A 57,671-nucleotide genomic window follows, 5' to 3' on the forward strand; every position below is an offset into this window, starting at 1 on the left:
GTATGCGGGTCAGTACAGTATTGATGGTGGGCCGTGGCAGTTTTTCGGAACCGAGATCACTCGGGTCAGTGAGCCGGTACTGGTGCGGGTGTGGGAGTCTGAGGTGCACTCGGTGGGCAAGACCTGCACTGAGGACCCGGGAGCGAAAGGGTGTCCAGGGCATCCTGAGGAGCCTGATGTTGGGAATCCGAATCCGCAGTTGCGTAAGGTGGATGTGTATACGGGTCAGCGGTGGCATTTGGATGATGTGGGGGTGGGGGATAGTGAGGGTCGGTTGCACCCGACCTGGCCCAACATGTAAACAGATTGTCAGTATATAAAGAGTAATACCTCACATATAAAAACTGTTTTATTGTACAGGAGAAAGTCTCATATACCCCCTGTCGTGAAAATTAGTATTACACTACCAAAATGTTGATAAAAGGTTGAACTTTTCGCTAAACATAAAGATTTGGTTACAATTTCCGAATATCTTTGAAGTTCGCTTACAGATAAGGCTAATGTTAGAAGTGAGGTAGTTCTGAAGGGTTACCTTGGGCAACAAGACTTCCGGGTTGCTCTTATATCGCACCGCACAACACGATTATTAGCGATTTCGCTAAAAACGCTATGTCCTGAAGATTTAGCTCTGACGCTAGAAACAGGACATAGCGTTTTTGTATATCCGAGGAGGCAGAATATAAACTGGCCTCCTGAGCTGTTGAAATAAGAAGCATTACAAACATAGGGCTGTGGGTACAGTACCTTGCGGTGCTGCACCCACAGCCCTACAGTTTAACGGATCAAAGCTTTACCGAGTGGCCCGCTCTAGAAGCTGCAGTACGTTCTGGAAGGTATGTCCGGTTGCTTCGGTCATACCCTGCTCACAGGTTCGGTTTGAGGAAGCATATGCGGCGAACTCGTGCTCGTTTAGCTCAGCGGTCTCGGCACGGGTAGCGCTCTGCGTAAGCTCGGGGTGCAGCATACCGCGGTCACCCGCGTAACCACAGCACCCCCAATTCTTGGGAACGTATACCTGCTCACTCATGGCGTTTGCAATCTTCTCGAACGCTGGCTGCACACCCAAGTGAGTCATCGAGCAGGTAGGGTGCAGCGCCAGCGACGGCAGGGGAGCCGATACCGTGAGCTTAGGCAGCAGCGTATCGGCGGCGAACTGCACCGAGTCAATAAGCTTCAACTGAGCGTAATCGGCCTCGCCTGCCCCCAAACCCTGCGTGATTTTATGCTCCACAGCGGCTGCAACTTTCGCGCGCATCACCTCAAGGCCCTCAGTACATGAGGAAGCATCACACACAATCGGGATGCGCCCGCCGTCGGTCGCCTGCCACAGCGCTTTGAGCACGCGGTCACTCATAATTGAGTAGCCGTCTGTATACCCCTTGGACTTCCACGGCGTGCCACAGCACATTTGGTCGATACCTTCGGGAACCCGGTATTTCACACCCGCCCGCTCGCAGAGGCGAATAAACGCCTGGGTCGCATTCACCGGGTCGTGCTTACCTTCACCATCAACACCGCCGAACATGGCGTTCACGCAGGCAGGGAAGAACACGATATCGGGGTTTGCTTCCGCATGAGGAACGCGCGGCGCGCCACCGGCAGACAGCCCCTTCTTATAGGCGGGCACCAGGTCTTCGCCGAAGAGTTTACGGCCAATATCGGTGGCTCCGCGTACCACCGGGAACGGCAGCATTTTTGCGGCCGTGAGCGCTTTACCCGCCACTTTATCGATTGTGCCCCAGTGTTTTGAGGCGAATTTCCACCCGGCGGCACCGAGAGCATCCTGGTTCTCGGCACGCAGGCGGCGCACCAAATCACCCGTGTTGATCAGTACCGGGCAGCGCGTAACGCACATGCCGTCTACCGCGCAGGTATCCACACCGTAGTATTCGTATTCTTGGCGTAGGCGTTCGGCAAGTTTAGTATCACCGTTAGCCTCTGCCGCAGCAATTTCGCGGCGCAGCACAATGCGCTGGCGCGGGGTCAGCGTCAAATCCTTAGACGGGCACACCGGTTCGCAGTACCCGCATTCCACACACCGATCGACTTCTTCTTCAACGGTTTCGGCAACCTTCAGGTCGGTGGCGTAATCGGTGTCTTCCTCGGCAAGAACCACACCCGGGTTCAAGAAACCCTTCGGGTCGATCAGGCGTTTAATCTCGCGCATGACCTCGAAGAGCTCGTCACCGAATTGACGGCGCACAAACGGTGCCATAATACGCCCGGTTCCGTGCTCTGCCTTGAGCGAGCCGTCAGCCTCCAGAATGAGCTGCACCATTTCTTCGGTGAAGTCGCGGTACCGCACAAGCTGTTTGGCGTCGCGGAACTGCTCGTTGAGCATGAAGTGAATATTGCCGTCTTTTGCGTGCCCGAAAATGACCGAGTCCTGGTAGCCGTGGGCGTCAAAGAGCGCGGTCAGATCGCGGCAGGTGGTACCGAGCACGTCCACCGGGACCACCACGTCCTCAAGCAGCGCGTTCGTGCCGCTGGGGCGGTTGCCTGCGACCGTGGTGTACAGCCCACGCCGTGCAGCCCAGAGCGCGTTACGTTCGGAAAGTTTGCTGGTCATGGTGACTGGCGAAACCACTGGGAGGGTATCAAACATGGGTGCGGCAGATGCAGCAAGATCGGTGAGCTCCTGCTCAGAGTTTCCCTGAAATTCCACAAGCAGAGCCGCATGATCACGCACATCAATAGCAGCAAGAGCCTCCGCCGCCTGCCCGGTACGCTGTGCTACGCGAATACTGGTGGCGTCCATGAGCTCAACTGTCGCCAGGTGGTTAGCCACAAGTTCGGGCACCGAACGGGTAGCATCCAAGAGGTTATCGAATACGAGCAGACCGGTCGAAACGAATTTATGAATGGGCAAGGTGCGGTAGGTTGCGGACGCCACGAACCCGAGTGTTCCTTCGGAACCAATCAGAAGATGCTGCAGAATATCAACCGGTGTGCTGTAATCCAGCAAAGAGTTCACGCCGTAGCCCATGGTGTTCTTCATGGAGTACTGTTGGCGGATGCGCGCAACCGACTCGGGGTTTTCGACCACACGCTTGCGCAGGCGCAGCAGACCCTCGTGAATCTCGGGTTCAAGGGCGCGCAGGCGGGCATCCGCATCGGGCGCAGAAGTATCAATAACGGTTCCGCTGGGGAGTACGAACACCATAGATTCCAGCGTGTTGTAGGTGTTGAACTCGGTACCGGAAGACATACCCGAGGAGTTATTGGCGACCACCCCGCCGATAGTGCATGCCGACCATGAGGCCGGGTCAGGCCCGAGCTTATAACCGTAGGGCGCCAGCATATTATTGACCGCCATCACTGTGGCGCCGGGCTGAACGCGCACCCTCTTGCCGCCGTCAAGCACCTCAATTTTCTTGAAGTTACGGCGGGTATCGACCATCACCCCGTCGCCGCTTGCCTGACCGGATAGAGACGTGCCGCCCGACCGGAAGGTGAGCGGCAGGTTGAAGGCACTGGCGGCGCGGAAAATATCGGCGACCGCTTCCGCTGAATCGGGGCGTACGATTCCAGCGGGTACCAGCAGGTAATGCGAGGCATCGTGCGCGATAGCGAGCCTGTCAATTTCTTTGACACTGGAATCGAGGGCGTGCGCGCGGGTTTCGGCGAGCATGTGCTCAAGGGCGTTGGTGTAGGGGGAGTTCAGAGCTTCGGATGTATTGGATACAACTGTCATGGGTCATAATCTCCTTACCGGTGTAGGCATAGTTCTCTTCCTATCCTTCCAGTATGTGCTTTTGCACACGTTATGTCTGCTTAGCTTTGGCTAGGCTTACACGCCGAAATACACGTTTTACTGAGGCATTATGACGGGAAACTATCGTTGATATTGTGTCCACCCTGAGCCGCTACCTGAAAATCTGCTGTGAACGCCGTAGAATGGTGATGTCCGTGCACCTGTACAGTGCGGATTAGTCCGCGCGGCTGCGCCTACCCTGGCCCCGTACGCTGGGGGAGTAGGCCCCGTGCCTAACCTAAAGGAGACACATGTCTGCCGCTGAACTGTCAGCACCCATCATGATCAGCGTATCCGGTGAGGAGCGCGAAGTTACTGCCGCCACCGCCGCTGAACTCTTTGCGGATAACGCGAAGATTGTGGTTGCCCGCGTGAATGGAACGCTGGTTGACCTTTCTCACAAGCTCTCTGAGGGCGATACTGTTGAGCCCGTTTTCATTGACGAACCCGATGGCTTGAATGTGCTGCGCCACTCCGCTGCGCACGTGATGGCGCAGGCGGTGCAGGAATACCGCAAGGACGCCAAGCTGGGTATTGGCCCGTACATTACTGACGGCTTCTACTTTGACTTTGATGTGGCTGAGCCCTTCACCCCGGAAGATCTGAAGAAGATCGAGAAGTTGATGATTAAGATCATCAAGTCCGGCCAGCTGTTCCGCCGCCGCGTGGTCAACCACGACGAGGCTGTCGCCGAGATGGCGAACGAGCCGTACAAGCTGGAGCTGCTCTCCCTGAGCCAGGGCCCCGGTTCTGGTGCGGATGCTGCCGAGGGCGCATCCGTGGAGGTCGGCGAGGGTGAAATCACCATTTACGACAACGTGCACCCGAAGACCGGCGAGACCGTCTGGAAGGATCTCTGCCGCGGCCCGCACCTGCCGAACACCAAGCTGATTGCTAACGGCTACGCCCTGATGCGTGCCGGTGGCGCGTATTGGCGCGGTTCTGAGAAGAACCCCATGCTTCAGCGTATTTACGGTACCGCCTGGCCCACGAAGGATGAGCTGGTGGAGTATAAGCACCGTATTGCTGAGGCTGAGCGCCGCGACCACCGCCGCCTGGGCCGTGAACTGGACCTGTTCTCCTTCCCGAAGAACATTGGCCCCGGCCTGCCGGTCATCCACCCCAAGGGTGGCGTGATTAAGCGCGAGATGGAAGACTACGTGCGCACCCGCCACATTCAGGAGGGTTTCCAGTACGTCAGCACCCCGCACATTTCGAAGGAAGACCTGTTCTACACTTCCGGTCACCTTCCGTACTATGCGGACGGCATGTTCCCGGCTATGGAGCTGGATAACGGTCATTACCGTCTGAAGGCTATGAACTGTCCGATGCACAACGAGATTTACCGTTCTCGTGGCCGTTCGTACCGTGAGCTGCCGCTGCGTTTCTTCGAGTTCGGCACCGTGTACCGTGACGAGAAGTCCGGCGTGCTGCAGGGTCTGACTCGTGTGCGCATGATTACTCAGGATGACTCCCACTCGTATGTGACGAAGGAGCAGGCACCGGACGAGGTGCGTCACCTGCTGAAGTTCATGCTGAGCCTGCTTGAGGACTTCGGCATGACTGACTTCTACCTGGAGCTGTCCACCCGCGACACCGAGGGCGATAAGAAGGATAAGTTCATCGGTACCGATGAGCAGTGGGAAGAGGCTACCGCCGTTCTGGAGCAGGTTGCGAAGGAGACCGGCCTGGAGCTCGTCCCGGATCCTGGTGGAGCTGCGTTCTACGGTCCGAAGATTTCGGTTCAGGCGAAGGACGCGATTGGCCGTACCTGGCAGATGTCGACCGTTCAGTACGACTTCAACCAGCCCAGCCGGTTTGGTCTGGAGTACCAGGCAGCTGACGGCACCGTGCAGGAGCCGGTCATGATTCACTCGGCGAAGTTCGGCTCGATCGAGCGCTTCCTGGGCGTGCTGACTGAGCACTACGCGGGCGCGTTCCCGGCATGGCTGTCACCGGTTCAGGTTATTGGTGTGCCGGTGGCTGAGGCGTTCAACGACTACATGACTGAGATTGCGGACAACCTGCGTGCACACGGCGTACGTGTTGAGGTGGATTACGGTTCGGACCGCTTCACCAAGAAGATTCGTACCGCGTCTACTGAGAAGGTTCCGTTCATTCTGATTGCTGGCGGTGAGGATGCGGAGCACGGCGCTGTTTCGTTCCGTTTCCGCGGTAACAAGCAGGAGAACGGTGTGCCCGTGGATGAGGCTGTGGCACGTATTGTGGAGCATATCCGCAACCGCGTGAACGAAGACCCCAAGCCCAGCACCGAAGCTGCTGAGTAATACTAGGCTTGCTGGTCTAACTCATATATAGAAACCACCCCCTTTGCGGTGACAAGCTGCGGAGGGGGTGATTTCTATGCGCTTTGAGGAGGCGCGGGTGGGGGAGCGTGGTTGGGTACAGAAAGTTGTGTTGTGGTGGAGTTTTTCCTAGTCCGGGCGGGTGTCTTCGTGCTAATGTGAATGATGGTACTTACGTTCGTTGCCATTCGGAGGTGCCGGTAATTGTACGATTCGGATAAGGGCGTCTGGGTGCGGTCTAGGCACCTCGTGTGTGTTTAATCGTCAGGTGTTCTAATATCCACAAGTCCGTGAAGGATATATTATTTAACTATTTAAGAATTTATAAAATTTTTCAATGAGGATGATCTTATTAAAGGCGTCAATGTGGCATTAATTTTAGCGATTTAGCATGTAGAACCGGAGGTTGGTTTAAAGTTGTGTTTTATGGTTTCGAAGAGCTCTCACGAAGCAGGTTGGATTAACTGCAATAAATATACCGCTGAGTATGTCGAAAGATTTCAAAGTGCGCTGGATTATCAAAATAAAATTAAAAATTTAAAAAAAATAAAAAGAGAAGATAAGGGACTTGAATTTGCTAGAGGGGAAAAAGATAAATGCATTGGTGATCTCGAAAAAATTATTGGAGATAAGTTAGGTTCAATATGCATAGACTGTGGACTTGACAGTTATCTAGAACTCACTAGGCAAAAAGGCTATGAAAACGCAAAAGACCGCGGAATTAGTATGCGGAGGTTGGCAACTCTGCTAGCGGTTCATGGAGCGGATCCTTTAGAATGCGGCCACTGGTTTTCTGATAATCCTCAGGATGGAGAAGGACTACTATTACATATAATGACGGCTATGAACTATCTAAATGATTTAGAAGTTTTTATACATCAGAGATGGGAAATCTCCAAACTACAGGAGAATAATAATTCCTTTATTAAATCAAATGATGCAATTGGGCGGGCGGACAGGATTTCAAGAACTAACCCGACTGCCATACGATTTACATACATATCATTTTTATTTACTTCTTATCTTATACGATACAGCGGGTATTTTAATGAGGTAATGAGAAAAATTAAAGATATCGATTCCGCGATGTCTGATTTATTTGATAGGGATCGCGAAAATACTTATTTTTACACGCCTAAAGATTTAGCATGGCCAATTGTTGATAAGCTGGCATGTTCCTTGGATGAGCTAAATGAAAAAAATGGAAGAAATATCGACTTAGAAACATTTTTAAATCACGACGATGCCTATTTTAACCTATCTCAAAAACAGTTCCTTAAAAAGAACGATAAAATTATTGTTGTGACTGATCCGCATGAATCTGTTTATGGTACATATAAAGCAGTTTTGGACAATATTTCCACCCCTGAAGGAAAGGAAGGGGAACCATTTGAAAAATTAGTCCAATGGGTAGCCAGCATGATGGGAGACAGTAAAATTTTACCAGGGCCAAGCTACGTATCTGGAGAGTCCATACCTGATTTAGAAGTAGATTTTGTAGTTACAAGTGGCAATATTTTGATTATAGGTGAATGTAAATATAAAGGGCGTTATTATGACCCAGATGCAGGGATAAAACATGTTGAAAATGACATAATTGGGGAGGGATGGAAACAAATAAGTAAACGCAGGAGCACCCTTCTTAATTATTCTGGAATTTTAAGAACCGAACAAGGCATAGAAGTAACTTGTCCTACAAAGGAAGTAAACTATGTAGTCCCTATTATTGTGCATAACCAGGAGTATATTCCGCCGGAGTGCAAGGATAGTGGCATTAAAGATGATAATTATGGGGTTCACTCTTTTTCGATTGAAGGTTTTATGATTGCGATATTTACTTGTCCAAATATTTTTGATTTCTTAACATATCTTCAATTTAGGCGTGAATACATTAAAGTTCATGAGAAAAAATTTTTTAATGCAAGGATATTTGATGAACTTGATATATGCACCTCATTTGTGAATGGTGGTGGAGGAACGTATGACTTAAAAGGAAAATATAGGTTGGTTACTTGTGAAGTTTATACGGGAAATGATGTATGTTCTATAGGCCGTTGGAGAGAATTTCTAGATGAAATCTATCATTGGGAGGAGTTTCCCAAAATAAGCGATAAATATAGAGACGTTTTAATATCATCTGTGGTAGATGATATTAAAAATATTGTAAGAATCCTTGAACAGGAAAATAATAATGAAGCTACCCTTAACATGTATGAAAGGGGATTATATAAGCATTATGAATCAGAAAATAAAGGAAAATCTATGCATGTGGACAGTCTAAAAGAATTGGCAAAATCATATATATCTTTCGAAATTTAAAGTGTATTTATTTTGACTAGTTACAGAGAATGAAAACTGTAATCTGGACAGGGAGCGCTGCCCCGTTGGCTTGTGCTAGTTAGCTGAATTTTGGACACGTTGGCTCTATGTATTCCGTCCTAATAGAGAGATAAGCTACTAGACAGCTGTTTTGAAAGTATATTGGGTAGGGTGGGAGGGAAAGCTAAAGACATAGGCTGAGAATTCTGCCGAGAAGACCTGCTCCTAGTCTAGCGGTGTAGATTTGTGCTAATGTTACTGGTGGCACTTATGTTCGTTACCGTTCGGAAACGCCGGTAATTGTACGATTCGGATAAGGACGTCTGGATACGATTTGGACGCGTTAGGCATGTTCAATCGTCAGATATTTTATCTGCAGGTTCAAGGAGGAGATGCATATTCACGTATGTAAAAATTTAGCGAATTTGATTCAAAAAATTTGTACGCCTAAGAATAATTTAAGGGGTGAAACAGTGAAGACATATATTTTGGCTTCAATTTTTACTGATAAAGAAAGTTTAAAAATATTCGAAAATAATGATGGTAATCTGGGGATAAACTGGGTCACAGGAGCTCCCACTATTAAATACAGGGAGTACAAGACAGATAAAGAATTTCCTTCCAGTGCGGATACTCGGCGGGAAAACTTTTCTAAGATTGTTTGGGAGCTCATATATGAGGGTGGTCGTAGGTATTATGGCGATTCCCTAAAAGGATTTAATCCGATAACTAATGCTGAAAAACAATACCAGTGTAGTGTTAAAGGAATTCAGGTTCTATTTGCAGAAGAGAGTATTTGTGTAGATGGAATAGTTCCGGGTTTGGTGGTTCTTGAATTATTTAAAGAAGAAGGAGGAATTATCCAGGTTGAAGAGAAAGATATATATGCATATCTATCGGAAGAAAAGATAATTCCGGTGGGTTATGTTATAGAAAATAGCAATAATTATGATTTGAGGAGGCAGATGTGGCAACATAATGTAAAGCCATTTGTTTACAGGCTAAGCATAGTTGATGCGTTTGAATCCTTGCCGAAAAAAAATCCCAGAGATTATACTGAGGATGAAGAGAAAGATTTTTGGGGAGAGCTACACTATTACGCCACTGGCAAGAAACCCTCTGAGTATATTCGAGATAAATGGATTAATGAAAAAGGACCTGCTGCACTAAAAATATTAGGCAGGGGAGACTGGTGTTTCTATGTACGCTCACAAGGTATTTGTTATTATGCTCCGGATATTAATGGAGATAGCTATAAGAACAAGCCAATTTGTTTCCAAGGTTATGCAGAATCATTCCATTTGGATGCAATCATGCTATCGATTTTGAAGAATTCCCTTGTAAGTTATTATCTGAATCAGATTCAAAAATATGTCCTAGAGGATAATAGAGACTCTATCAGGGATGTTAATGACAAAATCAATAGAATGTATATTATGTATGATATGGGGCGGACGAATCCTCGAGGGGGACAACATTTTATTGTTATGGAAAAGATAGAGGAAGTCCTCCACTTCGGGCAGAATCTAAAGGAATTAATGGATTCTGCTGGAAAGATTGAAGAGATTAGTTCGAATCAGCGTCAAGAAAATATTGCAAAGTATGCACTGTGGGTAGCACTCATAATGGTTGTTCCAGCAGTTGTGGCATTGCTAAATGACGGAACTGCGAACCTAGAGAAACACTCTGGATTTAGCTTTCTCTACTACGCCTTAATTCTTTTATTTATATATTTTGTGTTCTGTTGCATTCGTAAGGGATGGGTTTCAAATTTAACTAATTGGACATTAAGTAAATTATGTGAACGGGTAATTAAATTGTGTAAGAAAAATAGATGCCGAAATTAAGATTGACTTAAAGGGAAAACTTTAAACTTTTTGCATATTCAGCATGGATAATTCTATTCTACCTCTTTGAAAGGAGAGATATTGTGAACGAGAAGGATCACCTGATCCCCGCTTGTGTTATTGGTCAGTTTACGAAGGGCAAGGAAGGAAATAATTGGAGAGAGCAGAAAGTCTATAAATTCGATATCCGTCGCGGGAAGAAAAATCTTGTACAAGCAAAAAATATTAACTGGATTAGGGGGGAGTATAGGTCAGATTTTAGCGCTGACGTGTACGGCAACGAATCTGGGCTTGATCCAGATGATAATTCACGGGATATTTTAAATCTAGATGAAAGATTTCAGCAAGTGGAGACCAATATTCCCAAATTTATTGAAAAGCTTGAAAATAAAAGTGAGCTGATAGAATCGGATTATAAAAAAATACTTATTCCTTATATTGCCCAAATATTTGTTCGGTCGCGAATTTCTTCTGAATATATTATGGAAAATATTAATGAAAATCTTGATGGGAAAGGGGATAAGCGTAGGTACATTTCAAACAACGATATTCCTGGTGTGGCTGTTATTCATGATCCTAAAAACTCAATTCAGTACACTAGGGGATTATGGTTGGATAGATATGAAAAATATGATTTGTACTTTTATGCAATTGATATTTTATATGACAAGAAAAGGCGTTTTGTGTTATCAAATTTGGGAATCGCACCTCTACCCAGCGATCTGGATCCCTATAGATATGACGAAAAGATGGGTGATATGGCTGCACGTGTCTATTATGATTGTCATGGGTTTAGAACTGCGCCGGCGTATCTGATTCCGCTGTCTCCCAAGATCGTCATTAAAATTACACCTCGATATAAAATTCCTGCTATGTATAAAAGAAAGATGCCCGTACGTTACATTGACATATCAAATGCTTTTACTGAGGATGAAATTTATGGTGAAAAATCGGTGATATCGATTATTAATGAGCAGATTGTTAAATATGCAACAGAATTTTATGTGGGGCGAAATCCGAACAATGTGGATAAATATAGAAAAATAAAGGGTCTTGCACGCGAGAATATTGTAAACAATTTATTTTTCCCGTGTCGTATTCAGCGGGAGGATGATTATGGTTCTAATGAGGAAAAATTGAAATGCTATTATGAGGGCTTAAGGGAGAAAATATATTCCATCATAGATGGTAATCGAAAGCACCCAGAATTAATTGATATTTCTGACTATTTAAAACCTGATAGAATGATGGGTTTATACAATTGGGTTCAGCCACTTCCTGTTCCGGTAAACTCCCCGATTGAATATGTCCCCCGTGTTTATGAAAATATAAATAAAAAATCCTGATTAGTATATATAGATAATAGAGGGACCCGGCTGGCCATCCATCAGATAGCCCGCCGGGTCCCTTCTTTATACCGTTGCTATGCGCTCAACCCTAATTAGCGGGTGGTGCGTTCCAGCAGCTGCAGCACGTTCTGGTAGCTGTAGCCGGTCGCCTCCGTCATACCCTGCTCGCAGGTGCGGTTCGCTGAAATGTATGCGGCGAACTGCTTCTGTCCGCTCAGCTCCGCAGCCTCCGCCTTCGTAGCGCTCGCCGTCAGCTCGGGGTGCAGCATACCGCGGTCACCCGCATAACCACAGCAACCCCAGTTCTTCGGCACGTACACGTCGGCACTCATCGCGTTCGCAATCTTCTCAAACGCAGGCTGAGTACCCAGGTGAGTCATGGAGCAAGTCGGGTGCAGAGCAATCGACGGCAGGGGAGCAGACACACTCAGCTTGTCCAGCATGTTATCGGCGGCGAACTGCACCGCGTCGTACATGCGCAGACGCGAGAAGTCCGGCTCGCCCGGCTTCAGGCCGTTCACAATCTTGTGCTCAAGCGCCTTATTAACCTTCTCACGCATCACCTCAAGACCCTCAGTACAGGACGAAGCGTCACACACGACCGGCAGGCGGCCACCGTCAGTGGCCTCCCACAGGGACTTCAGCACGCGGTCGCTCATGATCGAGTAGCCGTCGGTGAAGCCCTTCGACTTCCACGGGGTAGCACAGCACATCTCGCCAATATTGTCCGGGATGCGGTACTTCACGCCGGCACGCTCACACAGGCGAATGAACGCCTGAGTTGCGTTGACCGGGTCATGCTTGCCGTCGCCGTCCATGCCGCCGAACATGGAGTTCACGCAGGCGGGGAAGAAAGAACACAATCTCAGCGGTTGCGTCCTTGTGCGGCTTACGTGCCGGGCCACCGACCGGCAGGCCCTTCTTGTAGGAGGGGACCGTGTCGTCGCCCATGACCTTGCGGGCAATGTTGGTGGTGCCGTGCACCACGGGGAACGGCAGCTTCTGAGCCACGGTCAGGGCCTTGCCGGCGACCTTATCCATGACGCCCCACTGCTGCGCGGCAACCTTCCAGCCGGTAGCAGCCAGCTTGTCCTGGTTCTCAGAACGCAGGTGGCGAATCAGGTCACCAGTGTTAATGTTCACGGGGCAGCGGGTCTGGCACATGCCGTCCACGGCGCAGGTCTCAATGCCGTAGTACTCGTACTCCTTACGCAGATGCTCCGGTGAGAAATACTCGGTGCCCAACAGTGACATGAGCACTACCACGCCTAGACGTTGCACATACACGCGATCATCAAGCATCCAGTTGAGGCAGGCCCGCTCCAGCTTCGGCAGGTTGGCTGCATTGCGGCCCTTCACGCAGGTCGGGGAGACGGCACCCGTAAGAGTCCAGTTCGTCATATATGGCAAGAAATTAGTAATTTCCGCATGCCAGGTGGCAAAGTCACGTTCCTCGTTGAGAAGCAGCACATGCAGCAGGTCTTCTTCCTGAAAATCATGCGGAACTGCCGCTTTAAACTCCGTGACTTCCTGCGGATGTTCACGCAGCAGCTTCTTAGCGAGCTTGCGCAGCGCGGGCATGCGTACACCCAAAATCCGCGCCGGATCAACCGTAGGAATCAGCTTCGCCGTGAACTCCGCCAGTTTTGGTTCGGCAAGTTCACGGACTGTCTGCGAAATTGAAGAACTCATAGTTCTACTCTCTCAGACAGAGCGTTTATATCGGTACGGGTAAAATCCGGGAGCGTTTTCTTCAGTCGGGAGCAGTTTATGCGCTCCCGACTGAAGAAAACGCTCCCGCTTCGTGAAGACCCTAACATCAGGCTTGCAGCGTCCACAGATACCTGCAGAAAACCGATATGATGGCTGTAGAAAGGTTAGCGCGTGAACCGGCAATTCACGGCAGACCTGCTTCAACGAAGAGCATGTAAGGATTGGGCAGTATGGCAGAGGCAAACGGTACAGAAACACCACACACCCGTACTGTACCCGAGCCTGACAGCACTACCTCCGCCGATACCGCAGTTGACCGCCCACACAATGAGCGCCGCACTAAGATTACCCGCGGCGAAGAAGGACTCACCGAATGGGAGCGCCGCACCGATAAACCGCTTTTTATTGCCTCGCTCCTATACCTTGTCGCTTACGCCGCACCCATTGTGAGCACACGCATTAGCGCACCACTTGACGGCATCCTCAATATTTTTCAGATGATACTGTGGGCGCTTTTCGCGGTCGATTATTGTGTGCGTCTCTATCTGGCGCCCCGGCGCATCTACTTCTTCACGCACAACCTGATGAACCTCGCCATTGTGCTTCTGCCAGCCTGGCGTATTGTGAGTTTCTTGGCGATGCTCCACATGACCGCCAACCGCCAGTACAAACTGCTCTCAGAACTGGCCGTTAAACTCTTCGGGTACACACTGATCTTCGTGATCATGGCGGCCCTCGCTATCTTCTCCATTGAGCAAGGTGCCCCAGGTGCCCTCATCAAAGATATCTGGACGGCGTACTGGTGGACTCTCGCAACACTGGCGACCGTGGGCTATGGCGACGTATACCCCGTGACCGTACCCGGTAGGGTTATTGCCGTGGTTGTCATGATTTACGGGGTTGGTCTGTTCGGCGTGATTACCGGTGCGCTTGCTACCTGGGTGATCGAAAAAATTAGCGGAGTTACTGAAGAAGATCACGCCGCAACGAAAGCCGATATTGAGGCACTTCACGCCGAAATCGCCGAGCTTAAGGCGATGCTCGCCATCCGTATGGGAGACGGCACGGTACATCATCCACCCGAAGAGCTCACCCAGGAATTTCTCGCCTCTCACCGCAATCTTGCCACTGATAACGAAGAAGACGATCACGAGCCCGAACAACCAATGGAACTGCTGGAAGAGACTAAGCAGACGCTCACGGTGATTCGTCAGAAGATCGCGGTGCGCCTGGGACGTGATTCAGATTAGAGCACACGTGAGCCGCTCGCGGAGTTAAATATACGGTTTAATAGGGGTATGAGCGAAAACCAGAATGCCCAGAACACGAACGTCACCGATGACTTCGAGCTGCCCGGCGTGCCCGATGCGTTCCAGCGGCTCTGGACACCGCATCGTACCGCTTATGTGAGCGGTGGGCAGCAGGATCATACTGAGAAAACCTGCCCATTCTGCACGGCTCCTTCGCGCAGCGATGAAGAATCGCTCATTGTTTATCGTGGAGAGCACGCCTTCGCTCTGCTCAATCTGTACCCCTATAACCCGGGGCATTTGCTCATCTGCCCGTACCGCCATATTCCTTTGTATGATCAGGCGAGTGAGGAAGAAACTCTCGAAATGGCACGCCTGACTCAGCGTGCGATGCGGGTTTTGCGCGAAGTTTCCCATAATGACGGGTTCAATATTGGCATGAATCAGGGCAAAGTCGGGGGAGCGGGTATAGCCGATCACCTGCATCAGCATATTCTTCCTCGCTGGAGCGGTGACACCAATTTTCTGCCCATTATTGCCCATACAAAAACTATGTCTCGAACCCTTGATGACATGCGCCAGATTATCGCGGACGGGTTCGCTCGCATGCCCGCATAGCCCCGCCTGAACGTTTCCGACAGTTATGTTACTTTGAGGGGCTATGAAACATTCACGTTAAGCCGCGTATGCAGGTATACTTCATGAGTGTTCCGAAGTCTTAACGCGACGTAAAAATACGCTCGTGACCTGCTCTTTAATCGCAAAATTGCTCTTGAAATCCTCCACACTCAACCATCATCTGGTACATTAATGCTTTTAGCGTGTGCATGTGGCAGGATAGAAATAGCAACATCACCGCTTGAAGCGCTCTTCCGGCTTCAACATTAACCGCATACCAACCACTCTCGAAAGCTGGTTTGTTGATGACAACATCCGCCGCTGGGTACAAGCGTACCCTCTTATCTCTCGCTCTCACGGGCTGCATTCTAGCTACGCCTGGATGCGTGGCATCTTCCCCTATGAGCCACAGCGGCGGAAATTCCACGGCCTCTGAGGACAACCGAAACTCCTATGACGACGCCAGCGGCAACCCGACGCCAACAGCAGAACCTTCCCCCGCTAAGATCAAGCCCAGCGGGCCTGCACTCTTGCCCAGCGGCGCACAAGCACCCCTGACACCTAGTGAACAGAACCGTTATGACAACGGAGAATTTGTTGCGGCTACCGAAGAGCACCCCGCGTATAACGTTCACGAGCCTGAATTCGACCCTAAAGTCAAAGAACAGGGTATTGAAGGGCCAGAAACGTTGCTTAAACGTCTCGCAAAATTCCATGAGTATGAGATTCTTACGAACCACGAAATGACTGATGAAGAGTCGCTGCAATTCTTCACCAAAGACTATAAATTTACCGAGCGTCCTTCAACGTTTGACACCCGCACCCCCGAAGACCGCGGGGATACGCCCGAAGAGTCCATGAAGTTTGACGATATGACCTCGGCGGGATATTGGCCTGTGAACCCACTCTATAAGGTAGAGATTCTAAGCTCGGAAAAAGTCGGTTCTGGGGACTCTGCTGAATGGGTAGTGACGTATTCCTACAAACGCAACCGCTACGCCTGGTATAACGAGGAAAGCCTGCAAAACAACAAAATCTACCGCAACCGCGGTATGAACCGAGAAATGAAAGCCACGTTCGTCTATGTGAAGGGCGAAGGCTGGAAAATCAAAGAACTCGAAGTTTTGAAAAAGCTCTCCGTCTCACTCAGCAGCGACGAATTCTTCAAGAATGAGGAGTACTAGCCTCAGAGAAAAACGACAGCTCTATTCGCGTGTGAAAGGCAGGGTTACACTGAACGTATGAGGTACCCCAACCTGCTGGACTCAATTTTTAATGTTTCCACAGCAGCCGAACACGCACATGCCCTCATCTGGCGTGATGTGCACTGGCGTGAAAGGCAGCCTTTTCTGCGTCTTGAACCCGTGGTGTTGGCGGATGCCTCAGGCGGCACAAGCATAAAACCCAGCGGCGATGTTATGAGCGTTCCCGTGACTCCGGGTGCGTTTCTTGGACTCCGGCTCGCGCTGGACGGTGCTGGGAACCTCCAAAAGTTCTGCGCCGGATACACACGTGGCAATACAGAAACCGGGCAGATACAGCGTGTAGCGTGCCCACAGGGGAACCGCCTAGAGAGCGGGAAACAATGCGAATATTGCGCCGCACATGACGAGTTCACGGCTCTGCATACCGCGCATCTTTACGCGGGAACGCTGACCCCCGGAATGCGCGCCTACGCACAGCAACCCCACAGGCTTTATATCGCCACTTTTCCTGACGGAAGCTCTAAAGTCGGCACCAGCTCGCAACACTCAACACCGCGTCGTCTGGATGAGCAGGCTGTCGCCACCGCAACCTATATAGCCCAGGCGCCCGATGGGCTGCTGATTCGTGAAGCTGAGGATGCGGTAACTCGCATCGCCAATATTCCGCAGGTCAAACAGGTAGCGAGTAAATACCGGGCCTGGACTGAGCCGCTGCCCGGGGCTCAACTGCGGGCAGTGCATCAAAATACTGTGGATCGTGCGCGTGAGGCACTCACTGAATCTGGGCTATTAGCGCAGCTTACCGCCCTAGATGAATCCTGGGTTCCCTCCGCGGCAATGAACCGCCCTTACGCGGCGTTGCGTGCGCAAAATCCGGAACCACTCGACGCATTCCCTAGCATCCTCAAAACTCGCGAAGCCGGTTTCTTCTGCACCGGAGCCGCAGGAAAATTCGTGACCGCTCACGTTGGAGACCCGGATGCCGCCGTGCTGATCAACACCGCAGAACTCGCTAACTATGTGGTGGAACCGACGGATACTCTCAGCGCCGTCACGGTACAGACCTCGCTTTTCTAGGTCGTCGTGTTCAAAACTCTCTGAGGGAACTCGTACAGGGAAATCTCGTCGCATGCTTAGTGCTTATAGTCAGGGGAGCGGTATCCAGCCCGGTGTATAGCTGATGCTACGCTGCGAAGAACCCTCGCACAGGAATACACCACAAACGGTATAGAATGGTGAACATGTCAAAACCCCTAATTCGCCTTCTCGGACAGGGCATTCGCTACGCCAGCACACTACGAGGCGGCGGCTCAGCATTCCCCGGTCTCGTGATGGAAAAACTACACCCACGATTTGTTGCCGAAGAACTCGCCAAACTGCCCTATGGCGTCGTCGTCGTTTCGGGAACCAACGGCAAAACAACCACCACCAAAATGGCTGTGCAGCTCCTCGAAGCACAGGGGCTCAAAGTCTTCACCAACCGCACTGGATCAAACTTCGTGCGCGGTGTGGCGGCGGCACTGCTCGGAGCCATGGATCTTAGCGGCAAACTCGACGCAGACATTGCCGTACTAGAACTTGACGAAGCCCACGCCGTTCACTTCGTCAAAGCCGTCAAACCAAACTACGCATTGCTACTGAACGTGCTGCGAGACCAGCTCGACCGATTCGGCGAAATTGACACAACCCGCCGCATGCTCTCCACCGTAGCTGAAGCCACCACTGATACTGTGGTGCTCAACCGGGAAGACCCGCGCATCCTCTCGCTTGCGCAATCCGTAAAAACCGGAACAAACATCAGCTACTTTGGGCTCAACGAAACGCTGCGTTCCTTCTTCCCCTCAGACGACGAAATGCGCGCCGGAATCAATAACAACCGCGGCGAACTGCCCTCCGCAGACGTTACCCTCACCGCGTTCTCAGGTACCAGCGCAACCTTTGATCTCGCCGGTGAAACCTGCGAAGGAAACATCAACCTCTACGGTATTTACAATATCTACAACGCCGCAGGTGCCATTGCCCTCACCCGTGCGGTTCTGGGCGAAAAACTCAACAAACAAGCCCTTATCGACGAACTCGCTAAAATCACTCCGGCATTCGGTCGCGGCGAAACCCTCAACATCAATGGCCGCCCGCTGCAGCTTCTGCTTGTTAAGAACCCCAGCGGATTCCGCCTCTCACTCGCCAGCGCCAGCGCAGACGACTACGCTACCATGATCACCATCAACGACCAATACGCAGACGGCCGTGATGTCTCATGGCTATGGGACGTAGACTTCGACTCGCTGAGTGACACCGGCGTAGACATGGTCTCAGGGGTACGCGCCTGGGACATGGCGCTGCGCCTCGAACACGACGGTGTCCGAGTGGATGACGTCAACGAAAATCTCAGCGAAGCCCTCAGGAAATTCATCACCACCAGCGGTGACGCGCCCATGCGAATCTTCTGTACCTACACCGCAATGCTCGCCCTACGCGAAGAGCTCACCAAATTCACCGACGTCGAAAGGGTTTCGTAATGACCCACACCATTGCAGGAGAACCGGTTTCAAGCCCCAATAACGGCAAAACCCTGCGCATTCTTCAGCTATACCCCAAAGATATGAACATCTACGGGGACTGGGGAAACACCCTAGCGCTGGCACGCCGCGCACACGCCCACGGGTTCGACGTTGAAATTCTCGACTACAACCCCGGAGATACCTTCCCCGACGACGTCGATATTATTATCGGAGGCGGCGGCCAAGACTCCGGACAAACCGTAATTCAAGAAGACCTGCACGCCATAGGAGCCAAGCTCAAAAAGAATGCAGAAGAGGGCATGCCCATGCTCGTGATCTGCGGGCTCTACCAGCTCTTCGGCAAAGAATTCCGCACCCACGAAGGCGAAACCCTCAAAGGTATTAACATCTTTGATGCCTACACGGTTGGCGGCAACGAACGTCTGATTGGCAACATCGTTGAAGACTCACAAGAATTCGGCACCATCGTGGGATTTGAAAACCACTCGGGACTAACCTACCTCGGCGCAGGATGCAAGCCCTTGGCAACCGTGACCAAAGGCGTAGGGAACAACTCGACAGATCATCACGAAGGCGCTCGCGTGCACAACGTGGTGGGTACTTATCTGCACGGTTCGCTTCTGCCGAAGAACCCGAAGATTTCGGACTATCTGATTGAGGCGGCAGCACAACGTAAATATGGGGAGTTTACCCCTGAAAAAATTGATGATTCGATGGTCGAAAAAGCGCGCGCATCCGCTATGAAACGCCCCCGCTAGGGCAGGTACCCGCCACAACATCCAAACAAACCGCGGGGTGCACACCAGAACTTTGACGGTATGCACCCCGCGAAACGCAGGTATGAAACTATCCGAGAACCGCGCGAAACCGGTATAGTGTAAAAGTATTGTGACGTGGCAACAGGGCAAGTATGCCGCCACGGGCGAAGAAGAGACAAGGGAGATACGAATGTCGGGTCACTCTAAATGGGCCACTACAAAGCATAAGAAAGCCGCAATTGACGCTAAGCGCGCGAAGGCTTTCGCAAAATTCATTAAAGCTATTGAAGTTGCGGCTCGTATGGGCGGCGCAGATATTTCTGGTAACCCCGCACTCGATCTAGCCGTCTCTAAAGCAAAGAAAAACTCCGTACCCAACGACAACATTGACCGCGCTATTAAGCGTGGCGCTGGGCTCACCGGTGAAACCATCGATTACACCGAGATCCTATACGAAGCTCGCGGGCCCCAGGGCACCGCGCTCTACATCGAGTGCCTTACCGACAACCGTAACCGTGCGGCGTCAGATGTTCGCCTGGCAGTCACCCGTAACGGCGGCACCATGGCAGATCAAGGTTCGGTCGCCTTCCTCTTTGAACGCAAGGGCGTTGCCGAAGTTACCAAGACCGACGGTCTGACCGAAGACGATGTTCTTATGGCTGTGCTTGACGCAGGCGCCGAAGAAGTACTCGACGAAGGCGATGTCTTCACGGTTGTATCCGCTCCCACTGACCTGCCTGAAATCCGCAAAGCGCTGGATGAAGCGGAACTTGATTACAACAACGACGACCCCGTATTCCGCCCCACCATGCAGGTAGACCTCGACCTCGAAGGCGCTAAGAAATTCCTCAAACTTGCAGACGCCATCGAAGAACTCGACGACGTGCAGAACGTATACTCTAACGCCAACGTCTCTGCTGACGTCATGGAACAGCTAGAGGCAGAGTAAAAGCCTTTTAACCTCATGCCCGAGCACGGTTACAATGCGGTGCCAGACACCGGCATCGCAGCCACTCGGGCATGAACTATATACACAGCGCAGCCAGCGCAACAACGAAAGAGGACCATGAACGCATCTACGCAAGAAAACCATCCTCTTCGCAATGAGCCGCGCTCTGCTGGCGCCACCCGCATTATGGGTGTAGATCCGGGGCTTACCCGCTGTGGGCTTAGCATGATTGACATGACCGCCAACCGCAAAGCCAGCTTCATCAATGTGGGGATCGCGGGAACCGCCGCCGCTGAGCCTCTTGACGAGCGCATTCTGCGGATTTTTACCGTGACGCAAACCTGGCTTGATACCTATCAACCTGATGCTCTTGCTATTGAACGCATTTTTGCGCAGGAGCAGGTCAATACGGTGATTGGTACGGCCCATGCCTCTGGGGCGGTTATTTCTGCCGCAGCAGTACGCGGCATTCCGGTCTTCTTTCATACACCTTCTGAAGTAAAAGCCGCCGTTACCGGCTCGGGGCGTGCAGATAAAGCCTCAGTCGGTCGTATGGTTACCAAGATTTTGGGGCTGGAAAAAATTCCTAAGCCTGCTGATGCGGCAGACGCCTTAGCGATCGCAATCTGTCATGGTTGGCGCGGTGGCGGCATTGGTTCTGGCATTAATATGTCAGCGAATACGCAGACTCACCAGGGATCACGCCCCGTGCGCGCACAGCATGCAAAGCTGACGCCGGCACAGCGAATCTGGCTTGAAGCTGAGGCAAAGACACGACGCTAAACTTATATCGGAAATATTTTCGATAAAGATTGCTATAAACTGTACATTCAGAAAAATATTCTAATATACTGGATGATGGCACCCTCGTTGGCAGGGTCAAGGTAACAAGAGAGGGAAAAGATGATTGCGTCGTTAACGGGGCATGTAACCCATGTAGGGCTAGAGAGCGCAATTCTTGATGTCAATGGGTTTGGTATGCTCGTTCGGGCCACAGCACGTACCCTCTCAAATCTGCGCACGGGATCCACTGCAACCTTGTTGACCTCTATGATCGTGCGCGAAGACTCCATGACTCTCTACGGGTTTGCAGAACCTGCAGAGCGAGAGGTCTTTGAGATGATGCTTTCGGTTTCGGGGATTGGTCCGCGTATCGCCCTTGCCGTCTTGAGCGTGCATACTGCCACCGAGGTTGAGCGAGCCGTTGCAACCGGCGACGATAAAGCCTTTACCAAAGTGCCGGGGATCGGGCCGAAAAGTGCGCGGCGCATTGTGCTAGAACTGGCTGGTAAACTCATTTTGAGTGAAGGTCAGGCCGAAGAAAACGCTCCCGCCCAGGGCATCGCGTGGAAGCCCCAGGTTATGGATGCGCTCACCTCTTTAGGGTGGAGCGAAAAAGACGCAGATGCCGCAATCGACGCTTACGTGCAGCATAACCCAGATGCCGAAAAGGAAACCGTGGGCGTTGCTCTGCGAGGGGTACTTGCCTCTCTGGGAGCACAGAATACGGTGGGGCGGCATTAGCGGTACGCTATGTCGTGGATTAAGAAGACTTGGTGTTCTCTTCCATAAAGGACGATATTGTGACTCAGAATCCATACGATAACGCTACATCCGGCGGATACGCGCCAGGGCAGGTTCCTGGGCAACGTCTGGTTGCAATGGAAGAAGAACCTGAGGAGAAAATGATTGAGGCGGCGCTGCGCCCTAAGTCGCTTGACGACTTTGTAGGGCAAAAGCGTGTGCGTCAGCAGCTTTCCCTTGTACTCGAAGCCTCAAAAATGCGTGGGCGCAGTGCCGACCATGTGTTGCTTTCCGGTCCTCCCGGGCTGGGCAAAACTACCCTGGCAATGATTATTGCCGCTGAGATGAAGGCACCGCTTCGTATCACCTCCGGACCAGCAATTCAACATTCGGGTGATTTGGCTGCGATTCTGTCTTCACTCACACCGGGCGAGGTACTTTTTCTTGACGAAATACACCGTATGAGCCGCCCAGCAGAAGAAATGCTCTATATGGCGATGGAAGATTTCCGTGTGGATATTGTGGTTGGCAAAGGCGCCGGAGCAACTTCGATTCCACTTGAGCTTCCTCAATTTACGTTGGTGGGTGCCACAACCCGGGCAGGCCTGCTTCCCGGTCCGCTGCGTGACCGTTTTGGTTTTACCGGGCACCTTGAGTTCTATTCTGTGCCCGAGTTAGAACTTGTACTTCGCCGAAGCGCCGGTTTGATGGATATGCGTATCACGAGTGAAGGATATGCCGAGATCGCCGGTCGTTCGCGCGGAACCCCGCGTATTGCAAACCGTTTGCTGCGCCGTGTGCGAGACTGGGCGCTCGTCAATGATGTTCATGATATTAACTCTCATGATGCCGCGACCGCCCTTGATATGTATGAGGTGGATGCGCGCGGCCTCGACCGTCTAGATCGCGCCGTTTTAGAGTCTCTTATCCACAAATTCGGTGGGGGACCGGTGGGTCTTTCAACTCTTGCTATTGCGGTGGGGGAAGAAACCGAGACTGTAGAAACTGTCGCTGAACCTTATCTGGTGCGTGAGGGTCTCATTGGTCGCACTCCGCGCGGGCGCGTAGCACTGCCTGCCGCCTGGGAGCATTTGGGGCTTGAGGCACCTGAAATTAGCCTCTAGTACTCGCTGTTGCTCAGCGAGATCGGAGACTAGGTACAGGCACTGTCTTTGTCGGGATATACCTTTGTGTGGGGTATAAGCTAAAAGTGGTGCGTTAGCTATCCGCATAAAAGGTGCCCGAGCATTGTCAAAACGGCGAATAATGCTTGAGAAAATCTACACGCAGATCATGAAACGAGTAGGGAAACACAACCCTCTCGCGTAGGATGGATAGGTAGTGCACAGATAAAACGTCAAAATATCCGTAGGAATTACCAACCTGCGGCGGTGGGCTTGCGCCTACGGAGAGGAAACATATGGACGTCAATTCGCTTATGATGATTCTTGTCGTCGTCTTTGCTGGGTTTTTAATTTACAGCAGTTTTAGGCGGCAGAAGCGTCAGTTCCAAGCGCTGCGGGATATGATCGCTTCGCTTAAACCCGGGGACGAAGTCATGACACGTGGGGGTCTATACGGCAAAATTGTCTCCGTTGATGCTGAGGCGCAGAAAGCCAAACTTGAGATTGCTCAAGGCACCGTCATCACCATTAACCCACACTCGATTGCGCAGGTTATTACGGCTGCTGAAGATTCTGCCGAAGGTGCTGGCGCATCCGAAGAAACAAGCTCTGACGTTTCAGAGACCAAAGAATAACTGGTCAAGGAGTTTCGCCGCTAAAAGGGGGAGCTCCTTATCTCATGCACATAAGAATATCTAGAACATAGAACTAGTAAGGGGCACATATGGCTAGGCGTTCACCGCTTGCAGCCGCGCGAGGCGCCCTCGTCTCGATGGTTTTGCTCATGATCCTTATGGCCGCTGGTATTTTCGGTACCACGCAAGCCGGTGGGTCGTGGGGAGCAAAACTAGCACTTGATTTATCTGGTGGTACCCAGATGATCCTCTCACCCAAAGTGAACGGGTCGAACGACACCAACGTTAGCCAGGAGCAGCTGAAACAGGCCGTTGAAATTATTCGTCAGCGCGTTGACGGTGCAGGCGTTTCGGAGGCAGAAGTTACAACGTCTTTCGGCTCCGGAAACAACGTTGTGGTTTCGGTTCCTGGAAATATCAGCCCAGAAACCCGTGAGCTTATTCAGGCATCCGCCAACATGACCTTCCGCGCGGTGCTGCAATCCTCATCGCCCGGTACAGCAGTACCTGAGGAATCACGCACTCCTGACGATAAACTCCCAAAGCCTACCGCAGAGCCACAGGAGGATAACGGTTCAGATACCAACTGGATTACTCCCGAGCTTTATAAAGAGTTTGAGGCTAAAGATTGCTCCGCGGGCAATAATGAAGATGCGGAAGCGGCAGACCCCAAGAAAGCTATCGTGGCGTGCTCTACCGATGGCAACGAGAAATTCATTTTGGGCCCGGTAGAACTCAACGGTAACGATATTTCGACGGCAAGTCACTCGCAAGAAACTAGCGGGCAGGGCATTAACACCGGTCGCTGGACCGTGAATATTGAGTTCAACGACTCGGCCCGTGAAACTTTTAAGAAAGTGACGACTCGTCTGAACGCTATTCGCGGTCAGAGCCCGAACGATCCCCGCAGCCGCTTTGCTATTATGCTCGACGGTAAGGTTTTGTCATCGCCAGTCTCGCAGGCGGTTATTGCAGACGGCAAGCCGCAGATTACCGGTAACTTCTCAGAGCAGGAAGCTAAGAATCTTGCCGATCAGCTGAAGTACGGTGCTCTCCCGATTAGCTTCTCTATTCAATCAGAGCAGCAGATCTCTGCAACTTTGGGCGCAGAACAGCTTAAAGTGGGTATTCTGACCGGTCTGATTGGTCTGCTTTTAGTCTTTGTGTACTCACTGTTCCAGTACCGTCTGCTCGGGTTTGTGACAATGGCTTCTTTGGTGGTCGCGGGCATTATCTCGTATGAAGCCATTGTGCTTTTGGGATGGGCCCTAAACTATCGCCTCTCCCTGGCGGGTGTTGCCGGTTTGATTGTGGCAATTGGTGCGACGGCAGACTCCTTCATTGTGTACTTCGAGCGTATTCGTGATGAAATTCGTGCCGGACGTACAATACCGGCGGCTGTCAGTCACGGGTGGAAGCGCGCGTCCCGAACTATCCTGGCTTCTAAGGCTGTGAACCTTCTGGCGGCAGTAGTGCTGTACGTGGTGTCGGTTGGTTCGGTGAAGGGCTTCGCATTTACCTTGGGTCTTACCGCGATCGCAGACCTGATTGTGGTGTATCTCTTCACCCACCCCGCGCTTACTCTGCTTGCAAATACACGATACTTTGGCGAGGGGCACCGCCATTCCGGGCTTTCACCGGAATCCTTGGGGGCAGCACCCCTATACCGAGGCGCCGGTCGTTTCCGCTCGTCAAAGGAACCTACCCTAAGTATTGCGGAGCGTCGACGTGCTGAGCGCGCCGCCACTGCTGAAGAAGCAACAAATGATGAGAAGGAGGCGTAATCATGGCTGCTGAAGTTAAGCCTAATGTTTTTGCGCGCTTCGGTAATGACTTGCACTCGGGTGCTCGGTCTTATCCTTTCATCGGCAAGCGCCGCCTCTGGCTCTTACTTGCGGTTCTGTTGATGGTGGTATCTGTTGCCATACCGCTTGTAAGCGGTGGATTTAACCTGGGTATTGATTTCCGTGGCGGCTCGGAATTTGTGGTATCTCGAACCACCCACACTGAGGTATCTGAGGGCGAAAACGCCGTGAAAGAGCATGCACCCTCGGCATCGGATGTGCGTGTTACAAATATTGCCCCCGGAACTATCCGAGCTCAAATGAGCAAGCTCTCTGATAACGAAACCCTCAGTGTTAAGAAAGCTCTGCAAGATGCTTATGGTGTGAGCGAGAACGACGTAACCTCTTCTTACGTTGGTCCTACCTGGGGCGAAGATGTAACTCGCCAGGCATTCTTCGGGTTGATAGTGTTCGTGATCCTTGCACTGATCGGCATGGCGTTCTATTTCCGCACGTGGAAGATGTCGCTGGCCTCTATAGCCGGGTTGCTTTTTACCGTAGTTGTTACGGTAGGAATTTACGCGGCTCTCGGATTCGAGATTACCCCGAGTGCGATCATCGGTTTTTTGACGATCTTGAGCTACTCACTGTACGACTCGGTGGTGGTTTTCGATAAGATCCGTGAGAACACCGAGGATGCTTTCTCCCGTAAAGACAGGACATTTGCGGAAGACATTAACCTTGCGGTGAACCAGACGCTAGTGCGTTCAATTAACACCGCTATTGTTGGTGTTCTTCCGGTGGGTTCGATCCTCTTTATCGGCGCGTTTATGCTGGGCGCCGGTACTCTGCAAGATCTCTCACTGTCATTGTTCGTCGGTATTCTGGTCGGCATGGTCGGTACACTCTTCGTATCGGCGCCGCTTTATGGAACCCTACGTTTGGGCGAGCGGAAGATTCTCGCCCACACACGTAAGGTTGAGGAATACCGCGCGAGTGGTCAGGCAGAGGCGGATGCCGCATCTGAGGATGACGATGATAAACTGCGTAAACGCCGTAAACCGAGTTTTGAAGTCAACGTTATAAACGCAGACCAATAACTTGACTGGGGCATATAAGTGAATAATCATAGGGGGCGTTCTCACAAGAGCGCCCCCTATGGTTTATGTAACACCTACAATAAATCTTGAAAGTTTCACTACATGAGTTTGCCGCATTTGCACAACAGTGAGTAGGATAAATAAACACATGAGAGTCTCACTCAAGATATCGTGATATCGCAGGTTTTATGGTGATGCGTGGGTCGACGATGATTCTCAATACGTGGAGGGCACGAGGAAGAAGGCAGAAAGATGAGCGCAGCAGGATCTCCCGTAATCCCCGATAACGAAGGCGGCATGCAGACGCAGCCGCCTAAGAAAATTGTGCGTGGCTCTCACCGTGTGATGGCGGCATCCGGACGTGTGCCTAACCGTTTGGTTTTTGGTCGCCGCATGCTTTCAACATCTGGGGGAGCCAATGAAAGCGCATCCGTACGTTTCTCACCGCTTTTAGCGCCTGTTGTACGCGCCGTGCGGAAATATCACCCCGATGAAGATATTCAAGTTCTGCAGCGTGCCTTTGAAATAGCGAATAAATATCACGAAGGTCAAAAGCGTAAAAGTGGCGATCCGTATATTACCCACCCCGTTGCCGTGACCGCGATTCTTGCTGAAATGGGCGCGACCGGTCCTGTCTTGGCAGCGGGGCTTCTGCATGACACAGTCGAAGACACCGAATACACCATGGAAGAGCTCACAGAGGAGTTCGGCGAAGAGGTTGCTTACCTTGTTGATGGTGTGACAAAGCTCGACAAAATGACCTATGGCGAGCACGCATCCATCGAGACTATTCGCAAACTCGTGCTATCGATGAGTAAAGATATTCGCGTGCTTCTTATCAAACTTGCCGATCGTCTGCACAATGCACGTACTTGGCGTTTTGTAGCTGCAGGGTCGGCGGCGCGGAAAGCTGAAGAAACTCTTAAAATTTATGCTCCGCTGGCCCATCGCTTGGGACTCAACACCATCAAGTGGGAGCTTGAGGACCTGTCATTTGCCGCGATGAGCCCCGAAATATATGCCGAAATTGTGCGTATGGTGGGGGAGCGTACCCCTAAACTTGAAAAATTTCTTGATGAATCACGCAGCAAGATTACAGAGCGTTTAGACTCGGTGGGGCTTGAGGCTACGGTGACGGGCCGCCCGAAGCATTACTATTCCATTCATCAAAAAATGAAAACCAAAGGGCGTAGTTTTGACGAGATTAACGATATTCTCGCGGTGCGCATTATGGTCGAAACGGATGAACAATGTTACACCGTTTTAGGGCATATACTTTCACTCTGGCCTGCTATGCCGGGGCGTTTCAAAGATTATATTAAGAATCCTAAAAATAACAATTATCAATCATTACATTTGACGGTTTATGGGCCGGGTAATTTACCGTTGGAAATTCAAATCCGCACCTATAAGATGCATGAGGAAGCGGAATACGGTGTTGCCGCGCACTGGCGATATAAAGCGGCTTCGCGGGGTGAGAAAATAACCCAGCAGAAACACGAGCCGGGGGCGCATACCTCTGCCATGAATGTGGGGATTTTGCAGTCTATTGCCGAAATCTCCAATTCCAACCCTGAGTCAGATAAATTCTATGAGTCTTTGGCAGAAACTCTCGATACCGATGAAATCGTGGTGCTCACCCCCGACGGTGAAGCAATTGCTCTTCCCGCCGGGTCAACTCCTGTGGATTTCGCTTATGCTATTCACTCTGAAGTGGGGGATCGTACCGTTGGCGCTAAGGTGAATGGGCGCCTAGTGCCACTTCATACAGTGCTGCCTACGGGTTCAACAGTCGAAATTACGACCACCAAAAATGAGGACGCTGGCCCCAGCGAGGACTGGCTCAAATTCGTGCGTTCATCGCGAGCGCGAACAAAGATTCGTCAGCATTTCGCAAAAGAACGCCGTCTTGAGGCGCTGGATCGCGGGCGTGAAGCTCTCACTAAGAGCATGCGCAATAATGAGCTGCCGCTGCAGAAGATGATGAGCCCAGAGCTCATGACGCAGGTAGCTCAACAGCTGCACAAGAATGACGTTGCAACGCTGTACCGAGCAATTGGTGAGAACGAAATATCGCCAAAGCAGGTGATTGACTCTCTTGTCGAGCTCTATAATGGCGACCAGATTGAAGAATCTGAGGTTGAGGTTAGCGACTTTGATGAGACCCTGCTTAAGCAGACTCACCGTGCTGTCAGCGATAACGGCGTGGTCGTTCCAGGTGCTGAGGGCGTGCTGACGAAGATTGCGCGATGCTGCACACCGGTTCCGCCCGATGACATTATTGGCATGGTGACTCGGTATAACGGTATTTCAGTACATAGGCGCGACTGCCCCAATATGCGTAATGCTGATGAGGAACCCCGTATTACCACGGTGGAGTGGGCTTCCTCACCTGATGCCATGTACCGCGTGCAGATTCAGGTGGAGGGTCTGGACCGTAAGGGTCTGCTCAGCGACCTCATCCGAGCTATTTCAGAGGCCGGAGTAAGTATTCTGGATGCGCGCGTGCACACCTCTGAGGATCGTACTGTCATCGACCGGTTTGCGGTTGAGCTAGGGGACAGGTTTATGCTGGAGCATGTCTTGAACGTTGTGCGCAACGTTGCGGGCGTCTATAAGGCGTATCGTCTCACCGGTGCCAAGCCAGCGGCTGCATAGTCTTACAGTAGGTGCGTGAAAATATCTGCTCAGAGTGTGTAAAGCGTGTAAGCAGGGCATAGCTTGGCAGATAAACACAAAAATTCCGGGGTCTCCCGATTGGGAACACCCCGGAATTTTTGTACCTTCGTAAGAAAGGAAGGAACAAGCTTTAGGCGTTGAAACCTTCAAGGGTTGCCGCCCAGGCGCGGCGCGCCTCCAAAGCCTCCTGCGCCTTGGCGATCTTCTTAGCATCGCCGGAGGCCTGTGCTGCCTGTAGCTCAGACTCAAGCTCGGCGAGCGAATCCTGGATCTGGGTGAGCAGCGAGTTTGCGCGGGCTGCCTTAGCGGGATCGTTCTTCTTCCATTTAGCGGCTTCTGCACCGTTGATTTCATCCTGAATCTTACGAAGTTCAGAATCTATACGGCGCAAATCTGCGCGCGGAACTCGACCGGCTGCATCCCAACGATCAAGGATCTTCTCAAAAGCCTTTTTAGCGGCAGAAATGTCGGTTACCGGCAACAGGGCGCGAGCTTCAACTAGCAGAGCCTCTTTAACCTTGAGATTCTCGGCATATGCTTCGTCCTGTTGTGCTTCGGCGGCGTTGCGGGCATCAAAGAAGACATCCTGAGCGGCACGGAAACGCGCCCACAGTTTATCGTCCTCACGGCGAGAACCGCGCGGAACTTCCTTCCAAGCACGCATCAACTTGCCGTATTCACGTGAGGTCTCAGACCAATCGGTTGAAGAAGACAGCTGTTCAGCGCGAGCGATCAGCTCTTCCTTCGCGCGTTTGATGCGGGCGTTACGGTCGTCAAGCTGCGAGAAATGCGCCCGACGGTTGCGGTCGAAGGTGGTGCGGGCGGCGCGGAATCGTTTCCACAGCTCGTCTTCAACTGATTTCGCCAAATGAATTTCACGCTGGGCTTGTTTCCACGCATCGAAGAGTTCGTTCATACGGGCGTGAGAATTCTTCCAATGGATTTTCTCAACATCCTGAGCCGCAATCTGCTCAGCCTCAGCAACGATCTCTTCGCGCGCCGCCAGAGCACGTTCACGGTTCTCGGCACGTTCCTGCTGCTGAGCCTCGCCCAGCTTAATAATGCGTTCGTTCAATGCGGACAGGCGCTCCTGCAAGCTTGCGTAATCGCCCACCATATTGCGCACACCAATTTGCGCACCGATGGAGGTGATACCCTTTTGCAGATCTGCCGCCGGGGAATTATTCTCGACACGCGATTCGAGCAGAGAGACCTGTGCCTCAACGTTCTCGAACTTGCGGGCGAAATATGCCAGAGCTTCTTCTTCGGAGGCACCGGGCAACTGCCCTACGGCGTACTCTTCACCCTCAACAATCACAAAAACATGACCGTCATCGGATACACGACCAAACTTACGTGCCTGCTCAAGGTTTACCTGGGTGTCGTCGGATTTAATAGTCACCGCTATAACTCTCATTCACTAGGGGCATGAAAAACCAATCGGAAGAATAGGCTCTATGTCATGCCGGGGAAACGTCTCATGGCTATAGGTCGAAACATATAGCGCATCTATACAGCATAGCGGGTGTATACAGTTTATACATCCTATAGCGGCATGTGACGCGCCAGAATAGGCGCGAAGTTTTGCGGTTCGCTGTGGGCGCATCCTTGCTATGATTAAAAGGCTGTGCGCGTCACATAATATGGCGCACATCTGATACCACGATTTCAAGGAGAGAAGCATATGGCTCGTAAGGCATCGCTGTCTGGTTTTCCGGAGTATTTACCAGCTGAACGACTTGTTGAGAACCATGTTCTTGACACTCTGCGTAAGACCTTCGAGCTTCACGGTTTTTCTTCGATTGAGACCCGTTCGGTTGAGACTATTGAGCAGCTTCTTCGCAAGGGTGATATTGATAAGGAAGTTTACTCGGTCTCCCGCCTGCTGGATGATAACGCCACTAAAGCTAAAGAAAAACTTGCTCTGCATTTCGATCTGACCGTGCCTTTCGCGCGGTACGTCGTTGAAAACGCCGGGTATCTGAATTTCCCATTCTCTCGCTACCAGATTCAGAAAGTTTGGCGCGGCGAGCGCCCACAAGAAGGGCGTGCACGTGAGTTTACCCAGGCTGATATTGATGTTGTGGGTGATGGTGAACTGCCTTTCCGCTATGACGTGACCCTCGCTCTCGTTGTCGTGGATGCACTCTCAAAACTTCCTATTCCCGATTTCAAACTTCGGGTGAACAACCGCAAGCTTGCTGAGGGCTTTTATCTTGGGCTGGGACTTACCGATACAGCCGCGGTGCTGCGTTCCATTGACAAACTTGAAAAAATTGGCGCGGATGCGGTGGCGCAGGAACTTCAGCGTGAGGTTGGCGCCTCTGAAGAGCAGGCTCAGGCAGCCCTAGAGCTTGCGCAGATTCGTACCGAGGATTCATCTTTTGCGGCTCAGGTCCGTGAACTCGCTGAGCGGTACAAGGTTGGGCATGAACTTCTTGATCGAGGTGTTACAGAGCTTGCCGAAGTTATCGATGAGGCTGCCCGCCGCGCTCCCGGAAAAGTTCTTGCCGATCTATCTATCGCACGCGGGCTGGATTATTACACCGGTACTGTCTATGAGACTGTGCTTGTGGGACATGAATCTTTGGGGTCGATTTGCTCGGGCGGTCGGTACGAGTCGCTGGCCTCGAACGGGAAGAAAACCTATCCCGGAGTCGGGCTGTCAATTGGGGTAACCCGCTTGGTGGCGCGCATCCTCTCGCAGGGGTTTGCGCAGGCTACCCGTAAGGTTCCCTCTGCGGTATTTATCGCCCTCACTAATGATGAAGGCTGGTCTGCCGCTAACGATGTTGCTGATGCACTCCGGTCGCGTGGTATCGCCTGTGAAGTTTCGGCGAATGCAGCCAAATTCGGTAAGCAAATCAAATATGCTGAAAAACGCGGTATTCCCTTCGTATGGTTTATTTCGACGGAGGATGACGGCAAGCTGGCGCACGAGGTCAAGGATATCCGTTCGGGGGAACAAGTTGCTGCGGACCCCGCGAGCTGGATGCCGCCAGAAGAAGACCTGAACGTGCGTGTAGTGCCTGCCGAGAGCATCAGCTCATAAAATATTGAGGGTGTCGCCACACTATAGTGAGTGGCGGCATTACAATGGGACAATGCGCACGCAGTGTGCGTATCTTAAAAATCAAGCGCATGCACCCGGCTACTGTCTATAGTCGTGAGGTGCCTGCAATGAAAGGAATGCAGTGCTTCGCACCCATACCAATGGCGAGCTCACCGCCGCCAACATCGGAGAAACCGTAACCCTCACCGGCTGGGTAGCTCGTCGTCGTGACCACGGCGGCGTAGCTTTCGTCGATTTGCGTGATCGCGCGGGCGTTACCCAGTGCGTGTTCCATAACGAAGATGATTTTGAACACCTACGCAATGAATACGTTCTGCGTGTAACCGGTCAGGTGACCAAGCGCCCTGAGGGAAATGAAAACCCGAATCTTGCAACCGGTGAAATTGAGGTTGAAGTTTCTGCGGTCGAGGTTCTCAATACTGCGGCACCGCTTCCATTCCAGATTGACGAGCATGTTGAGGTTGGTGAAGAGGCGCGTCTGCGCTACCGTTACCTCGATCTTCGCCGCCCCGAACCCGCTCGCATCATGCGCCTGCGTTCCGACGCTAACCGCGCGGCACGCAACCTGCTTGCTGATGACGGTTATCTAGAGATTGAAACCCCCACTCTTACCCGATCAACGCCCGAAGGTGCCCGTGACTTCCTGGTTCCTGCGCGTTTGGCACCTGGTTCTTGGTATGCGTTGCCGCAGTCACCTCAGCTGTTTAAACAGCTCCTGCAGGTGGGCGGCATTGAAAAGTACTACCAGATTGCCCGATGCTACCGCGATGAGGACTTCCGCGCGGACCGTCAGCCTGAGTTCACTCAGCTCGATATTGAGGCATCCTTCGTAGATCAGGATGACATTATTGACCTAGGCGAACGCATTGTCGAGGCTGTCTGGAACCTGATTGATGTGCATATTCCCCGTCCTATTCGCCGTATGACCTATACCGAAGCGATGGAGAAATACGGTACCGACAAGCCAGATCTGCGTTTTGGTCTTGAGTTGACCGAACTTACCGATTACTTTGCCAACACCACTTTCCGTGTGTTTAAGGCTCCCTACGTGGGTGCCGTGGTGATGCCTGGCGGTGCTTCTCAGCCGCGCCGCACCCTGGATGCATGGCAGGAATGGGCAAAGCAGCGCGGTGCGAAAGGTCTGGCCTATGTACTCGTGCAGGAAGACGGCGAACTGACTGGTCCTGTTGCGAAGAACATCACCGATGAGGAACGTGCAGGTCTTGCTGCAGCAACCGGTGCCAACCCCGGGGACTGCATCTTCTTCGCCGCCGGTGAAGCTAAACAGGCGCGTGCTCTGCTAGGCGCTGCCCGTGTTGAGATCGGCCACCGTACCGGCCTTATCAAGGACGGCGAGTGGTCGTTCCTGTGGGTAGTAGATGCGCCTCTCTTCGAGTCTGCCGCAGAGGCCACCGAGTCAGGAGATGTCGCGCTGGGGCACTCAGCATGGACTGCCGTGCACCACGCCTTTACGGCGCCAAAACCCGAGTTTTTGGATACCTTCGACAAGGACCCCGGTTCGGCGCTGGCATACGCCTACGATATTGTCTGCAATGGTAACGAGATCGGTGGCGGTTCTATCCGTATCCACCGCCGTGACGTGCAGGAACGTGTTTTTGCGGTCATGGGAATTGGCGAGGAAGAAGCACAGGAGAAGTTCGGCTTCTTGCTGGACGCCTTCAAGTACGGCGCACCTCCGATGGGCGGTATCGCATTCGGATGGGATCGCATTATCTCGCTTCTTGCGAGGGTAGATTCAATTCGCGAGGTTATTGCCTTCCCGAAGACCGGTAACGGCTATGACCCGCTGACTGCCGCACCCGCGCCGATCACGCCGCAGCAGCGCAAGGAAGCAGGCGTTGATTTCAAGCCGAAGAAGAAGGATGAAGACGAGAAGTAGTTCTTACTTGAAAATTCCTGCGTGTGAGCGCTGAGAGGAAAGCGGGCTGTAGATACACCAAGGTGTATATGCAGCCCGCTTTCGTCGTTTCGGCGCGCATTCGTGTATGGGTTAGCTATTCTGGAAAGAGTCCCCGTACGAAAGGCATGAACCTATGCGCATCCTCATGACAGGCGCCAGTGGCAGCGGCAAAACCACATTTGCCGGAAGACTTGGTGCGATTTTAGGCATACCGCATACCGAAATGGATTCTTTGCACTGGGGCGAGAACTGGACGCCCCGCCCCAGTTTTGAAGCAGAGGTGGATGAGCTCGCGGCGCAGGATTCGTGGATTACAGAATGGCAGTATTCGCAGGTACGTGAGCGTCTTCTAGAGCGTGCTGATACCGTCATTTACCTGCATTATCCGAGATGGTTTGTTGAGCAGCGGGTTATTCGAAGAACCCTGCACCGAGCAGTGACTCGTGAAGAACTTTGGGCCGGAAATACTGAGCCGCCTCTGTGGAGCGTTTTTACCGACCCCGAAAATATGATTCGCTACACCTGGAGCAGCTACCCTAAATATGCGCCTCTTATAGCCGAAGCACGTAGGAAACACCCTGACAAACGATATATCGAATTCCGAACACCCCGTGAAGCAGAGAAATTTCTGCAAGCGGTACAGCTTCGCGGAAGTATCTGAACGTCTTATAAACATCGAAAGGCAGAGCATACCCATGCGAGTTATTTTGCAGCGTGTAAGCCGCGCATCCGTGCGTGTGGAGAATAAAATCGTTGGGGCGATTGAAGAAACCGGGTATCTTGTACTCGTCGGTATTACCCATGAGGACGGCGAGGCCCAACTGGCGAAAATGGCGGATAAGACCGCTAACCTGCGCCTTTTTGATGGCGAAAAATCCGCGCTTGAGGTTGATGCGCCCGTTCTCGCCGTTAGTCAATTCACGCTCTACGGAGATGCGAAAAAAGGCAGGCGCCCGTCGTGGTCGAAAGCGGCTCCGGGCGCTGTCAGCGAGCCGATTTTTGAGGCTTTTGTCCAGAAGCTCCGCGCTATCGGGCTCCGTGTTGAAACAGGAGTTTTCGGCGCCGATATGCAGGTTGAACTCGTTAATGACGGGCCGGTAACCCTCATTCTCGATAGCGAAACCCTCTAGATACCGCATGTACGCACGGTAGAGTTGAAACATGGCAGATTCGCTTTTTGACCTTGACCTTCCAGACGACGAAGATCGCGTAAAATTTACGTCCGCACCGTCTTCACGTACCGCATCCCAAGCGCCCTTGGCAGTACGTATGCGCCCGCGTCACGTCGATGAAGTTTTTGGACAAGCCCATCTGCTGACCCCAGGGTCTCCACTTCGTGTGCTTGCCGGTGCCGATAAGTCTGGACCAGCAGGACCTTCGTCTGTTATTTTGTACGGCCCTCCCGGCACCGGGAAAACCACATTGGCGCATGTCATCGCACGTGCGCCGGGGCGTAAATTCGTCGAACTTTCCGCTATCACCGCCGGAGTTAAAGACGTTCGCGCCGTTATGGACCAAGCACTTTTAGACCGTGACATGTACGGCACCACAACAGTGCTTTTTCTTGACGAGATTCACCGGTTTACAAAGGCTCAACAAGATGCGCTGCTGCCCGGAGTCGAAAACCGCTGGGTTATTCTTGTGGCGGCAACGACGGAAAACCCCTCGTTCAGCGTGATTTCGCCTCTTCTTTCACGTTCACTTTTGCTTCGAGTGCATTCTTTGGAGCCAGCCGATATTGAGTCTTTAATTAACCGAGCGCTCGAAGACCCCCGCGGGTTCAAGGGTGCTGCTGTGATTGATGAAGATGCTCGTGCCCACCTTGCCGCAGTCTCCGGTGGCGATGCACGCCGCTCGCTGACTTCTTTAGAAGCGGCCGCCGCCATAGCCTTCAGCGAGCATGAACAGGTCGAATCCCCGGACGAGAACGCGGAATCTGGGGGAGAGGTAAACCCTAGAGAACCCGTGCGCATTACTCTGGCCCATGCCCAGGAAGCCGTTGACCGTGCTGCCGTTCGCTACGATAAAGGCGGCGATCAGCACTACGACGTGATTAGCGCCTTCATCAAATCCATACGCGGTTCCGATGCTGATGCCGCCGTCCACTATCTAGCGCGCATGCTCGAAGGCGGCGAAGACCCACGCTTTGTGGCGCGGCGCATTATGATTGCGGCGAGTGAAGATATCGGTCTTGCCGATCCGCAGGCGCTTCAAGTAGCGACCGCCGCCGCCCAGTCGGTGGCGTTGGTCGGCATGCCAGAGGCGCGTATTATTCTGTCGCAGGCGGTGATCTACTGTGCCTTAGCGCCCAAATCAAATGCGGCATATGTGGCTATTAATAAGGCAATAGCGGATGTACGATCTGGGCTTTCGGGGCAGGTTCCAGCTCATCTTCGAGACGCCCACTATGCGGCCGCCGCCAATTTGGGACACGGCGACGGATATATTTATGCGCACGATGAGCCGGGGCATGTAGCGGCTCAACAGTATTTGCCGGATACCTTGCGGGATAAGGTCTACTACGAGCCGACGCCATACGGATTTGAACGAACCCTGGCTGAACGGCGCGAGCGTATCCGAGAAATTCTGAATCGAGCCGATAGCTAACCGAACAGAAAAGCGGTATGCACCACCTCGGCCGTGGTGTATACCGCTAGAGTGAGATGTGATAGATAAACTCCGAATGCGCACCAGACCCTTATGAGCCCGGAAGTCGGTCGCACATCCGGTGTACTGCCTTTATTCTATGACATGGTAAAGATTCGGTAAAGGAACTTCTGTCATAAAGTTTTGAGGGAGTGTCATAATGTGTTCTTGCGCATGGTTGAGAACACAAAATTTGTGCGGTACTCAGCTAGATTCTGAATGCGAACCACGGTAGACTTGATGGGTCTGGCAGTCTCGTTATATCTACTATATAGCGCAGTATATTGTGTTTTGGTTTAGGAATAACGCTGACGTAGTGCTGGGGTACTCTGCCCCAAACTCTCCGCCCCACCACCCGGTGCGGGTAAACCGAGGAGGCCAGCTCCAAAAAGATAAGAGCCCTTAGCGTGAATACATGAGGGTTCTGCACTATGAAAGGTAATTGTGGCTAAAAATAACCGCACCCGCCGTACCGTGCGTCAGTCCCGTGCTTTGGGCATCGCACTGACCCCGAAGGCAGAAAAGTACCTTGAGCGCCGTCCTTATGGCCCCGGTCAGCATGGTCGTGCCCGCAAGAAGGCTGATTCTAACTACGCTACCCAGCTGAAGGAAAAGCAGCGTCTGCGCGCTCAGTACAACATTCGTGAGGCACAGATGCGCCGCGCATACCTTGAAGCAAAGCGTGTCGAGGGTCAGACCGGTAAGAACCTGGTTGAGCACCTTGAGACCCGTCTTGACGCTCTGGTTCTGCGTTCGGGCTTTGCTCGCACCATTGCACAGGCTCGTCAGATGGTTGTACACCGTCACATTATGGTTGACGGTGTGCGCGTGGATCGTCCTTCGTTCCGCGTCAAGCCCGGTCAGCTGATTCACGTTCACCCGAAGTCTGAGAAGACCACTCCTTTCCAGGTCGCAGCTGCGGGCGAGAACCAGGCAGTTCTGCCTGAGGTTCCGGCATACCTGAACGTCGAAATCGAGAAGCTGCACGCTAAGCTCGAACGAGCCCCCAAGCGCGAAGAGATCCCTGTGGTCTGCGATGAGCAGCTGGTTGTTGAGTACTACTCACGCCTAGCATAATCTCGAATTTTCGAGAAGGTAACCCCTACCTACGGTTCGGCTGTAGGAGGGGTTATTTTTATTGCATGATGTCTTGTGAGCTATTACCGGTTTAATAGACGGTACAACATTTATTGAAGGTGTTTACTTGCTTCGGAACCCAAAATTCAGGTCGGTGGTGTATGACTAAACCTGAGGATTATTCCTTGATGTTGCATCTTATGCATGTCTTATAGAGTTTGATGAGGGTAATAAACGTGGAATCTGAACTGTAACGAGATACCGCAGTAAGTGTAAATTTTTTATAAAACCCCTGGTAGAGCTGTATATTTTGACGACAAGCGGCGTTCAAAATGGGCATGCACAAGGTTTTTCATTTATGATGGAGTAAGCCGTGGGTACGGTTTTTCTGTGTGCTCGCTTCAAAACTTGTTTCTCGCGGGCGCTCACTGTGTTTTACTGGTTGATATAGGAAAGAGGTCGTGATGAGTGGTGGAGACATTGCAGGTCTGATAGCTGCTGGTGTTTTCGCAATTCTTGTGGCGTTACTTGCTTTACCTATTATTCGCCTGACTAAAGTTTTCGATGAACTTATCGTGACCATTCGTTCGCTCAACCAGAGCACATCACCTTTGATCGACGAAGTTACTAAAACAGTCGTTACCACGAATGAGCAGCTTGAGAAGGTAGACGGTATCACCTCTAACGTATCCGATGCTTCCGCGAATGTTTCTGCCCTGTCTTCTTTGGTGACCTCAACTGTGGGGCAGCCCCTTATTAAAGTTGCTTCGTTCTCATACGGTGTCCGTCAGGCATTCCGCGGTAAGAAGCCTGGTGACGACGATCGTGCAGCTGGTACTTCACAGGGAGGTAAACAGTAATTGGGTTTATTTCGGTCAGTTCTTCTTGTGGGAGCGGGCGCGGCGGTAGGCTATTTCGCGTCAAAACGTGTCAGCGCATCGCCCGAAAAGAAAACAGGCGCTCTTGTTCAGTACCAACAGGGTACACTCGCTCTTAACCCGGAGTCACAGGTGGGAAAGTTTTTCGATTCACCCGTTGGTAAGCCTCTTCAACCCTATGCGCTTAAAGCTGTCGAATTTGCTGCGCGTGTTCGTGAAGGCATGCAGGAAAAAGAAGCTGAACTTCATGCTAAAGTTGAGCGACAGAAACAGGATATACGTCCTGGTTCTATAGATACCTGGGACCGTCAGATGAGTGAGCAAGAAATTGCTTCCACAAATCGGGCTGCTGCCGAGCGGGAACTGCTCGACGTGGAATCGCGGATTGCCGCTACAGAGGAGGAACTTCGCTCCGCCCGCATCCAACGTGACCGAGAGCTGGGTGAAGATTTCTTTAACTAGCCGGTACTGTAACGTAGCCGTAATGACGGCATGACGAACTTGATAGATTTCGTAGAATTTCACACAGAATTGTCTAAGGAAAGCGATGCTCTCACAGGAAATTTCTAAGCGTTGGATCGAATTTTTCGAGAAGCGCGGACATACCGTGGTGCCTTCTGCATCACTCATCTCAAACGAACCCGGTGCCATGTTTACCATTGCGGGTATGGTGCCATTTATCCCTTATTTTCTTGGACGAGAGACTCCTCCGTTCTCGCGTGCAACAAGCGTTCAGAAGTGTATTCGTACCCTAGATATTGAAGAGGTAGGTAAGACCGCCCGTCATGGTACCTTTTTCCAGATGGCGGGTAACTTCTCATTTGGCGATTATTTCAAAGAGCAAGCTATTCCTTTCGCCTATGAACTACTCACCGCTAGTCAGGATGAAGGCGGTTACGGGTTGGACCCGGAACGTCTGTGGGTGACCATTTACGAAGGAGACAACGAAGCCTTCGACGTATGGACTAAAACCGTAGGATTCCCCGAAGAACGTATCCAACGCATGGGTATGAAGGAAAACTACTGGTCTACAGGTCAGCCTGGTCCTGCAGGCCCCGATTCCGAAATTTTCTATGACCGCGGACCTGCATACGGCAAAGAAGGCGGTCCGGCGGTAGACGACGATCGCTATATTGAGATCTGGAACCTTGTGTTTATGCAGTATCAGCGTGGTGAAGGGATCGGTAAGGAAGATTTCGAGATTCTGGGTGAATTGCCCAAGAAGAATATTGATACCGGTTTAGGCGTTGAGCGTTTGGCGATGCTTCTGCAGGGTGTTGAAAACTTCTACGAAACCGATCAGGTGCGCCCGGTACTTGACGCCGCTTCGAAGCTCTCCGGGAAAAAATACCACGGCTCTGAATCTCCCGAAGATCCGGGGTATGAAGACGATGTGCGCATGCGTGTGGTCGCGGACCATATTCGCTCTTCTCTCATGCTGATTGCCGATGGTGTGACTCCCTCCAACGAAGGACGCGGCTATATTCTACGCCGCCTGATGCGCCGCGCTATTCGTGCGATGCGTCTGCTGGGCGTTACTGAACCGTGCCTGCCTATTCTATTCCCCGCTTCTCGCGATGCGATGGCTGGTGCTTTCCCCTACGTGGCGGATGATTTCGAGCGTATTTCCCGCATCGCTTATGCCGAGGAAAAGGCATTTTTGCATACGATTGAAACCGGCACTGAGCGTTTGGAAGAAGCCGTTGCTACGGCTAAGAAAGACGGGTCAAACTCTGTTTCTGGGGCAGAAGCATTCGCACTGCACGATACCTACGGATTCCCAATCGACCTGACCCTTGAAATGGCTGCTGAAGCAGGCGTAAAGGTTGATGAGAAGGCGTTCCGCGAACTGATGGCTGAGCAGCGTCACCGTGCTCAGGCTGATGCTAAGGCTAAAAAAGGTTCTTTCGCAGACCTCTCTGAGCTTCGTAAGCTCGTGGATGAACGTGGTTCTATCTTTACCGGGTACACCGAACTTCGTACCGAAACTCATCTTCGTGCTTTGCTGAAGGATGGGGTTTCCGTTCCCGTAGCTAAAGCGGGCGATAAGATCGAGGTTGTTTTGGACGAAACCCCGTTCTATGCGGAGGGCGGCGGACAGGCAGCTGATACCGGCGTGATTACTGGAAACGGTTTCGTGATCGATGTTCAGGACGTGCAGCAGCCCGTCAAGGGTTTGAGCGTTCACCGCGCCGTTGTTCGTGAAGGTGAAGCGCATCCGGGCGCTGAGGTTGTGGCGCAGGTTGATGTGCAGCGTCGTCGAGATGGTGAAAAAGCCCATTCGGGTACCCATATTGTTCATGCGGCTTTGCACCAGGTATTGGGTAATGAAGCAACTCAGCGTGGTTCCTTCAATAAGGAAGGCTACCTGCGTTTTGACTTCGCATGGGGTGAGAGCCTATCTGACTCCGCTAAGCGTGAAGTCGAAGAGGTAGCAAACCTCGCTATCCGGGATAATCACGAAGTTATTGCGCGTGAGATGCCTCTTGCCGAGGCTAAAGCCCTAGGCGCTATGAGCCTCTTCGGCGAGAAGTATGGCAACATCGTGCGTATGGTCGAAATCGGTGGAGAGTTCTCGCGTGAGCTTTGTGGCGGCACCCACGTAGGAACTTCATCTGAAATTGGTTCTCTGACTCTGCTCACTGAACAGTCTGTGGGCTCGGGTAACCGCCGCGTTGAGGCACTGGTCGGTATGAATTCTTTCGAGCATCTTGCCGCTGAGCGTACCCTAGTCAATCAGCTGACCGGCATGATGAAAGTGCAGTCCTCGGCTGAACTACCCGAGAAAATAAACCAGACGTTGGCGAAACTAAAGTCAGCTGAGAAAGAACTTGAAAAGCTGCGCCGCGAGAAGCTTCAGGCTGAGGCTGGTAAGCTTTTAGAAAACGCGCAAACCATCGGCAGCGTACGAGTTCTTACACATCATGCGGGAGAGCTGGACGCCAACGGTGTTCGTTCGCTAGCGTTAGATTTACGTTCACGCTTCGGCTCTGAAGCTGCCGTTGTGGCGGTGACTGGCGTGGCCAATGGTCGCCCGGTTATTCTTGTCGCCACAAATGAAGGTGCCCGTGAAGCTGGCATTAAAGCCGGTGCCTTGGTGCGACTCGCAGCAGGTATACTCGGCGGCGGTGGCGGCGGCAAGGACGATGTTGCACAGGGTGGCGGACAGGATGCTTCGAAGGTTTCAGAAGCACTGGATGCTATCCGCAACGCGATAGCGCAGGCATAACTTGACTGAATTTCAACGAGGAGTACGGATGGGTGTTGACGTGGGTAATGCCCGCGTTGGCACGTCATTGAGCGACCCAGACGGCATTTTGGCGACTCCGCTCAAGACACTCCGTCGTGACAGCAAGAAGAACTCGGACCGTCGAGTTCTCCGCAAACTTGTGGAGGTTAACGACGTGAAAGAGATCTTTGTGGGGCTTCCCAAAACCATGCGGGGAGGAGAGTCGGACTCCACCCGCATGGCACGGGATTACGCCCACGCTTTGCGCTCCGAATTGGATGCAGAAGGAAATACACACATCAACATTTGGCTGGTCGATGAACGTCTCACCACAGTGAGCGCGCATCGTTCCCTCCACGAGGCTGGTGTATCCAGCCGAAATTTCAAGACTATGGTTGACCAGGTTGCTGCTGTTAACATATTGCAGTACAGTCTGGATGCTCTTAAAGCTGGGCAAGCTGTCGCTGGATATCTGGTGCATGAATCACCTCGCGAAGATTCCCATCTGCAAGAGACTATAGACGGCCCCGTCAACGAAACGGAGAACCTTCAGTGACCGAAGAACCTACAAAACAGCGGACGCGAGAGAGTAGCTTAAGCGAGCTTCTCAGTCCGACACTCGCCGAAAGCCAGGCCGGCATTCGCGGTATCACCCTTGAGGATGAGGTGGTAACCGCTAGGGAGCTACGCGCACGTAAGCGTCGCCGCCACACCATCATGGCAACAGCTTTGAGCGTCTTTGCCGTGGTACTTATTGTGCTTGGGGTGGTCTTCGTGCAGCGTTACGACATTAACCCCTTCAAAAATCGTGACTATTCGGGGTCGGGAAATGGCGAGCCGGTAAGCTTCACGATTGAGCAGGGTGAGAGTACCGCGCAGATTGCGCAGGCGCTCAAAGAAAAAGACATTATTGCCGATCCCGGCAAGTTTATTGACGTGTACCAGAAAGAGGCTAACGGTAAAACTCTTAAAGCTGGTACCTATGAGTTGCAGAAGCAAATGAGCAGCTCTTCGGTCGTGAAGAACCTGGTAGATAGCGATAATAATATTTTCTATATCGCGGTTCAGCAGGGTAAGCGTATGAACGAGACGGTCGATATTATCGCTAAAGCTACCGAAGGCAAGATAAGTCGTCGCGATATTGAAGCTGCTATGTCTCACCCCGAAGAATACGGTATCCCGAAGAACTTCCCCTCTATGGAAGGCTGGCTGCACCCGGGCGAATACCGAATTCCGAAGGAAGGGACCGACGCCAAGAAAATTATTGAGGCTATGGTTTCGCGAACAAAGGCTGATTTGCAGGAAGCAGGAGTTAGCGGAGACCAACGAACCTTTGAGGTCCTGACTAAGGCTTCTATCGTGGAGCTTGAAGCACAGCCTAAGGACTATGTGGCCGTTGCGGGCATTATCAATAACCGCCTCAATAACCCCAAGGGGGAGACTAACGGTTTGATTCAGTCCGATGCTACCGTGACCTATGGCTTGGGCGTACGTTCATATCACCTCACGGAAGAGCAAAAGGCAGATAAAAATAATAAGTACAACACCTATGCAAATACAGGGTTGCCGGCAGGCCCGATTGCATCGCCAGGGTTATCCTCAATCAAAGCGGTAGCAAATCCCGAGAACAACCCGTACTACTACTGGGTAACAGTTGACCTTGACACGGGTGAGACGAAGTACTCGCGCACCTATAAGGAACACCAGAAGTACGTTGACGAGTACAACCAGTGGTGTGAGGAACACTCGGGTCGCTGTAAGTAAGATACTGCATGGTCAGTACTGAGGCACCGTATTTGTAGGTTCTGTACGGTTCTTCGTAAGACGGAACGGATGCTCCTTCCACTAAACTGGAAGGAGCATCCGTTCCGCCTTATGTGCGTAAAGTGACGGACAACCTAAATGGCATCGTGTGGGAGGGGAATACCATGACTGAAGCAGCGGCAGCACGACGAGCCTATGTGCTGGGACATCCTATAGCGCATTCGCTCTCGCCAGTTTTACATACCGCTGCGTACCAGGTACTCAAAGAGAACATTGCGTATGCCCGTCGTGACACACTCTCCGCGGATCTTCCGGCCCTCATGGACGAGGCAGAGGCCGGAGAAGCAATCTGCGGGTTTTCGGTCACGATGCCGCTCAAGACCGATATTATTCGGTATCTGCACTCAACAACCGCTTTGGCCCAGGTGACTGGGGCGGTTAACACCGTTTTCTGGAGAAAGACAGAAGATACTGAAGTGCCGTTGCCGCGTGGTCATAATACAGATGTCGGCGGCATCGTCAATGCACTTCTACATGCTGGGTTTGAAACTCACCAAACAACGACACAACCGGCTATCCTGGGCGGCGGCGCAACCGCTATTTCTGCTCTAGCCGCCTTACACCGTTTGGGGTACACTCGTGTGACGGTGTACGCGCGCTCACTGCATAAGCTCTCTGCCATATATGACGCAGCAAAACGTCTGAGTCTTGAGGTCCAGGCAGAGCCTCTTACCCGGTTTCCGGAAGACTGCGCCGCGTATTACCCGGTGATCTCGACTCTCCCCGCTCATGCTGCAGATGATTTTACTGAAAACATACACAAGGTCTACCCGTACGCTGTTCTACTGGATGTAGCTTATGATCCGTGGCCGTCTCAGCTAGCGCAGATTTGGGAGCGGTGCGGCGGGTGCGTCGTATCAGGCCTTGAAATGCTTCTCTATCAGGCTCTCGACCAGGTGCGCGTTTTTACAGGGCATGCTATAGATCAGCATCTCCCGCACGAGCTTGATGTGCTCAATGCGATGTGTGCCGCTGTAAATCTTGCTCCGCGTGAACAGCTTCCTGACATTGTGTGTTAAAAGAGACGTTAGAATTTATATACAGATTCAAACTTTGACGGTGCCGGAACTCTCAAGACGGCAAAACGGAGATGAGGAAATATATGGAGCTACGTTGGCTGACCGCGGGGGAGTCTCACGGTGAAGCGCTGGTCGGTATTATCGAAGGAGTCCCCGCCGGCGTGAAGCTTACCAGCGAGATGGTGCGTGATGCGCTGGCTCGCCGCCGTCTAGGGTACGGTCGCGGCGCTCGTATGAAGTTTGAAGAAGATAAAGTGCGTATTCTGGGCGGGGTGCGGCACGGCCTGACGCAGGGTGGTCCCGTAGCACTTGAAATCGCGAATACTGAATGGCCTAAATGGGTTGATGTCATGAGCTCAGATCCGGTAGATCCCGCACTTATTGAAGGGCGTGCCCGCAATGCTGCCCTGACACGCCCGCGCCCCGGTCACGCGGATTTTACGGGTATGCAGAAATACAACTTTGCGGAGGCTCGTCCTGTTCTTGAGCGCGCATCGGCACGTGAAACTGCGACTCGGGTAGCTCTAGGCGTGGTCGCCGCTCAGGTTTTAAAAGCACTCGGTGTTGAGCTTGTATCGCATACTGTTGCAGTGGGCGGCGTACACGCGCCCAATGGAGTGTCAGTGCCTGCTCCCCGTGATGTTGCTGCTCTTGACGCTGATCCTCTTCGGTGCTTCGATAAAGCTACTTCAGATGCTATGGTCGCCCGGGTTGATGAGGCGCACAAAGATGGAGAAACACTCGGCGGTATCGTCGAGGTTTTGGCTTATGGTATGCCCCCAGGACTCGGTTCATATGTGCATTGGGATCGTCGTCTGGATGCTCGCCTTGCCGCAGCGCTGATGGGGATTCAAGCTATTAAGGGTGTCGAAGTTGGTGATGGCTTTGCGACCGCCGACCGCCCTGGTACCGTCGCACACGATGAGATTTCGGTCGGTGAACATGGCGTGACTCGTGATACGAACCGAGCCGGCGGCATTGAAGGCGGTATGAGTATAGGCGATCTTGTGCGTGTTCGTGCCGCTATGAAGCCTATCGCTACCGTTCCCAAGGCACTCAAAACTATTGATACTTCAACCGGGGAACCCGCGAAGGCGCATCATCAGCGATCTGATGTGTGTGCTGTACCAGCCGCCGGTGTGGTGGCGGAGGCTATGGTCGCCCTTGTACTCGCACAGGCAGCACTGGAGAAATTTGGTGGCGATTCCATCGGCGAGACACGTCGAAATATGGACTCTTATCTGGCAGAGATTCCCGAATCTCTGGCTTGGGCATCTAATGTTGCGGGATGGGATTCCTAGACTGTGGCTGCTGAGGATCCAGTGCCTTCCGGGCGCGCATCGTCGGAGACGAACCCTTTCTCTCGCATAGCGGAAGCAGCGCGCCGTGCCCGAGAGGGGAATGCATCGCGCCCGCAGTCAAAGCTTTCGGAACCTGAGGAGAATACGGCTGAACAGCATGAGGTAGGCTCACACACTCAAGAACTTCATTCTGCTCGCAAAGCGGCTGTTCCCAGCCCACTCACGGTTTTTGGGAAATTTGGGAAAGCTGCCCCTCGCGCTACGTCGAAGGTACGGGTATATGCTTCATCTGATTCGGATACACCCGCTCCTCTCGCTTCAAGCGTTTTTCGTGAAAAATTGGCGGGCTTTACTGTAGAATCTCATAAACCGCAGGACGGACAGGGGAGTCCTCAAGTTCCTGAAGAGTCTGAAGTATTGGAGACGAACAAGGCAGCACGCGGTCAGCAATCAGACACTATACCGACGCCCGCAATCTTCGCACGCCCGCGCATCGTTGCGGAACAGGCTTCACGTAAAAATGATGACTTGGAACGGGCACCTGTGTCTGAACAGCCACATGAATCCGCAAGTTTTGCCGCGATTACAGCGCGTATGGCACAGGCTGCACATTTGAGGCATAGCACTGCTAGTTTAGAATCAAAGCGCGAAAGCATCTCTAAGGAGAAAAGCGAGGAAAATACCCTTCGCATACATCCGCAGCAGGTACGTGAGCTTCAGGAAGAATTTGCCGAACGTGCCCGTCCGGTAGTTCTCATCGGTCCTATGGCGGCGGGAAAAACCTATATTGGCACCCATTTTGCACGGTTTTACGGCTATGAGTTTCTTGACGCCGACCAGCTGATTGTGGAACGTTATGGTGAGGTATCCGAGATTTTTGAAATCTTTGGTGAAGCCTATTTTCGGGAACTTGAACGCAAGACTATTGAAGATGTGCTGACCTCGCCAACCTATCGCAACACAGTTTTTTCGCTGGGTGGCGGTGCCCCTATGACTGATGCGGTTGCTGACCTTTTGCGTGACGAATGCGTGGTTTACATTCTGGTCGATGTGGATACGGTTGAGCCGCGCATTACAGGCAATAAAACCCGCCCGCTTCTAGAGCCTAACCCGGTAGAGCGCTGGTCTGAGATTTTTGAGCATAGGCAGCATCGGTATGAGGAACTTGCACAGCATACTTTGGATGCGCGTGGAGAAAAAAATATTAGCGTTATGACCGCCGAAATTCAGAACTTCGTTCTTGCTTTCCGAAAGGAACACTCTCATGATTGAACAGTCACATCACGCCGCTGAGTCCGAAACCTCTGTAGCTCCAACTTTCGGAGCTTCCGGTGAGGAAGACATTACCTATATACCCGTCACAGGCAGCTCACCACGCGAGAACTACGATGTTCTGGTGGGGCATAATTTGCTTAAGAAAATCCCCGATATTCTAGGCAACACAGCGCATAAAATCTTGGTGATCCACCCGCGCGCCCTACGGGCTACCGGCGAGCTTGTTATGGAAGACCTGCGTAAAGTTGGCTACGAGTCTTTTAGCGCTGAAATCCCTGATGCTGAAGAAGCTAAGCACCATCAAGTGGCCGCATTTTGCTGGCAGGTTTTAGGTCAGAACGACTTTACACGCACGGATGCAATTATTTCAGTGGGCGGCGGAGCCATTACTGATGTTGCCGGTTTTGTGGCGGCAACCTGGCTGCGTGGGGTACGTGTGATTCACATTCCGACCACTCTTCTTGGCATGGTCGATGCCGCTGTGGGAGGAAAAACAGGTATTAACACCGCCGAGGGAAAGAATCTTGTGGGAGCATTTTGGCCACCTTCTGCAGTGCTCTGCGAGATTGGTACGCTGCGTACCTTGCCGGAGCATGAGCTTTTAACAGGTATGGCGGAGGTCGTAAAATGTGGGTTCATTGCTGACCCACAGATTCTTGACATTATTGAGGCTAACCCAGAAAAGATTCGAGATTCTCAGTCGTCGATAGCGCGTAACCTGATTGAGCGTGCCGTTCGGGTGAAAGCGAAGGTTGTTTCTGAAGACCTGCGCGAATCCGGTCGCCGCGAAATTCTCAATTACGGGCATACCTTAGGGCACGCTATCGAACGTGCCGAGCGATACCAGTGGCGCCACGGCGCAGCCGTTGCGGTGGGGATGGTGTATGCGGCCGAGCTCGCGCTTGCCGCTGGGTATCTTAATGAAACAATTGTTGATCGCACCCGTGCCATTCTCAAATCTTTGAATCTTCCAGTGGGATACCGGGGGGATCGCTGGAAAGAGCTTCTCGAAACTATGCGCCGGGATAAAAAAGCGCGCGGCTCGCTTTTGCGTTTTATCGTTTTGGAAGAACTGGGTAAACCGCGTGTTTATGAGGTTCCCGATGACTCCATCCTGTATATGACATACCAAGAAATCGCCGAATAACTAACTGCAATTTAGGTGCTTTTACAGGGGGGTACCCATGTCTAGGCAGTCAAACATGCGGAACGTGATGGGAATTTTACTTAGATATGTCATAGTAGCGGTGCCATAGTGTAAACTAAAGGGCGACATTATTTGCTCATTGATAACTTAGCGCCTGCGGCAACACACATCGTGTTGTGTGTAAGCGTCGACAATACGAAGGAGAGCCGCATGGCATCTACCACTGATATTAAAAACGGTGCAATCCTCAAGATTGATGGCGGTCTGTGGTCCGTTGTTGAGTTCCAGCATGTAAAGCCCGGTAAGGGTGGTGCGTTTGTGCGTACCAAGTTGCGTAACGTAACCTCCGGTAAGGTTGTCGACCGCACTTTCAATGCTGGCGCTAAGATTGAGACTGCTACTGTTGATCGTTCCGACTATCAGTATCTCTACCAGGACGGCGAAGACTACGTCTTCATGGATCTGAAGACCTATGATCAGATTAATGTTCCTGCAGCTGTGGTGGGCGATGCTGCTAACTACATGCTGGAGTCGCAGACCGCGACTGTAGCCCTCTATGAGGGTACTCCGCTATATGTTGAGCTTCCTGCCTCTGTTGTTCTTGAAATTACCTACACCGAGCCTGGCCTGCAGGGTGACCGTTCCACTGGTGGCAATAAGCCTGCAACTCTTGAGACCGGCTATGAAATTCAGGTTCCACTATTCCTGGAGACAGGTACCAAGGTGAAGGTTGATACCCGTACCGGCGATTACCTGGGCCGTGTTAACGACTAATGAACTCTCGTACCAAAGCCCGCTTACGTGCCGTCGAGGTACTTTTTGAAGCCGATCAGCGTCAAGAAGACATTATTGATGTGCTGAAGCGACGCCGTCTGCATACTGCCGCTCAGATCTCGGCTTATGCTGAAGAGATCGTGCGCGGCGTACGTGAACATGATGACGAGATTCGAGAATACCTTGAGACCTATGCGCGTGACTGGTCGTTTGAGCGTATGCCAGCTGTCGACCGCGTAATTTTGCGGATCGGCGCGTGGGAACTTCTCTATAATGATGATGTTCCAGATGCGGTTGCTATCTCGGAGGCAACCGGTTTGGCGCGTGTGCTCTCTACAAACGATTCACCGAAATTTGTTAACGGTCTTTTGGATAAGCTGCGCCAGGTAAAACCGACTCTGCTTGCTTAAACGGCTCAGTTATAAAGCCGCCTCAAACCCCTGCTTTTTAGGGGTTTGAGGCGGCTTTTAGTATACATTCATATGGATCAAGCCGGGTTATGCATAGAACCCGAGCTGGCGTTTAGCCTCTTCAAAAAGTTCGCTGCCCTCATGGGTGTACCGAGTATTGCGATGCTGGGTAGAAGCGAGATTATTAGCAGCAAGGTTAGACCCTTCACGTACGTGCAGTAGGAACTTGAGCCAGTGTTGTGTACGCATCATATGAAGCACAACGCTCATATCACGGTCTGAGGACGGATCGGGCCAACGATTAGAACGCATACGCATAGCGATCATGGCACAGAGGTAACGGCAGTCTTGAATAGCGGGATCGAGCTCAAATGATATGCCGGATACCGTGGTGATTTTAAGAGCGGTTTCAAACTTATTGTAGGTAAATGTATAGGCATCAATATCAGCATAGTCAAGAGTGATAACGCCCTCGCCAAGCCGGGATCTCATAAACTCGTATAGCCTGAACTCAACGTAGGATCGGCGGTAGTACCAGATGAAGATAAGAGCGCATAGAGCAACGACGCTCAGTAGGACAGTAGCGATAGTGTCAAAAGAGGAAGCTATCCAAATCCATGCCATGATGAGGGTACATAGTCCAAAGAGGACTGCACCAATAACCGAGAAGTATGAGTTGCGTTGAGTCTCTCCAAGAGTATGCCGAATCACCTGAGTGGAAGAAGCAAAGCCAAGCTCCATAAGCTGCCGGGTGCGCATTCGGTTGCGGCGCTTAAAGTAGCGGTGCGCCACGAAAACGATAGGGGCTGCAAGAATCCCAAAGATAATTCTTACCAGGCCCTCAAAGAGATCTTCCATGATGCAGTCCTCGGTGTGGTTGTACTATCGGTGATGCTTTTACTAGCATAATGGACTCTCGACGTTTTATGAGTCTTTGTTCAGGGAACATGAGCGTTTATTGCATGATATGTAGAGGATTTTGACTCCGAAAAAAATTAAAACTTCAGGAACACATACCCCTGAACTGCGTGGTACGTATGGTAGTCTTGGTAAAAGCAAGAGACCTTTAAATCCGTCCCGTGAGGCGGGGAAGGAGTCGGCTGTGTCGGGGACATCTGTACCCTATGAGCCTGGTGCGCATCCCATAGGCGCGCCAATAAAAACGCCCAATGAAGGGCACACTATCCTTAGCGACGATGAGATCCGTCGCGCTCTTACACGTATTGCTTTTGAAATTCTTGAGTCTAATAAGGGAACCGATAACCTGGTGCTTTTAGGTATTCGGTCTCGTGGATACCCGTTGGCACAGCGTCTGGCACAGCGCATCCAGACGAATGACTCAAATTTTGATCTCAAAAATGGCCTGGGCGCTCTCGATATTACCTCGTATCGCGATGACCTCACCGATGAGGAATATGAAAACCGCAGCGCGGGGGAGTCCTTGATCCCGGTGGGCGGTCTCGACGGCAAAAATGTGGTTCTCGTCGATGATGTTCTGTACTCCGGCCGCACTGTTCGGGCCGCCTTGGACGCCCTTAACGAATACGGACGTCCGGCTCTGGTGCGTCTTGCCGTGTTAGTTGATCGCGGGCACCGGCAACTCCCAATTCGCGCCGACCACGTGGGGAAAAACCTTCCGACCAGTGCCTTAGAGAAGGTTCGTGTGGTACTCGAAGAAACGGATAACGCCACAGACCGCGTTGATATCATTCAGCTGGAAGGACAGCTTTCATGAAACATCTGCTTGACACTCGCGATCTCACACGAACTCAGGCCATTGAAATACTCGACGTTGCTGACTATATGGCACAGGTTAAGGCAGCAAACCGGAAGCTCAATGTGCTTGCCGGCAAGACTGTAGTCAACCTTTTCTTTGAAGACTCAACGCGTACCAGACTGTCCTTCGAATCCGCAGAGAAACGTCTGGGCGCCGATATCACCAATTTTGCTGCGCGTGGTTCATCGGTTTCTAAGGGAGAATCCCTCAAAGACACTGCTCAGACTCTCAAAGCGATTAGTGCGGATGCCTTCGTGATTCGTCATTCGGCTTCGGGTGCTCCGCAGCGTCTTGCCGAGGCCGGGTGGACCGATATTCCTGTGCTAAATGCGGGGGACGGCACGCATGCGCATCCAACGCAGGCTCTTTTGGATGCGGTTTCGCTGCGCCAGTTTAAGGCTCAGCGTGATGGTCTGGAATCACCGCGAGGAACCGATTTAAACGGCATGCGTGTGCTGATCGTGGGGGATATTCTGCACTCTCGCGTGGCGCGGTCGAATCTGTGGTTGCTAAAAAATCTGGGGGCCGATGTCGCTTTTGTGGCTCCGCCTACGCTTTTGCCTGTGCATACTGAGCGTTGGAAGCAGGATTGGGGACTTGAGGTTTTCCACGATTTCGATGACGCAATCGCTACAAAACCTAACGCGGTTATGATGCTGCGCATTCAAAAAGAGCGTATGAACGCCGCTTACTTTCCCTCAGCAGAGGAATATACCACCCTGTGGGGACTCACCAAAGAACGTTTCGAGAATCTGCTGGCGCAGCCTCAAGAAATCGCAATTCTGCATCCCGGTCCCATGAACCGAGGGCTGGAGCTGTGCGCCGAAGCCGCCGATTCTCAGAACGCCTGGGTGCTGCGCCAGGTTAGTAACGGCGTGGCGGTTCGCATGGCGGTGCTGTACCTGCTCTTGACTGACGGGTCAAGCGAGAAACTATACTCCGACGACGAATCCTAATGCTATCCGAAAGAAGGAATACACATGAGCACGTACCTTATTAAAGGCGCCTCCCTGCTGGGTGAGCGCGTTGCCGATATCCTGATTGAGGATGGAAAAATTGCGCGTATCGGTCAAGATATAGAAGCCGCAGACGCTCAGGTCGTTGATGCCTCTGGTCAGATTGCTCTTCCGGGCCTGGTCGATATTCATACTCACCTGCGCCAGCCCGGATATGAGGCTTCTGAAACCGTAGAGACCGGTACTCGCGCGGCGGCTTTAGGCGGCTACACGGCTGTTTTTGCGATGGCGAACTCGCTTCCCGTTGCAGATACTGCAGCCGTAGTTGAACAGGTTAACCGTCTGGGCAAAGAGTCCGGTTGGTGCCGAGTGCAGCCCATCGGCTCGGTGACAGTTGGGCTGAAAGGCGAATTCCTCTCGGACATTGGTTCTATGGCGACCTCTGATGCGAAGGTTCGAGTGTTCTCGGATGACGGCATGTGCGTCTACGATCCGGCGATTATGCGCCGTGCCCTTGAATATGTAAAGACTTTCGACGGCGTGATCGCCCAGCATGCGCAGGAGCCCCGCCTCACTGAGGACGCTCAGATGAACGAAGGCAAAGTTTCCGCCGACCTGGGGCTTACCGGCTGGCCCGCTGTCGCGGAAGAAGCTATTATCGCCCGCGACGTTCTACTGGCTGAGCATTTGAATTCGCGTCTGCATATTTGCCACCTCTCGACTAAAGGCTCGGTAGAGGTTGTGCGCTGGGCTAAGTCTCGCGGCGTGCAGGTAACCGCCGAAGTCACCCCGCATCACCTGATTCTGACCGATGAAAAGGCGCGCACCTACGACCCGATTTTTAAGGTGAACCCACCTTTACGCACCGAAGAGGATGTGCTTGCTCTGCGCCAAGCTGTTGCCGACGGCATTATTGACGTTATTGGTACCGACCATGCACCGCATCCGGCAGAAAGCAAAGAATGTGAATGGGCGTGTGCTGCAAACGGCATGACCGGTCTTGAGCAAGCACTCTCGATTATTCAGATGACCCTTGTGGAGCCGGGGCATATTACCTGGGCTGATGTCGCACGGATTATGAGCGAAACTCCGGCGAAAATTGGCAGCCTGGATGCTGAGCAGGGCCGTCCGCTTGCCGAAGGTGAACCAGCAAATATCGTGTTGGTTGATCCGAAGGCTACCCGTGTTATTAAGCCTGAGGAGCAGGCCACGAAGGGCAAGAACAACCCTTATCGTGGGATGGAGGTTCCCGGTGCTGTGCGCGCAACTTTTTACGCGGGGCATCCGACCGTTTTGAATGGCGAGCTCGCGAGCCCTCACCGGCAGGCTTGATCGTTCCTAATACAGGGGTAAAACCGCTGCAATAAACCGAGGAGAAAGAAGAACCGTGGAAAAGCTGATTCCCACCCTTATCTGCGTTGCCGTGGTGGCGCTGTGCTTCTTCGGTATTTGGCGCGGCTGGAAATCCCGTCTCAAGCGGCAGTCCACGATGTTCGGTTCGCTCAAAGACGTTCCCGAACGCTACGACGGGCTTAAAGCCGAGGCGGCGTTTGAGGGGGAGTATGTGAGCACTACGATGTTCGGTGATGAACTGAACCGTGTGGGGTTCGACCAGCTAGGGTTCAAAACAAAATCCACGCTCCTGATCTACTCGGACGGCATTATCTTCACCCGCAACGGGGCTAAAGACCTGTGGATTCCCGCGAAGAAACTTGCGGTCATTACCACCGGGCGGGGAATGATCGGCAAGGTTGTAGAACGTGACGGACTTATCGTGATCGGTTGGACTCTTGACGGCCACCGCGTGCAGACCGGATTTCGCACTCGCTATGCCGATCAGAAAAAAATCGCACTTGAGAAGCTTCGCGAGATCTCGCCGGATGCGGTCGATAGCCCCGAAAAATGGGTGCGGGAAGAGACGGCACATCACTAATACACATACAACTCACCCACAAAATGCCCGCTAATTGCGAACGGCATACCAAGAATTTCCTGCACACAGTGTTCCACTTATAACGGGCACAAGCAGGGGAACAGACCACCGAGAAAAGGAAAGTAAGAGCATGACTGAGATGACACGTTCCGGTGCTTTGGGCACGGACCGCGCGTTACTTGTTCTTGAGGACGGCACCATCTACCGAGGCTACGGGTATGGAGCAATTGGCGCATCCTTAGGCGAAGCAGTATTTTCCACCGGCATGACCGGCTACCAAGAAACGCTGACTGACCCATCCTACGCTGGGCAAATCGTGGTGCAGACCGCGCCTCATATCGGTAACACCGGTGTGAACAAGGTAGATGCAGAATCCCGCAAAATTTGGGTTGCCGGGTACGTGGTACGAGATGCCGCACGTGTTGCCTCCAACTGGCGTGCAGAACGTACCCTGGATGACGAACTCAGGACCCAAAGTATCGTGGGCATTCAAGGCATTGATACTCGTGCGCTGACTCGCCGCCTACGCTCCAGCGGTTCAATGCGTGCAGGCATTTTTTCGGGACGTCACGCCAATCGCCCCGAAGCCGAACTTTTGGAAGCGGTGCGCGCCTCCGAGCCGATGGCGGGCCGTAAACTTGCCGATACCGTTTCCGTGACGGAAGCCTACACGGTTGAACCTCACCAATACGGCTGGTTCGCTCCGCCGGTTGCCACCATTGCCGCACTCGATCTTGGCATCAAATCTATGACCCCGCAGCGTTTTGCGGAACGCGGCGTGCGTGTACATGTACTGCCCGCAAACACAGCCCTTGAGACCGTAAATGCGCTTCGCCCAGACGGCGTATTTTTCTCCAATGGTCCCGGCGACCCGGCGACTGCTGACGAACAGGTTGAACTCCTGCAGGGTGTATTGCGCCAGGGCACCCCGTTCTTCGGTATCTGCTTTGGCAATCAGCTTCTCGGTCGTGCGCTCGGGTTCGGGACCTACAAGCTGCCCTTTGGACACCGCGGTATCAACCAGCCCGTCATGGATAAAACCACCGGCAAAGTTGAAATAACCGCCCAAAATCACGGGTTCGCCGTCGATGCGCCTATCGGTGAATACGTAACCGCCCCCAACTCCGAATTCGGCAAGGTCATGGTTTCCCATGTGGGGCTGAATGATAACGTGGTCGAGGGGCTAACCTGCAAAGATATTCCCGCGTTCTCGGTTCAATACCACCCGGAGGCAGCCGCAGGTCCGCACGACTCCGCATACCTTTTCGACCGTTTTATTGACCTCATGACCTCCACCAAGAAGACTGCAAAGGAAGCCTAAATGCCACGTCGTACCGACCTTAACAGCGTCCTTGTCATCGGCTCAGGTCCGATCGTCATCGGTCAGGCAGCCGAATTCGATTACTCCGGCACTCAGGCTCTACGCGTGCTCAAAGAAGAAGGTGTGCGCGTTGTCCTCGTAAACTCCAATCCGGCGACCATTATGACCGACCCGGAGTTTGCAGATGCCACCTATATTGAGCCGATTACCCCCGAAGTCATCGCTAAGATTATCGAAAAAGAACGTCCAGACGCCATTCTTCCTACCTTGGGCGGACAGACTGCACTCAACGCTGCTATTGCTCTCGATAAGCAGGGAACTCTGCGCGAATACGATGTTGAACTCATTGGCGCAAATATCGAAGCCATAAACCTGGGCGAAGATCGTGAAGCGTTCAAAGGCGTGGTAGAGCGCGCGGGCGGCGAATCGGCACGTTCGATCATTGTGCACTCCATGCCGGAAGCTCTTGAAGCGGCCAAAGAGCTCGGTTACCCCATGGTCGTGCGTCCTTCCTTCACCATGGGCGGACTTGGCTCCGGCATGGCCTACAACGAAGAAGATCTTTACCGCATTGCCGGCGCAGGTATCCAGTATTCGCCTACCTCCGAGGTTCTGCTCGAAGAATCTATTCTTGGTTGGAAAGAATACGAACTCGAAATGATGCGCGACAAAAATGACAACGTCGTGGTCGTCTGCTCGATTGAAAACTTCGACCCGGTCGGCGTGCACACCGGTGACTCCATCACGGTGGCGCCTGCCCTCACCCTCACCGACCGTGAGTACCAAAAACTTCGCGATATCGCTATCAACGTGATCCGCGAAGTTGGGGTTGATACCGGCGGATGCAATATTCAGTTTGCTGTAGACCCTAAGACCGGGCGCATCATTGTTATCGAAATGAACCCACGCGTTTCACGCTCTTCAGCGCTTGCGTCTAAAGCAACCGGGTTCCCGATCGCTAAAATTGCGACCAAACTTTCGCTGGGGTACACCCTGGATGAGATTCCGAACGACATTACTCAGAAGACGCCCGCATCCTTTGAACCGACCCTCGACTATGTGGTCGTCAAGGTACCGCGTTTTGCATTTGAGAAGTTCCCGGCCGCTGATCCGACTCTCACAACCACCATGAAATCGGTGGGTGAAGCAATGGCACTGGGCCGTAACTTCACCGAAGCACTCCAGAAGGCTATGCGCTCTCTAGAGCAGAAAGGTGCTTCTTTCTCGTTCACGAAGCAGCAACTGAATGCCGAAGAACTTGACGCGCTTATCGAGAAGACCAAAGTACCCACCACGCAGCGTATCTACCAGGTGCAGCAGGCACTTTTGGCGGGGGCATCTATCGCGCAGGTTTTTGAAGCCACCAAGATTGATCCATGGTTCTTAGATCAGCTGGTGCTACTGAATGAAGTCGCCGGGATTGTGCGGGAAAATCGCGATAACTTGACCCCTGAAATCCTGCAGCTGGCGAAACGCCACGGTTTCTCTGACCCGCAAATCGCAGAGATTATCGGATCTTCTGAGGACGTTGTGCGCGGTGTGCGTCATGCCCTAGGTATTCGCCCCGTATTCAAGACTGTTGATACTTGTGCCGCTGAGTTCGAGGCGTTTACCCCCTATCACTACTCTAGTTATGATTCTGAGGACGAGGTCGCTCACCATGAGACTCCCTCC

Annotated in this window: 46 protein-coding genes and 1 pseudogene (1 of these 47 running past the window's edge); 42 read left to right on the top strand and 5 right to left on the bottom strand. The window is 52.3% G+C overall.

The window, feature by feature from the left end; translation table 11 throughout:
- A pseudogene (locus HMPREF2609_RS11090) lies at positions 1 to 301 on the top strand (hypothetical protein); the annotation flags it as partial.
- 489 nt (positions 302 to 790) lie between these two features.
- On the opposite strand, the gene HMPREF2609_RS03140 reads toward HMPREF2609_RS11090, so the two are convergent.
- The gene (locus tag HMPREF2609_RS03140) at positions 791 to 3,694 is read right to left on the bottom strand and encodes an FAD-binding and (Fe-S)-binding domain-containing protein (protein WP_070535005.1); all 2,904 of its coding nucleotides are present in this window, start codon (positions 3,692 to 3,694) and stop codon (positions 791 to 793) included.
- A gap of 311 nt (positions 3,695 to 4,005) precedes the next feature.
- Between HMPREF2609_RS03140 and thrS the strand changes: the two genes are divergently transcribed.
- The 4 genes from thrS (at position 4,006) to HMPREF2609_RS03160 (ending at position 11,572) form a co-directional block, all read left to right on the top strand.
- Positions 4,006 to 6,042, top strand: a complete 2,037-nt coding sequence (gene thrS / locus HMPREF2609_RS03145; protein WP_070535007.1) for a threonine--tRNA ligase — start codon at positions 4,006 to 4,008, stop codon at positions 6,040 to 6,042.
- A gap of 444 nt (positions 6,043 to 6,486) precedes the next feature.
- A complete protein-coding gene (locus HMPREF2609_RS03150; RefSeq protein WP_070535009.1) occupies positions 6,487 to 8,379 on the top strand; it encodes a hypothetical protein in 1,893 nt (630 codons plus the stop codon).
- 392 nt (positions 8,380 to 8,771) lie between these two features.
- The gene (locus tag HMPREF2609_RS03155) at positions 8,772 to 10,226 is read left to right on the top strand and encodes a hypothetical protein (protein ID WP_070535011.1); all 1,455 of its coding nucleotides are present in this window, start codon (positions 8,772 to 8,774) and stop codon (positions 10,224 to 10,226) included.
- 83 nt (positions 10,227 to 10,309) lie between these two features.
- Positions 10,310 to 11,572, top strand: a complete 1,263-nt coding sequence (locus HMPREF2609_RS03160) for a DUF4238 domain-containing protein (protein WP_070535014.1) — start codon at positions 10,310 to 10,312, stop codon at positions 11,570 to 11,572.
- A gap of 95 nt (positions 11,573 to 11,667) precedes the next feature.
- Here the strand turns inward: HMPREF2609_RS03160 and HMPREF2609_RS10520 are convergent, their stop codons facing one another.
- Together HMPREF2609_RS10520 and HMPREF2609_RS11095 are read right to left on the bottom strand one after the other, a co-directional pair.
- Positions 11,668 to 12,438, bottom strand: coding sequence for a heterodisulfide reductase-related iron-sulfur binding cluster (locus HMPREF2609_RS10520; protein ID WP_246825551.1), 771 nt, complete (start codon positions 12,436 to 12,438; stop codon positions 11,668 to 11,670).
- Positions 12,371 to 13,267, bottom strand: a complete 897-nt coding sequence (locus HMPREF2609_RS11095; RefSeq protein WP_246825552.1) for a DNA alkylation repair protein — start codon at positions 13,265 to 13,267, stop codon at positions 12,371 to 12,373. The genes HMPREF2609_RS10520 and HMPREF2609_RS11095 overlap by 68 nt, the downstream gene beginning before the upstream one ends.
- A gap of 251 nt (positions 13,268 to 13,518) precedes the next feature.
- Here HMPREF2609_RS11095 and HMPREF2609_RS03170 point away from each other — a divergent pair, with 251 nt between their 5' ends.
- The 14 genes from HMPREF2609_RS03170 (at position 13,519) to HMPREF2609_RS03235 (ending at position 29,415) form a co-directional block, all read left to right on the top strand.
- A complete protein-coding gene (locus tag HMPREF2609_RS03170; RefSeq protein ID WP_070450395.1) occupies positions 13,519 to 14,538 on the top strand; it encodes a potassium channel family protein in 1,020 nt (339 codons plus the stop codon).
- Between the two features lie 48 nt (positions 14,539 to 14,586).
- The gene (locus HMPREF2609_RS03175) at positions 14,587 to 15,156 is read left to right on the top strand and encodes an HIT family protein (RefSeq protein WP_070535017.1); all 570 of its coding nucleotides are present in this window, start codon (positions 14,587 to 14,589) and stop codon (positions 15,154 to 15,156) included.
- Between the two features lie 386 nt (positions 15,157 to 15,542).
- Entirely contained in the window at positions 15,543 to 16,340 is a 798-nt protein-coding gene (locus HMPREF2609_RS03180; protein ID WP_239661858.1) for a DUF6318 family protein, read from the top strand.
- Positions 16,341 to 16,397: 57 nt separating this feature from the next.
- On the top strand, positions 16,398 to 17,438 hold the full coding sequence (locus HMPREF2609_RS03185; RefSeq protein ID WP_070535019.1) for a DUF2797 domain-containing protein: 1,041 nt from the start codon (positions 16,398 to 16,400) through the stop codon (positions 17,436 to 17,438).
- A 155-nt stretch (positions 17,439 to 17,593) separates the two neighbouring features.
- Positions 17,594 to 18,880: a Mur ligase family protein gene (locus tag HMPREF2609_RS03190; protein ID WP_004004766.1), complete on the top strand. Its 1,287-nt coding sequence runs from the start codon at positions 17,594 to 17,596 to the stop codon at positions 18,878 to 18,880.
- Positions 18,880 to 19,641, top strand: a complete 762-nt coding sequence (locus tag HMPREF2609_RS03195; protein WP_070535021.1) for a type 1 glutamine amidotransferase — start codon at positions 18,880 to 18,882, stop codon at positions 19,639 to 19,641. Before HMPREF2609_RS03190 ends, HMPREF2609_RS03195 begins: the two co-directional genes overlap by 1 nt.
- A 190-nt stretch (positions 19,642 to 19,831) precedes the next feature.
- On the top strand, positions 19,832 to 20,590 hold the full coding sequence (locus tag HMPREF2609_RS03200) for a YebC/PmpR family DNA-binding transcriptional regulator (RefSeq protein ID WP_041321796.1): 759 nt from the start codon (positions 19,832 to 19,834) through the stop codon (positions 20,588 to 20,590).
- 117 nt (positions 20,591 to 20,707) lie between these two features.
- On the top strand, positions 20,708 to 21,373 hold the full coding sequence (gene ruvC / locus HMPREF2609_RS03205) for a crossover junction endodeoxyribonuclease RuvC (RefSeq protein ID WP_013399139.1): 666 nt from the start codon (positions 20,708 to 20,710) through the stop codon (positions 21,371 to 21,373).
- Positions 21,374 to 21,493: 120 nt separating this feature from the next.
- Positions 21,494 to 22,114, top strand: a complete 621-nt coding sequence (gene ruvA / locus HMPREF2609_RS03210; RefSeq protein WP_070535023.1) for a Holliday junction branch migration protein RuvA — start codon at positions 21,494 to 21,496, stop codon at positions 22,112 to 22,114.
- Positions 22,115 to 22,251: 137 nt separating this feature from the next.
- Positions 22,252 to 23,238, top strand: a complete 987-nt coding sequence (gene ruvB / locus HMPREF2609_RS03215) for a Holliday junction branch migration DNA helicase RuvB (RefSeq protein WP_210391447.1) — start codon at positions 22,252 to 22,254, stop codon at positions 23,236 to 23,238.
- A 296-nt stretch (positions 23,239 to 23,534) separates the two neighbouring features.
- Positions 23,535 to 23,873 (top strand): preprotein translocase subunit YajC, encoded by a 339-nt coding sequence (yajC, locus tag HMPREF2609_RS03220; RefSeq protein WP_048752078.1) that lies wholly within the window; start codon positions 23,535 to 23,537, stop codon positions 23,871 to 23,873.
- A gap of 89 nt (positions 23,874 to 23,962) precedes the next feature.
- On the top strand, positions 23,963 to 25,657 hold the full coding sequence (gene secD / locus HMPREF2609_RS03225) for a protein translocase subunit SecD (RefSeq protein ID WP_070535028.1): 1,695 nt from the start codon (positions 23,963 to 23,965) through the stop codon (positions 25,655 to 25,657).
- A 2-nt stretch (positions 25,658 to 25,659) separates the two neighbouring features.
- On the top strand, positions 25,660 to 26,757 hold the full coding sequence (gene secF, locus HMPREF2609_RS03230) for a protein translocase subunit SecF (RefSeq protein ID WP_070535030.1): 1,098 nt from the start codon (positions 25,660 to 25,662) through the stop codon (positions 26,755 to 26,757).
- Positions 26,758 to 27,009: 252 nt separating this feature from the next.
- Complete coding sequence (locus tag HMPREF2609_RS03235; protein WP_013399135.1) at positions 27,010 to 29,415, top strand: RelA/SpoT family protein; 2,406 nt, start codon at positions 27,010 to 27,012, stop codon at positions 29,413 to 29,415.
- Between the two features lie 151 nt (positions 29,416 to 29,566).
- Here HMPREF2609_RS03235 and HMPREF2609_RS03240 read toward each other — a convergent pair whose 3' ends face one another.
- A complete protein-coding gene (locus HMPREF2609_RS03240; protein ID WP_238382381.1) occupies positions 29,567 to 30,838 on the bottom strand; it encodes a DUF349 domain-containing protein in 1,272 nt (423 codons plus the stop codon).
- Between the two features lie 282 nt (positions 30,839 to 31,120).
- On the opposite strand from HMPREF2609_RS03240, the gene hisS reads away from it, so the two are divergent.
- The 17 genes from hisS (at position 31,121) to nusB (ending at position 50,010) form a co-directional block, all read left to right on the top strand.
- A complete protein-coding gene (hisS, locus tag HMPREF2609_RS03245; protein WP_070535032.1) occupies positions 31,121 to 32,488 on the top strand; it encodes a histidine--tRNA ligase in 1,368 nt (455 codons plus the stop codon).
- Between the two features lie 142 nt (positions 32,489 to 32,630).
- Complete coding sequence (gene aspS / locus HMPREF2609_RS03250) at positions 32,631 to 34,409, top strand: aspartate--tRNA ligase (RefSeq protein WP_070450368.1); 1,779 nt, start codon at positions 32,631 to 32,633, stop codon at positions 34,407 to 34,409.
- A gap of 166 nt (positions 34,410 to 34,575) precedes the next feature.
- The gene (locus HMPREF2609_RS03255) at positions 34,576 to 35,091 is read left to right on the top strand and encodes a P-loop NTPase family protein (RefSeq protein WP_246825553.1); all 516 of its coding nucleotides are present in this window, start codon (positions 34,576 to 34,578) and stop codon (positions 35,089 to 35,091) included.
- A 34-nt stretch (positions 35,092 to 35,125) separates the two neighbouring features.
- Positions 35,126 to 35,560 carry a D-aminoacyl-tRNA deacylase gene (gene dtd / locus HMPREF2609_RS03260; protein ID WP_070535036.1) on the top strand — a complete coding sequence of 145 codons (435 nt, stop codon included), beginning with the start codon at positions 35,126 to 35,128 and terminating at the stop codon, positions 35,558 to 35,560.
- A 31-nt stretch (positions 35,561 to 35,591) separates the two neighbouring features.
- Complete coding sequence (locus tag HMPREF2609_RS03265) at positions 35,592 to 37,037, top strand: replication-associated recombination protein A (protein ID WP_070535038.1); 1,446 nt, start codon at positions 35,592 to 35,594, stop codon at positions 37,035 to 37,037.
- Between the two features lie 483 nt (positions 37,038 to 37,520).
- A complete protein-coding gene (gene rpsD, locus HMPREF2609_RS03270; protein WP_004004741.1) occupies positions 37,521 to 38,153 on the top strand; it encodes a 30S ribosomal protein S4 in 633 nt (210 codons plus the stop codon).
- A gap of 464 nt (positions 38,154 to 38,617) precedes the next feature.
- Entirely contained in the window at positions 38,618 to 39,013 is a 396-nt protein-coding gene (locus tag HMPREF2609_RS03275; protein ID WP_048754018.1) for a DUF948 domain-containing protein, read from the top strand.
- Positions 39,014 to 39,493 carry a hypothetical protein gene (locus tag HMPREF2609_RS03280; protein ID WP_048752096.1) on the top strand — a complete coding sequence of 160 codons (480 nt, stop codon included), beginning with the start codon at positions 39,014 to 39,016 and terminating at the stop codon, positions 39,491 to 39,493.
- 85 nt (positions 39,494 to 39,578) lie between these two features.
- Positions 39,579 to 42,260 (top strand): alanine--tRNA ligase, encoded by a 2,682-nt coding sequence (alaS, locus tag HMPREF2609_RS03285; protein WP_070535040.1) that lies wholly within the window; start codon positions 39,579 to 39,581, stop codon positions 42,258 to 42,260.
- Positions 42,261 to 42,288: 28 nt separating this feature from the next.
- Positions 42,289 to 42,816 carry a Holliday junction resolvase RuvX gene (gene ruvX, locus HMPREF2609_RS03290; protein ID WP_013399125.1) on the top strand — a complete coding sequence of 176 codons (528 nt, stop codon included), beginning with the start codon at positions 42,289 to 42,291 and terminating at the stop codon, positions 42,814 to 42,816.
- Positions 42,813 to 44,024: an endolytic transglycosylase MltG gene (gene mltG, locus HMPREF2609_RS03295; RefSeq protein WP_004004734.1), complete on the top strand. Its 1,212-nt coding sequence runs from the start codon at positions 42,813 to 42,815 to the stop codon at positions 44,022 to 44,024. The genes ruvX and mltG overlap by 4 nt, the downstream gene beginning before the upstream one ends.
- A gap of 164 nt (positions 44,025 to 44,188) precedes the next feature.
- Complete coding sequence (locus tag HMPREF2609_RS03300; RefSeq protein WP_070535207.1) at positions 44,189 to 45,103, top strand: shikimate dehydrogenase family protein; 915 nt, start codon at positions 44,189 to 44,191, stop codon at positions 45,101 to 45,103.
- 83 nt (positions 45,104 to 45,186) lie between these two features.
- Entirely contained in the window at positions 45,187 to 46,404 is a 1,218-nt protein-coding gene (gene aroC / locus HMPREF2609_RS03305; RefSeq protein WP_070535042.1) for a chorismate synthase, read from the top strand.
- 3 nt (positions 46,405 to 46,407) lie between these two features.
- Positions 46,408 to 47,676: a shikimate kinase gene (locus HMPREF2609_RS03310; RefSeq protein ID WP_246825554.1), complete on the top strand. Its 1,269-nt coding sequence runs from the start codon at positions 46,408 to 46,410 to the stop codon at positions 47,674 to 47,676.
- The gene (gene aroB / locus HMPREF2609_RS03315) at positions 47,669 to 48,826 is read left to right on the top strand and encodes a 3-dehydroquinate synthase (protein ID WP_070535044.1); all 1,158 of its coding nucleotides are present in this window, start codon (positions 47,669 to 47,671) and stop codon (positions 48,824 to 48,826) included. Before HMPREF2609_RS03310 ends, aroB begins: the two co-directional genes overlap by 8 nt.
- 210 nt (positions 48,827 to 49,036) lie before the next feature.
- The gene (gene efp / locus HMPREF2609_RS03320) at positions 49,037 to 49,600 is read left to right on the top strand and encodes an elongation factor P (RefSeq protein ID WP_004004729.1); all 564 of its coding nucleotides are present in this window, start codon (positions 49,037 to 49,039) and stop codon (positions 49,598 to 49,600) included.
- Complete coding sequence (gene nusB / locus HMPREF2609_RS03325) at positions 49,600 to 50,010, top strand: transcription antitermination factor NusB (RefSeq protein WP_004004728.1); 411 nt, start codon at positions 49,600 to 49,602, stop codon at positions 50,008 to 50,010. Before efp ends, nusB begins: the two co-directional genes overlap by 1 nt.
- Before the next feature lie 87 nt (positions 50,011 to 50,097).
- On the opposite strand, the gene HMPREF2609_RS03330 is transcribed toward nusB, so the two are convergent.
- On the bottom strand, positions 50,098 to 50,868 hold the full coding sequence (locus tag HMPREF2609_RS03330) for a hypothetical protein (protein ID WP_048752107.1): 771 nt from the start codon (positions 50,866 to 50,868) through the stop codon (positions 50,098 to 50,100).
- Between the two features lie 244 nt (positions 50,869 to 51,112).
- Between HMPREF2609_RS03330 and pyrR the strand changes: the two genes are divergently transcribed.
- The 6 genes from pyrR to carB form a co-directional block, all read left to right on the top strand.
- A complete protein-coding gene (pyrR, locus tag HMPREF2609_RS03335) occupies positions 51,113 to 51,745 on the top strand; it encodes a bifunctional pyr operon transcriptional regulator/uracil phosphoribosyltransferase PyrR (RefSeq protein ID WP_004004726.1) in 633 nt (210 codons plus the stop codon).
- Entirely contained in the window at positions 51,742 to 52,743 is a 1,002-nt protein-coding gene (locus HMPREF2609_RS03340; RefSeq protein ID WP_070535046.1) for an aspartate carbamoyltransferase catalytic subunit, read from the top strand. Before pyrR ends, HMPREF2609_RS03340 begins: the two co-directional genes overlap by 4 nt.
- 24 nt (positions 52,744 to 52,767) lie before the next feature.
- On the top strand, positions 52,768 to 54,075 hold the full coding sequence (locus HMPREF2609_RS03345; protein ID WP_048754024.1) for a dihydroorotase: 1,308 nt from the start codon (positions 52,768 to 52,770) through the stop codon (positions 54,073 to 54,075).
- 55 nt (positions 54,076 to 54,130) lie between these two features.
- Entirely contained in the window at positions 54,131 to 54,676 is a 546-nt protein-coding gene (locus HMPREF2609_RS03350) for a PH-like domain-containing protein (RefSeq protein WP_048754025.1), read from the top strand.
- 130 nt (positions 54,677 to 54,806) lie between these two features.
- Positions 54,807 to 55,997: a glutamine-hydrolyzing carbamoyl-phosphate synthase small subunit gene (gene carA / locus HMPREF2609_RS03355; RefSeq protein ID WP_048754026.1), complete on the top strand. Its 1,191-nt coding sequence runs from the start codon at positions 54,807 to 54,809 to the stop codon at positions 55,995 to 55,997.
- Positions 55,998 to 57,671, top strand: partial view of a carbamoyl-phosphate synthase large subunit gene (gene carB / locus HMPREF2609_RS03360; protein ID WP_048754027.1) — the 5' portion only. It continues 1,671 nt past the right edge of the window; 1,674 of the gene's 3,345 nt are visible here — the first part of the coding sequence; its start codon is at positions 55,998 to 56,000; the stop codon falls past the right edge of the window.

Source organism: Rothia sp. HMSC058E10, assembly GCF_001809415.1.
Classification (GTDB): Bacteria; Actinomycetota; Actinomycetes; order Actinomycetales; family Micrococcaceae; genus Rothia; species Rothia dentocariosa.

What these genes read in the sequence shown, in the direction of transcription:
- HMPREF2609_RS03255 (WP_246825553.1), top strand. Translation starts at nt 34,576, where the DNA reads ATGACAGGCGCCAGTGGCAGCGGCAAAACCACATTTGCCGGAAGACTT.
- HMPREF2609_RS03345 (WP_048754024.1), top strand. Translation starts at nt 52,768, where the DNA reads ATGAGCACGTACCTTATTAAAGGCGCCTCCCTGCTGGGTGAGCGCGTT.
- ruvX (WP_013399125.1), top strand. Translation starts at nt 42,289, where the DNA reads ATGGGTGTTGACGTGGGTAATGCCCGCGTTGGCACGTCATTGAGCGAC.
- HMPREF2609_RS03200 (WP_041321796.1), top strand. Translation starts at nt 19,832, where the DNA reads ATGTCGGGTCACTCTAAATGGGCCACTACAAAGCATAAGAAAGCCGCA.
- HMPREF2609_RS03170 (WP_070450395.1), top strand. Translation starts at nt 13,519, where the DNA reads ATGGCAGAGGCAAACGGTACAGAAACACCACACACCCGTACTGTACCC.
- ruvB (WP_210391447.1), top strand. Translation starts at nt 22,252, where the DNA reads ATGGAAGAAGAACCTGAGGAGAAAATGATTGAGGCGGCGCTGCGCCCT.
- HMPREF2609_RS03265 (WP_070535038.1), top strand. Translation starts at nt 35,592, where the DNA reads ATGGCAGATTCGCTTTTTGACCTTGACCTTCCAGACGACGAAGATCGC.
- HMPREF2609_RS03340 (WP_070535046.1), top strand. Translation starts at nt 51,742, where the DNA reads ATGAAACATCTGCTTGACACTCGCGATCTCACACGAACTCAGGCCATT.
- ruvC (WP_013399139.1), top strand. Translation starts at nt 20,708, where the DNA reads ATGAACGCATCTACGCAAGAAAACCATCCTCTTCGCAATGAGCCGCGC.
- dtd (WP_070535036.1), top strand. Translation starts at nt 35,126, where the DNA reads ATGCGAGTTATTTTGCAGCGTGTAAGCCGCGCATCCGTGCGTGTGGAG.
- thrS (WP_070535007.1), top strand. Translation starts at nt 4,006, where the DNA reads ATGTCTGCCGCTGAACTGTCAGCACCCATCATGATCAGCGTATCCGGT.
- aroC (WP_070535042.1), top strand. Translation starts at nt 45,187, where the DNA reads ATGGAGCTACGTTGGCTGACCGCGGGGGAGTCTCACGGTGAAGCGCTG.
- HMPREF2609_RS03175 (WP_070535017.1), top strand. Translation starts at nt 14,587, where the DNA reads ATGAGCGAAAACCAGAATGCCCAGAACACGAACGTCACCGATGACTTC.
- HMPREF2609_RS03185 (WP_070535019.1), top strand. Translation starts at nt 16,398, where the DNA reads ATGAGGTACCCCAACCTGCTGGACTCAATTTTTAATGTTTCCACAGCA.
- ruvA (WP_070535023.1), top strand. Translation starts at nt 21,494, where the DNA reads ATGATTGCGTCGTTAACGGGGCATGTAACCCATGTAGGGCTAGAGAGC.
- efp (WP_004004729.1), top strand. Translation starts at nt 49,037, where the DNA reads ATGGCATCTACCACTGATATTAAAAACGGTGCAATCCTCAAGATTGAT.
- HMPREF2609_RS03195 (WP_070535021.1), top strand. Translation starts at nt 18,880, where the DNA reads ATGACCCACACCATTGCAGGAGAACCGGTTTCAAGCCCCAATAACGGC.
- HMPREF2609_RS03235 (WP_013399135.1), top strand. Translation starts at nt 27,010, where the DNA reads ATGAGCGCAGCAGGATCTCCCGTAATCCCCGATAACGAAGGCGGCATG.
- yajC (WP_048752078.1), top strand. Translation starts at nt 23,535, where the DNA reads ATGGACGTCAATTCGCTTATGATGATTCTTGTCGTCGTCTTTGCTGGG.
- HMPREF2609_RS03275 (WP_048754018.1), top strand. Translation starts at nt 38,618, where the DNA reads ATGAGTGGTGGAGACATTGCAGGTCTGATAGCTGCTGGTGTTTTCGCA.
- HMPREF2609_RS03190 (WP_004004766.1), top strand. Translation starts at nt 17,594, where the DNA reads ATGGTGAACATGTCAAAACCCCTAATTCGCCTTCTCGGACAGGGCATT.
- hisS (WP_070535032.1), top strand. Translation starts at nt 31,121, where the DNA reads ATGGCTCGTAAGGCATCGCTGTCTGGTTTTCCGGAGTATTTACCAGCT.
- HMPREF2609_RS03300 (WP_070535207.1), top strand. Translation starts at nt 44,189, where the DNA reads ATGACTGAAGCAGCGGCAGCACGACGAGCCTATGTGCTGGGACATCCT.
- aroB (WP_070535044.1), top strand. Translation starts at nt 47,669, where the DNA reads ATGATTGAACAGTCACATCACGCCGCTGAGTCCGAAACCTCTGTAGCT.
- HMPREF2609_RS03155 (WP_070535011.1), top strand. Translation starts at nt 8,772, where the DNA reads ATGCATATTCACGTATGTAAAAATTTAGCGAATTTGATTCAAAAAATT.
- alaS (WP_070535040.1), top strand. Translation starts at nt 39,579, where the DNA reads ATGCTCTCACAGGAAATTTCTAAGCGTTGGATCGAATTTTTCGAGAAG.
- HMPREF2609_RS03140 (WP_070535005.1), bottom strand. Translation starts at nt 3,694, where the DNA reads ATGACAGTTGTATCCAATACATCCGAAGCTCTGAACTCCCCCTACACC.
- HMPREF2609_RS11095 (WP_246825552.1), bottom strand. Translation starts at nt 13,267, where the DNA reads ATGAGTTCTTCAATTTCGCAGACAGTCCGTGAACTTGCCGAACCAAAA.
- carA (WP_048754026.1), top strand. Translation starts at nt 54,807, where the DNA reads ATGACTGAGATGACACGTTCCGGTGCTTTGGGCACGGACCGCGCGTTA.
- HMPREF2609_RS03150 (WP_070535009.1), top strand. Translation starts at nt 6,487, where the DNA reads ATGGTTTCGAAGAGCTCTCACGAAGCAGGTTGGATTAACTGCAATAAA.
- secD (WP_070535028.1), top strand. Translation starts at nt 23,963, where the DNA reads ATGGCTAGGCGTTCACCGCTTGCAGCCGCGCGAGGCGCCCTCGTCTCG.
- secF (WP_070535030.1), top strand. Translation starts at nt 25,660, where the DNA reads ATGGCTGCTGAAGTTAAGCCTAATGTTTTTGCGCGCTTCGGTAATGAC.
- HMPREF2609_RS03330 (WP_048752107.1), bottom strand. Translation starts at nt 50,868, where the DNA reads ATGGAAGATCTCTTTGAGGGCCTGGTAAGAATTATCTTTGGGATTCTT.
- nusB (WP_004004728.1), top strand. Translation starts at nt 49,600, where the DNA reads ATGAACTCTCGTACCAAAGCCCGCTTACGTGCCGTCGAGGTACTTTTT.